Here is a 57,671-nt window from a genome sequence, read left to right on the forward strand (position 1 = left end):
CTTCGTGTTTCACATGTTGTTGAACAGCATGGCGGACCAGGATACCTACAACGACGTCAGCGATGAGGAATTCAGGGAGCAACTGACAAAAACCCTGGGCACGCATGCGCGCTACCTGACGGCGCGGCAAGCTGAAGTGTTGCAGACTTTGCTGGCAAGGGACATCGTCGATTACGAGATCAATCTGCCCAAAGGAAGAAAAGAGGCGCATCGGGGCTTGCTGACCGATATAGAACTGGCCGGCCTGCGCGCCGACCTGATTCCCTACGAAAAGTTCGACAGCTGTTTCGCCTACAGCACGGCTGGCTGAACATAATTCGCTGGGCAAGAGGCGGCGGAAGGTTTAAACTGTATATAAACACAGTAAAAACCATCGCCTTGCCACTTGCCCTATTACCATCCCCATGCTGAGAGTCCTGGAAAATCCCCTGTACTATCTGGACAATTTCCAGGACGTGCTGAACTGGATCAGCGCGCGTTACGCCGATCTGCTGAGTCTTGAGGAAACGCAATTCATCGCCGCATTCGGCGCATTGCCGCAGCCGTCGCGCGCGCTGTTCGTGCGTCTCGTCATGCGCAAGGGCTGTCTGTTTCGCGCCAGCAAGCTCAATTACCCGGAAATCGGCGACACGCGCGCCGCCGCCCTGCCCTTGCTCGATACGGGCTGGGTCGAAGCCGATCCCGCCATCTCGCTCGATGCGCTGTTCGAGCAACTGCTGAAAGGGGAAATCGCCCAGGCGTTCCACCTCGCCGCGCCCCTGAAGGCGGCGCGCAAGGCCGAGCAACTGGAAGCCTTGCGCGAGCAGCATGCGGACAATAAACCGTTTTCCGCATGGCATCCGGCCTCCGGCGACGTGCTGTACCGCATCGGCCTGCAAGCGCTGTGCGACCGCCTGCGCCTGATTTACTTTGGCAACTATCACCAGGACTGGTCGGAATTCGTGCTGTCCGACCTCGGTGTGTACCAATACGAAAAGGTGGAATTCTCGCCGCAATCGCGCGGTTTTCGCACGCGCCAGGATATCGAGCACTATGAAGTGCTGCACCAGTGCCGCGAACGCTACAACGACAGCGCGCCGGCAGACGATGTGCTGCAGGAACTGGCCGCGTTGCCCTTGTCCGAGGACAATACCTGGCTGGCCAGCCGGCGCGACAAGCTGCGCTTCCAGATCGCCCAGCACCTGGAGAAATGCCAGGACTGGCCCGCCGCTTACCGCGCCTACGCCGATTGCCGCTATCCGGGCGCGCGGGGGCGCGCCATCCGCGTGCTGGAAAAAGATGAGCAGCCGCAAGCGGCCTACGAACGCCTGATGATCGCCCTGGCCGCGCCGGAAAGCGAAGCGGAACATCAATTGCTGCTGCGCATGGCACCCCGTTTGCGGCGCAAGCTGGGCCATGCGAAACAGGCGCCCAGCGCGGCGGCCAGCGTCGAGCGCATCGACCTGCTGCTGCCGTATACAGGCGAAGCGTGCTACGTGGAAGGGGTGGTGCAGCAGCATTTGATGCAGGACGACGCGCCCGTGTATTACGTGGAAAACACCCTGATCAACTCGCTGTTCGGCCTGCTGTGCTGGCCAGCCATCTTCAAAGCCATGCCCGGCGCCTTTTTCCACCCGTTTCACCGTGGCCCGGCCGACTTGCACAGCGCCGATTTTCACCAGCGCCGCAGCCTGGACTTCGCCGCCTGCCTGGCCCAGCTGGACGACGGCACATATCACGCGACGATACGCGCCACGCTTGCCGCCAAGCATGGCATCGTCTCGCCCTTCGTCAGCTGGGAGGTGCTGGACGATGGCTTGCTGGACCTGGCGCTGGCCTGCATCCCGGCCACCCACCTGAAGAAGGCGTTCGAGCGCATCTTGCTCGACATCAAAAGCAACCGCAGCGGCTTTCCCGACCTGATCCAGTTCTGGCCGGCCGAGCAGCGCTACCGCATGATCGAAGTCAAGGGCCCGGGCGACCGCCTGCAAGACAACCAGCTGCGCTGGATCGCGTATTGCGCCGAGCACGCCATGCCCGTCAGTGTGTGCTACCTGCAGTGGCAGGCGGCAGCATGAGCCGCAACACTTACACCATCGCCGTGCGCGCCCTGTGCGAATTCACGGCCAAGGTGGGCGACCTGGACTTGCGCTTCACGCCGTCCCCCACGGCGCAGGAAGGCATGGCCGGCCACGCCACCGTCACGAGCCGGCGCGACGACAATTACCAGCGCGAAATCAGCCTGTCTGGCGACTTTGGTCCCCTGCATGTACGCGGCCGCGCCGATGGCTACGATCCGGCGCGGCGCCAGCTGGAAGAAATCAAGACCTACCGGGGCGACCTGGCCGCCATGCCAGCCAACCACCGCCAGCTGCACTGGGCGCAGGCGCGCATCTATGGCCATTTGCTGTGCCGGCAACTGAACCTGCCCATGCTGCGCGTGGCGCTTGTGTACTTCGACATCGTGAGCCAGAAAGAAACCGTGATGCACGAGGAATGCACGGCCGAGGCGCTGCGTCTGTTCTTCGAGCAGCATTGCGCCCTCTTCCTCGACTGGGCCGAGCAGGAAATGGCGCACCGCGCCAGCCGCGACGCGCAGCTCACCAGCATGGCCTTTCCCCATGCGGACTTTCGTCCGGGCCAGCGCCAGCTGGCAGAAGCCATGTACAAGGCCAGCAGCCGTGGCTGCGGCTTGCTGGCGCAGGCGCCCACGGGCATCGGCAAGACGGTGGGCAGCCTGTTTCCCATGTTGAAAGCGACAGCCGCGCATGGCCTCGATAAACTGTTTTTCCTGGCCGCCAAGGTGCCGGGGCGGCAAATGGCGCTCGACGCCTGCGCCATCCTCAAGGATAGCGCCCCGCTACTGCCGCTGCGCGTGCTGGAACTGAGCGCCAAGAGCAGCGCCTGCGAACATCCTGACAAAACCTGTCACGGCGAATCATGCCCGCTGGCCAAGGGTTTTTACGACCGCTTGCCGCTGGCGCGCGAGGTGGCGCTAACCAGCGGTTTAATTTTGGACAAGGAAGCCGTGCGCGCCATCGCCTTGCAGCAAGGTATTTGCCCCTATTATCTGGGCATGGAATTGGCGCGCTGGAGCGACGTCGTCATCGGCGACTACAATTATTACTTCGACCTCAGCGCCATGCTGTACGGCATGACCCTGGCCCACGACTGGAAAGTCAACGTGCTGGTCGACGAGGCGCACAATATGGTGTCGCGCGCGCGCAGCATGTATTCCGCCGAGCTGGAACAGATCAATCTGAAGCTGCTGCGCAAGTTTGCGCCCGAAGGGCTGAAAAAGCCGCTGGACCGCCTCTCGCGCCAGTGGACGGCTTTATTAAAAGAACAGGATGGCGACTATCACGTGCATCCCGCCTTGCCCGAGAAATTCTTTGGCGCCCTGCAAGGGGTGGCCACGTCCATCGGCGATTACGCGGCCGAGCATGCGGCGGCGCTCGACGAACACTTGCAGCGCTTTTATTTCGACGTGCTGCTGATCAACCGCCTGGCAGAGAGCTTTGGCGCGCATTCGCTGTTCGACGTCAGCAAGACTGACACGGGTAGCACTGTGTGCATCCGCAATATCGTCCCTGCCCCGTTTCTCAAGGAACGCTTCGCGGCCAGCCACAGCACGGCCCTGTTTTCCGCCACCCTGAGTCCGTGGAATTACTACAGCGACACCCTGGGCATGCCGGCCGACACGGCCTGGGTCGACGTGGAATCGCCGTTCCAGGCGGAGCAATTATCCGTGCGCGTAGCCGACAGCATTTCCACGCGCTACCAGCACCGCGCCGCGTCCTTGCTGCCCATCGCCCAGCTGATGGCGCGCCAGTACGCAGAAACGCCGGGCAATTATCTGGCTTTCTTCAGCAGCTTTGATTACATGGAAAAGACGGCCACGCTGTTTGCCCAGCATTACCCGGACGTGCCCCTCTGGCAGCAGCCGCGCCGCATGGATGACGCTGCCCGCGCGCAATTTCTGGGCCGTTTCGGCCTGGACACGCGCGGCATCGGCTTTGCCGTGCTCGGTGGCGCGTTTGGCGAAGGCATCGACTTGCCCGGCGCGCGCCTGATCGGCGCCTTCATCGCCACCCTCGGTTTGCCGCAGATCAATCCCGTCAACGAGCAGATCCGCCAGCGCATGGGCGACATCTTCGGCGCCGGCTACGACTACACCTATTTATATCCGGGCATGCAAAAAGTGGTGCAGGCGGCAGGCAGGGTCATCCGCACGCAGTCGGACAAGGGCGTCGTGTATCTGATCGACGACCGTTTTTCACGGCCGGAAATCCGCCAGCTCTTGCCGACGTGGTGGGATGTGCAGCTGGCCAGCTAGCCAACCAGTAATTTGAGCTTCTGGTAGCCCGCCTTGCTCACGGGGATCCGCGTGTCATCGCGCAAGATGGCCACGTGGCTGTCTTTGGTAGCCGCCTCGATGCGGCGGATGCCATCGATATTGAGCAGATACGACCTGTGCACGCGCAGGAACTTGGCGGGATCGAGCTGGGTCTCCAGCTCCGACAGTCGCTGGCTTTTCAGGTAAGATTTGCCCTCGGAACGGATGCTGATGTAATCGTCCTGCGCCTCGATGTAGTCGATGCGCGCGCTGGCGATCACGTGGACCTTGGCGCCATCGCGTATCAGCACGCGGTCCAGTGGTGCGGCGCGCGTGGCCGCCTCGCGCGCCAGCGTTTGCACAGCCTCGGGCGTGCCGCGGCTGGCGCGCGCATGGGCCAGCGCCTGCTCGAAGCGCTGTTCGCTGAATGGTTTCAACAGGTAGTCGAGGGCATGGCATTCGAACGCCTTCAGGGCATACTGGTCGTAGGCGGTGACAAAGATCAGCTTTGTCTTCGCGCCGATCAGTTCGGCCACTTCAAAGCCGTCCAGGCGCGGCATCTGGATGTCGAGGAAGACCAGTTCCGGCTCCAGTTCCGCGATGGCCTTGACGGCGTCAAAACCGTTGGCGCATTCGGCCACGATGTCGATATCATCATGGCGCGCCAGGTATTCGCGCAACACGCTGCGCGCCAGCAATTCATCGTCGACGATGGCCACCCGCATTCTTGCCTGCATCATGCTTCCTCCGTGTCGCCGGTCTGCGCCGGCATGGAAATCATCACTTCGAAATGGCCGTCGCGCCGGCCCCAGTGCACGCTGGCCTCGTGGCCATACGCGCCCGCCAGGCGCTGGCGCACGTTCTCCAGCCCTACGCCATTGCCGCGAGCTGGCCCTTGATCCGCATCGACCGGGTTGCGCACGGCGATCTGCAACAGGCTGCCCACGCGCCGCACCTCGATGGCGATCAAGCCACCCTCCGTCAAGCCGCAGATGCCGTGCTTGACGGCATTTTCCACCAGCGGCTGTATCAGCATGGGCGGCAGCAGACACGCCAGCGCGGCAACGTCGATGGCTTCCGCCACTTGCAGGCGTGCGCCGAAACGCACTTGCTCGATGGCGAGAAAGTGGCGGATCAACACCAGTTCCTGTTCCACGGTAATGTGCTTGTGCGCTTCCAGGCTCAGGCTCTGGCGAAAGAAACTGGCCAGCTGCACCGTCATCTGGCGCGCGCCCGCCGCATTGATGGACGTCAGGGCGCTGATCGAGTTCAGGCTGTTGAACAGGAAATGCGGATCGATCTGCGTGCGCAGCATGCGCAGTTGCGCTTCCTGCGCCATCAGCTGCGCTTCCAGGCCCCGCTGTTCGGCCATCCTGGCGCGCACGAATTCCAGCAACAGATAATGCACGGCGGCGGCCAGGCAATACAGCAGCGCGCCCAGGCCGAAGAACAGGGCCAGCATCGACTGCGTCAGGTTCACGCCCAGCCAGCGCACGTCCGGCAACAGGCTGACGCTGTTCAAAAATTGCAGCAGGGTCGCCCACAGCAAGCCCGCGAACAGGGCCGCCACGCTCATCACGCCAGCGATGGCGAGCGGATGGCGGGCGTGCAAGGGGTAGGCGCGGCACAGGTAAAACGCGGAAAACCCCGAGCCGATCGCATACACGAGCGTGGCGGGCACCACCAGCAGGGTCGCATTGAGCCAGGGCGCATGGGCCACCCTGGCCAGGATGAACGCCAGCGCCAGGCCCAGCGCGATGCACACCAGGAACACCACCACGGCACCGCGCCGCTTCGACAAGGGCCCGGACATGCGCGCCTAGTTGCGGATTTCCAGGCCGCCCATGATGGCGTAGCCCGTCACGTACAAACGCTTGTTCTGGTTCGGCGGCACGATGGTCTTTTCTTCGAAGCCGCCGAGGATGGGCGTGCCCTGCAGCACCACGCTCCAGTCGGGCGGAATCTTGATGGTGACGCCGCCACACAAGGCGAACACGTTGAGCACGGCTTCGCCTTCGATCGATGCCTGGCGCAAGTCGATTTCGCAGCCGGCCATGATGACATTGATATCGCCGCCCCTGAAGCGCTGCGACGACACGCGCCGCACATAGCCGCCGAGGATGGCCGTCACTTCGATGATGCTGTCGTCGTCCGCCTGGCCGCTGGCGCCGGGCGCTGCAGTGGTATCGGCGGCGTCCTTGTCGAGCGACACGGCGCCATTCCTGGCCTGGCCAAATGCGTCAGGCGCTGCCGTGCTGTCTTGCTGCGCGGCAAAGCGCCGGCGCCGCTGCCGCTGCTGTGCGCCGGGCAAGGACTTCGACACCACGGCCACGCCCAGGCCGATAATCAGCAAGGGCCACAGCAAGTCCCAGTTCATGTAAAAGATGCCCATGTGCTTGAGGGTCCAGACCACGCCCAGCAGCACCAGCATGCCACCCAACAAATAGCCGTTCGCGCTGCGGCTTTGCGACAGTTTCAGCAGGCCAAACACGATTAGCGCCGTGGGCCAGAAGCGAAAGGTGTAGCGCACATTAATAAAACCGAGGTTATCGAGCAGGAACAACAGCCCCAGGCCGATGACGATGACGCCCAGCACGATCTGCGATGGCGAGTGCAGCGGCGGTTTATTTTTCATGCTCGGACTCCCGGTAGGCAATAAAATGTTTGTTCAGCAGCGGTTCCAGCACGAGGCCCGCGCCCCAGGCGATCAGCAAGGCTGGCCAGCTATTGTAGAAATTCAAATTCCACAGTTCTTCATACGAGACATACCACCAGGCAGCAAAAAAGATCAGCCACAGGCCGCTCAGTACCTGCTTGGCGGACACGGGCGTGAGCAGCTTGTTGAGGCCGAAGACGACCAGTATCAGCGGCCAATAATGCCATAGAGCATAGTAATCGTGGAGATAGATCACATCGAGCCGGTCCAGCAGGATGACGGCGCCGATGGCGATCAGCAGCACGCCCCACAGCAGCTGGGTACGGCGGCAATAAGCTGGTTCAGGTTTCACGGTCACCCCTTGAAGTTGGTTGATCGTAAAGATACGCGGATTTCGGCGAGGGGAAAACACCGTTTCGGCGAATGGCGGACAGGTGACGGTGAATGGCGCAGGGGCCAGAACGACAGGCAAACCGGCTGACGCCGGCCTTGAAAGGGTTCGCAGTACACACCGCGACCTGGAGTTGCAGTGCACAGCCGCAGAGCGCGAACGCGCCGGCAGCAAGAATCTGGTGCCGATCCTTGAGGCGACCGGCTGACCTGCTGGAAGATCGAACATGCCGCCAACTTCACGGCAGTGCGTCTCAACCAAGCAAAGCCATCATACTCCTGATCGCCACATTGCACCGTTCGCTAGCGCACACAGATGCGCTTTTACTGAGCGGCATCAAGCGGCGATGGCGTGCGGCGGCTTGAGCATGTCGCACCCGATCCACTCCAGCACCGATGGCCCCTGCGGCTGCCAGCCCAGCAGGGTGCGCGCCCGTGCGCCGCGCACGCGGCTGTTGGAACCGAGGCCGTACGACGCCATCTCGTAACCCCATTCGGCAATCGCCTCGGGCAGCGGCCAGTCCTGCGCAGGACCCAGGTCCAAAGCCTGGGCGATGGCGGCCGTCATGTCGCGGAAGGCCGCCTCGCCCGACTCGACAAAGTAAAAGGTGCCGGCCGGCGACTTTTCCAGCGCCAGCAGATACAGGCTGACGACATCGTCGATATGCACGTTCGACCAGATGTTACGGCCCGGCCCCACGTGGCGCACGATGCCACTCTTGCGCGCCTGCTTGAGCAAACGGGGCAGCTGCACGCTGTCGCGCGGCAAGGCGCCGTGGCCGTAGATCAGGGTGTTGCACAGCACGCTGGCGCGTATGCCCTTGTTTGCACTGGCCAGTACAAGGTCGTCGATGGCGACCCGGGCCGCCTTGTCGGCCGTGGGGGCCGGCAGCTTGTCTTCAAAGTAAATTTGCTCCGTGCCCTCGCCGCCCGACGCGTCGCCCACGATGGACGAGCCGCTGGTGTGGAGGAACGGCTTGTTCGTGCCAGCCAGCGCTTCAATGATGGCTTCGACGGCGGCCCGGTGGTCGCTGCTGGCCGCGTTGATGACGGCATCGGCCGCCTGCGCCTGCTCGATGAGCAGTTCGCGATCATTGAGCGTGCCGACGATGCCTTGTACGCCGATGGCAGCCAGCTCGGCCACCTGCTCCGGCTTGCGCACCAGGCCCGTGACCTGGTGGCCGGCACGCACGAGGCCCGCAGCGATGGAACTGCCGATGAAACCTGCCGCGCCTGTCAGAAATACTTTCATGCTTTACTCCCTGTCTGGTTAGATTGCTGTCAATCACACCAACAAAGTATGCCCGCTTTCGTCTTTCGCAAAAAGCAGTCGCACGGCAAAAGATTTATGACTTTGGAGCAACAATCTTCTGTTTGAGCTGCAGCGCGGCGATGTAGCGGCTCCGGTAGGCGGGGTCCTCCGGCGTCAGCAAGGTCAGCCTGTCGCGCGCGCGCGTGGCGGCCACATAGAAACGGTTTTCCTCTTCCAGCGGGTCGGTCTTGCTGCGCGGGAATTCATCGACGGCCAGGTAGGGCAAGATGACGTGGTTGTATTCGAGGCCCTTGATCTGGTCGATGCAGGCGATCACCAGCTTGGCCTTGCCGGTCGAGACCGTCACGGCTTCTTCCATCTCGCCCAGCCAGCCAGCAAAGCCACCGAGCGCCACGCCCGCTTCGCGGCACACGGCAATGAAACCGTGCAAGGAACGGGCGACGACCCGCGCCTGGGCCGGGTCGACATAGATGCGGCGCGCCGTCTGTTCCAGCTGCATCAGGCCAAAGATGTGCTGCAGGGCGTCGCCCGCCAAGGCGTCCGCTGGCAAGGCGCGCAGGTAATCGACGGCGGCCAGGGTCAGCGCCGCCTTGTCCTGGTTGTGCGACTTGGCCAGCTGATTCGTCAAAAAGCCTTCCAGCAAATCCGGGTAATTGGCCACGTCGGCCTTGGCTTGCTGCAACTCCGTGCGCGTAAACGGGATTTCCGCGAAGGCCACCAGCGCTTCGAGAATCTCGCCGCGGCGCGGGCCGCTCTTGATCGCATGTAAATCCTTGCGGGCGATGGCGACCATGCCGCGCAGCATCAGCACTTCCAGGCTCAGCAAATAGCTGTTCATGTCCACCAGGCCATACGCGATGCCGCTCTGGAACAAGGCCGTTTCCACGCGGATGGCCTGGTCGCGGTCTCGCAGCAAAATGGCCGTGGTGCCCGCATGCGCGTGTTCGAGCGCGGCGATCAGCTGGGCGCTGCACGCTTGCGGCTGCGCATGGTCGTACTCGAGCACGTCGATATGGGTGGCGCGCGACAGGGCCGACACGCTGGCCTTGTTTTTCAACACGCCGACGGCCTGTGCCAGCTGCGGGCCGTAGCGGTAGGATGCCGTCAGCGGCAGGCGCTGCAAGGCAGGGAATTCCTGCTCGAAGCGCTGGCGCAAAAAGCGGTGATCGGCGCCCGACCACGTGTAAATCACTTGATCCTTGTCGCCGGCGCCGCAGAAAAACGCGTTGCCACGGCGTATCAGCATGGTCAGCAGGCGGAACGACGCTTCGTTCAAATCGTGCAATTCATCGGCCACGATGATCTGGAAGGCCGGCAATTGCTGGCGCAGCGGTTCGTCGCCGTCGAGCATGCGCACCAGGTCATAGGTGGCGTCGAACGGGGCGCGGAACTGGATATCGCCCGTGTCGGCGCCACGCAAGGCTTCGTATTCGCGCAGCCACAGATAATGCGTGCGCGACATGCCCAGCAGCTCCAGGTTGTCATCGAGGGAATTGCTCTCGAAGTCAGGATTTTGAAAATCCAGGCGCGCCTTGGTGCGCAATTGCAACTTCAGGAATTCGGCGATGGCCCCGTTGGTCGTATTGATTTCCAGCGGATAGCGGTGAGCGTATTTCTCGGAGACCACTTCCAGTGCTTCCCACGCCACGGGGCGCAGATCTTCATCGCTGCGCATGAATGCCACCTGCATGTTTTCCAGCTGCAGCAGTACCTTGGCGGCAAACGCGTCGAAGGTATCGATGACGAGGCGCTTGACGACGCCGAGCGGCACGCCCACTTCCAGCAGGCGCTGGCGCAGGGCCACGCGCGCCGCTTCCGTGAAGACGAGGGCCAGCATGCGCTCGGGCGCGCGGCCCCGGTGCAAGGCCTCGGCCAGGCGCAGGGCCAGGGTCGTCGTCTTGGCCGCGCCGGCATTGGCGTCGATCAAGACCACTTTCTTTTGCGCCGTCTGGATGGCCACCTGCTCCGGCGTAGGCGTGATGCGTTTAGGAATGAACTGCGGGGCGTTATCTGTACTCAAAGGTATCCTGAAATGATGTCTGTTCTCGACGCGCTACCAGGCGCAAGTGCGCAGGCCGGCAAAGATGTCGCCCCGTTCGGGCGCGTGGAAGGCGCGCATGCGGGCCGAATGCAGGCGCAGCGGCGTGGCGAAGGCGGCGCCGCGCAGCACCTGGTGCTGCATAAAATACGGCGCCGAATACTCGCGCCAGGCAGCGGGCACAAAGCCAGGATACGGCTCGAACGGCGTCGCCGTCCACTCCCATACCTGGCCCCAGTGAAAGCGCGGGTGGCCGGACAGCGCAGCATACTCCCATTCCGCCTCCGTCGCCAGGCGGCGCCCCGCCCAGGCGCAGTACGCTTGCGCTTCATACAGATTGATGTGGCGCACGGCTTCATTCGGCGGCAAGGTGGTACGCTGGCCGAAACGCATGGTGCGCCACTGCGTCGCTTCGCGCAGCCAGTACAAGGGCGACGAGCGCTCCTGCCGCATCAGCCAGGCGCTGCCGGCCGCGCTCCAGAACTGGCGGTTCTGGTAACCGCCATCGGCGACGAAATCGGCAAACTGGGCGTTCGATACGGCGCAAGCATCGATGGAAAACGGCGCCACATAGCAGGCATGGGGCGGCGATTCATTGTCGAAGGCAAACCCGGCCCCGCGCGGCGAGCCCAGTACGATGCTGCCGCCTGGAAAGGCGATCTCGCCCGCGCCTGGCGGCATAGCCGGGCTGGCAGCCAGCGATTCGGGGGCTTCCAGGCCCAGCCATTGCAAGCCGGCCAGCATTTCCTCGCCACACAAGTCTTCCTGCGCCAGCGCCAGCCGGTACGGCGCCAGGGCGCTGTCGATGTTGGGTTCGCGCGAGAGTTTATCGAGCACCCGGTCGAGCACTTCGCGGCAATACGTTTTCACGGCGCCCGGACTGGGCAGTTCCAGCTTCCAGCGCGCACACTGCTCCAGCATATTGGCGTCGAACATATCGTCGCCGCGCGTCAGCAGGGAATTGTAGATGGCGTCGGCCGGATGGCTGGAAGCGGCTTCGCGCAGGATGAACCACTCGGCGAACCAGGCGATATGCGCGAGCTGCCATAACGGTGGATTGAGGCGCGGATGGCGGGGCAGGCCCGCCACCACGTCCAGCCCGGCACTGACATAACAGTCGAACAGGGACAAGGTGTCCTGGCGCGCAGCCTGCAGCGACTGGGCCAGTTGCTGCGCGCCGGCGTGGCGAAAAGAAGTGTTAATTAAAGTCATGGCACGATTGTAACGACTTATGCCAACATTGCACCAGTCGCCGCAGAAACAGGGAGGGGACTCCCCTCCCCGGGACTACTTGACCGGACTACTTGACCAGCAACTCGCCCTGCAGCGGCGTGACGACGGACTTCGGCATGCTGACGATGAAACTGCTGCCCTTGTCGGCCACGGACTGGATGGCCAACGTGCCGCCGTGGCGCAGCAGCACGTGCTTGACGATGGCCAGGCCCAGGCCCGTGCCCTGGGTTTCGCGCGAACGGCTCTTGTCGACGCGGTAGAAACGCTCGGTCAGGCGCGAAATATGTTCCTGGCTGATGCCGATGCCCGTGTCTTGCGCGATGAATTGCGGTCCGGCCGGGCCATCCTGCCAGCGCAGGGTGATGCTGCCACCGGCCGGCGTGTAGCGCACGGCGTTCGAGGCCAGGTTGCCAAACGCGCTGTACAGCTCGTCATAGCTGCCCAGCACGTCGGGACCGTTGCATTCCATCTTGATCTCGTGCTTGCCGGCAGATAATCCCTTGGCGTCGCGCAAGACCTGCTGCATGAGCTTTTTGACATCCACGGGTTCGGGGCGCAGCGGGTAGTCGACCGATTCCAGGCGCGACAGGGTCAGCATGTCCTCGATCAGATGCTGCATGCGGTGGCCCTGCTCCGTCATCAGCTTGAGGTGGGCGGCGCGCGTGGTGGCATCGAGGTCCAGCTCGGCGGAAGCGATTTCCAGGAAGCCGACGATGACCGTCAGCGGCGTGCGCAGTTCGTGCGAGGCGTTGGCGATGAAGTCGCGGCGCATCATTTCGATGCGTTCCGTCTCCGTCACATCGTGCGTGACGAGGATCTGGCGGCGGTTTTCAAACGGAATGATTTGCACGATCAGCTTGCGGTTGCGGAAGGTGATCGTCAGCGGCTGGTCGTAGCGGCCCAGGATGATGTAATCCATGAACTCCGGACTGCGGATCAGGTTAGTCACGCGCATGCCCTTGTCGCGCTCGTGCGTGAGACCCAGATGCTTCTCGGCGGCCGGGTTGCACCATTCGAGGAACAGCACGTCATCCATGATGACGACGCCGTCCGGCAGCAGGTGCATGGCCTGGCGGAAACGCGCCAGCCATTCCGTCAGCTCGGCCTGGTTTTTCTCGTCATCGCGGCGCATGCGGTACAGGCGCGCGAAGATGCTGGTCCAGGCGCCCCAGCCGTCGGGCAGCTTGGCGCTTTGCGGATTGTCCAGCCAGTTACTCAGCTGGAACAGATACGACAGCTGCACGAACACCATCATGGCCATCAGCACGAAGGCGATGCCCAGCGCATACGTGGCGCCAAACAGATACCAGACGACGGCCACGCCCAGCAGCGCCAGCACCATGCGCAAGGCGGCCGGTACCCAGAACAGCAATTTCGGATTCATAAGAGACAGGCTTTATTTTTCAGACAACATGTAGCCGACGCTGCGCACCGTCTTGATCAGGCTTTCCGCCTCTTTCAAGGCTTTGCGCAAGCGCAATACGTGGACATCGACCGTGCGTTCCTCGATCACCACATGGTCGCCCCACACCTTGTCGAGCAGCTGGCTGCGCGAAAACACGCGCTCCGGATGGGCCAGCAGGAATTTCAGCAGCTTGTATTCGGCATGGCCGATATCGATCTTCTGTTCATCCATCATCACGGTGCAGCTGACGGGGTCCAGCGCCACGTTGCCGGCGCGCATGGGCGCCTGCGCGTGTTCCGGACTCTTGCGTCGCAACAGCGCTTTGGCGCGCGCCAGCAGCTCGCGCGGCGAGAACGGCTTGGTGACGTAATCGTCAGCCCCGCTGTTCAGGCCGGCCAGCTTGTCTTCTTCCATGCTCTTGGCGGTGAGCATGATGACGGGGATGGCGGCGAAATTGCGGTCGGCGCGGATGCGCGACAGCAGGCGCAAGCCCGTCTGGTCCGGCAGCATCCAGTCCAGCAGTATCAGGTGCGGCGTGCGGTGCTGGATGAATTCCCAGGCGTCGGCAACGTTTTGTACGGAACAGCAATTCCAGCCGGATTCGCGCAGCGAATAGGTCACCAGTTCAACGATGGCCGGCTCATCTTCAACAATCAATACCGTGGTTTTATCAGATGCCATAAAGCTTACTCAGGGAGCTCCTCGGAAATGGCGGGAGCCGCCACCTTGGTGTGGCGGATATCCTTGCCTTCAACCACGTAAATCACGTATTCGGCGATGTTTTTCGCATGGTCGCCGATCCGTTCGATGGCCTTGGCCACCCACAGGGTATCGAGCGCCGCCGAAATCGTGCGCGGGTCTTCCATCATAAAGGTGATCAAGTTGCGCATGATAGACCGAAACTCATGGTCGATGATGGCATCTTGTGCAATTAATTGTAAGGCCTGCTTGCCATCGTTGCGGGCGAATGCGTCCAGCGCATCGTGCAGCATGTCGGTGGCCGTGTTGGCAATGCCGCGCACCATCTCGTAATGGTTGACGACGCCGTTGCCGCGCTTGTGCAGATTCTTCGCCACGCGGGCGATTTTGGTCGCCTCGTCGCCTACGCGTTCGAGGTCGGTAATCACCTTGATGGTGGCCATGATGGTGCGCAAGTCGTTGGCGGCCGGCTGGCGGCGCACGATCAGATGGCTGCACGCGTCGTCCAGCGACACTTCCAGCTGGTTGACGACGTCGTCTTCGCGCATCACGCGGTCGGCGCGTTCCGGGTTGCCGATGCGAAAGCAGGTCATCGCGTCGAGGAACTGGGTCTCAACGATGCCGCCCATCAGGAGCACTTTCGAGCGGATCGCTTCGAGTTCGTTGTCGTATTGCTTGGATGAATGTTCGCCTAACATGCTGTCTCTCCGTATTCAGTTGTCTTGTATGTCGTTATTCTGGGTGGATCAGCCGAAGCGGCCCGTGATGTAATCCTGCGTTTCCTTGCGGGCCGGATTCATGAAGATCTGGTCCGTTTCGCCGAATTCCACCAGCTCGCCCAGGTACATATAGGCAGTGTAGTCGGAGCAGCGCGCCGCCTGCTGCATATTGTGCGTCACGATGGCGATCGTGTAATCCTGTTTCAGTTCGCTGATCAGCTCTTCCACCTTCGACGTCGAGATCGGGTCCAGCGCCGAGGTCGGCTCGTCTAACAGCAAGACGTCCGGCTTGACGGCCACGCCGCGCGCGATGCACAGACGCTGCTGCTGGCCGCCCGACAGCGACAGGCCGCTCTTGTTCAGCTTATCCTTGACTTCGCCCCACAGCGCGGCCTTTTTCAGGGCCCACTCGACGCGCTCATCCATCTCGCCTTTCGACAGGTCTTCATACAGGCGCACGCCGAAGGCGATGTTGTCGTACACGGACATGGGGAACGGCGTCGGCTTCTGGAACACCATGCCGACCTTGGCGCGCAGCATGTTGACGTCCTGGTCCGCGTCGAGCACGTTGCGGCCGCGGTACAGGATGGAACCTTCCGCGCGCTGGCCCGGATACAGGTCATACATGCGGTTCAGGGTGCGCAACAGGGTCGACTTGCCGCAACCGGACGGGCCGATGAAAGCCGTGACTTTCTTTTCGTGGATGTCCAGATTGACGTTATGCAAGCTTTGCGTTTTGCCGTAAAAAAAGTTCAGGCCCGAAATCTCGATGGTTTTTTTCTTTGGTGCCAGGTCTTGGGCTGGATTCATTTGCGTATTCATATGGGTTCGCTTCGCTCGGTATCTGTTTAATTAGGGACTTTTTGGCTGAACACGGTGCGCGACAGGATATTCAAGGCCAGCACGCTGAAGGTGATCAGCAGTGCGCCGCCCCAGGCCAGCGAGCGCCAGTTGTCGTACGGGCTCATCGCGAACGAGGCGATGACGGACGGCAAGTTGGCCATCGGCGCATTCATGTTGAAGCTTTGGAACTGGTTATTCAGGGCCGTGAACAACAGCGGCGCCGTTTCGCCGGCGATGCGGGCCAGGGCCAGTAGCACACCGGTGATGACGCCAGCTTTCACAGCGCGCAAGCGCACCAGGGTGGCGACTTTCCAGCGCGGCGCGCCGAGGGCAAACGCGGCTTCGAGCAGGCTGTTCGGTACCAAACGCAGCATATTGTCCGTCGTGCGCACCACCACCGGCACGGCGATCAGCGACAGCGCGATGGCGCCGGCGTAACCGGAGAAGTGCTTCACGTGCGCCACGTACAGCGCATACACGAACAGGCCGATGACGATCGATGGCGCCGACAGCATGATGTCCGTCACAAAGCGCGTGACTTGCGCAAACTTGTTTTCTTCGCCGTATTCGGCCAGGTAGATGCCGGCCAGGATACCGATCGGGGTGCTGACGACAGTCGCCAGGCCCACCATCAGGGCACTGCCGACGATGGCATTGATCAGGCCGCCGCCTTCGCTGCCGGGTGCCGGCGTGGTTTGCGTGAACATGTCGATGGACAGCGCGCCGAAACCCTTGACGACCAGGGTGAACAAAATCCATACCAGCACGGCCAGGCCCAGGGCCATGGCCGCCACCGACAGGGCGATGCCGATGCGGTGCATCAAGAGGCGTTTGCGGTAGACAGGATTCATGGCCGGCTTGGCCGGAACGTCGCGGGTGCTAACTTGGCTGAGTTGGCTCATTTCGTGCCTTCCTTGCGGGACATGCCTGCCAGCATCAGCTTGGCGGCGGATAAGACGATAAAGGTGATGACAAACAGGATCAGCGCCAGCGAGAACAGCGAAGCGACGTGCAGCTCGGATTGCGCTTCGCCGAATTCATTCGCCAGCAGCGAGGTGATACTGTTACCGGCGGCAAACAGCGACCACGACAGCTTGTTCGCGTTACCGATGACGAAGGTTACGGCCATGGTTTCACCCAGTGCGCGGCCCAGGCCCAGCATGACGCCGCCGACGACGCCGGTCTTGGTGTATGGCAAGACGATCTTGCGCACCACTTCCCAGCGTGTGCAGCCCAGGCCGTATGCGGATTCTTTCAGCACGGCAGGCACGATTTCAAACACGTCGCGCATCACGGAAGCGATGAAAGGGATGATCATGATGGCCAGCACCAGGCCGGCCGTCAGCAAGCCGATGCCCATCATGGGACCGCTGAACAACTGGCCGATGACAGGCACGTTGCCCAAGGTAGCTTTCAGGATGGGCTGGACGTGGTCGGCAAACAGGGGCGCGAACACGAACAGGCCCCAGATGCCGTAGATGATCGACGGCACGCCGGCCAGCAGTTCGACAGCCGTGCCCAGCGGACGGCGCAGCCAGGCCGGGCAGATTTCCGTGAGGAACAGGGCGATGCCGAAGCTGACGGGAAAGGCGATCAGCAGGGCGATGACGGACGTCACCAGGGTGCCGATGATGGGGATCAGGGCGCCGTACTGGTCATTGACGGGGTCCCATTCCGCGGACACGATGAAATGCAGGCCGAATGTCTTGAAGGCCGGTATCGATTCCATGATCAGCGAAATGATAATGCCGACCAGGACGATCAGCACCGACAGGGCGAACAGCATCGTCACCTTGTGGAACAAAAAATCCTGGATACGCTGCTTGCGCATGGTGGAAAGCATTTGCGCGTGACTGAGGGAATCGGTCATGGTGCCGCCTGGCATGGGGATCGTGGAGGAGGTAGATTGTGCGCTCATAATGTGCCATGTGGGTGGTACTGCAGGTACTGCTATTTTTATCGTGCTCTTTTAGCCGGGAACGCCTGCAAGGGCTTGCGGGCGGTCCTGGCTAACTCCCTGCCCCGCCGTGCTGCTGGCGGGGACAAGGATGGGTACTTATCTGGTCAAGCTAGCGAATTAATAGATCGCTTTGCCCGATGCATCTTTCAAATTGGCTTTCCACGATTCCTGCACCAGTTTCACGACCGATGCTGGCATCGGCACGTAATCCAGTTCGACAGCAGCGGCGCCGCCGTTCTTGTAGGCCCAGTCGAAGAATTTCAGGACTTCTTTAGCCTTGGCTGCATCAGCCTGGACTTTGTGCATCAGGATGAACGACACGCCCGTGATAGGCCAGCTGTTCTTGCCAGCCTGGTCGGTCAGGACCACGCCGAAGCCTGGGGTTTGCGTCCAAGGTGCCGAAGCGGCTGCTGCCTTGAAGTTGTCGTCGTCAGGCTGCAGGAAGTTGCCGTCCTTGTTTTGCAACTGGGTGTGCGACATCTTGTTTTTCTTGGCGTAAGCCCACTCGACGTAGCCGATCGAACCCTTGATACGCTGCACGTTGGCGGCGACGCCTTCGTTACCCTTGCCGCCCACGCCCACGGCCCATTTCACAGCCGAGCCAGCGCCGATTTTCGATTTGAATTCCGGGTTGGTTTTCGACAGGAAGTCGGTGAACAGGAACGAGGTGCCCGAACCGTCGGCGCGGTGCACCACGGTGATTTCCGTATCCGGCAGCTTGACGCCACTGTTCAGTGCGGCGATCTCAGGCGCGCTCCACTTGGTGATCTTGCCCAGGTAAATGTCGCCGACGACTTTACCGGTCATTTTCAGCTGGCCTGGGGTTACGCCGTCCAGGTTGACGATGGTGACCACGCCGCCCATGATGGCTGGGAACTGCATCAGGCCTGCTTCTTCCAGCTCTTCTGCCTTCAAAGGCATGTCCGAGGCGCCGAATTCAACAGTCTTGGCCTTGATTTGCTTGATACCAGCGCCGGAACCGACGGACTGGTAGTTCAGGCCGTTACCGGTATTGGCTTTGTAAGTCTCGGCCCATTTGGCGTAGATCGGGTACGGGAAAGTTGCACCAGCACCTGTCATATCTGCCGCCATGACGGAAGCGGAAGAAAATGCCATCGCTGCCGAAGCACCCACGACGATAAATTTGAACATTTGCTTCATTTGCATATCAAGTCCTCAGGGTTGTTAGGGCTCAAAGTCCCGGTTGAATGCTGCGCAGTCTAGCAAGCGAATATGACAGCTTTATGACATGCGCAAAATTTCATGAAATATTTGCCTACGCCCCGGGAAGTGCCCTTTCCGGCATGAAAAATGACAGGACGGGCGGCGCTTTATGACAGAGTATGTCACGCTGACGTCATATTTCATGATTACACTCACAGCGCGTCATACATGATGAAATACGGCTAGAATTAACTATCTGCAAAGACAAAAGAATATGAAACCTGAACTGCACATGGAAGTGACCAAATCGGGCATCCTGCTTGACCGCGAACTGTCGCAACTGACTTTCAACCGGCGCGTGATGGCCCAGGCGGAAGACCCGAACATTCCGCTGCTCGAGCGCCTGCGCTACCTGTGCATCGTCAGCAGTAACATGGATGAGTTCTTCGAAGTGCGCGTGGCCAGCCTGCTGGCAGCCGGCAGCATCGGTGGTACGCTGGCGGGCCACCCTGCCCTGGCGGCCAACCTGGAGCGCATCGGCAAGGAATGCCATGCGCTGGTGGAACGCCAGTACGAGATATTAAATAACGACGTCTTGCCGGCCCTGCGCGAAGCGGGCGTGCATTTGCTGCGCGACAGCGACCGCAACGAGGCGCAGCGCGCGTGGGTCAAGCAATATTTCGACCGCGAAGTGCGCCCCCTGCTGACACCGATCGGCCTGGACCCTGCCCACCCGTTCCCGCAAGTGGTGAATAAAAGTCTCAATTTCATCGTTTCGCTGAGCGGCAAGGATGCGTTCGGGCGCGGCACGGCCATCGCCATCGTCAAGGCGCCCCGTGTCTTGCCACGCGTCATCAAGCTGCCGGACGACATTTCCGGCGACGGCGTGTCCTTCTGTTTATTGTCCTCCGTCATCCATGCGCATATTTCGGACCTGTTCGCCGGGCGCGAGGTGATTGCCTATTCACAATTCCGCGTCACGCGCGACAGCGACCTGTGGGTCGATGAAGACGAAGTCAAGAACCTGCGCCAGGCCCTGAAGGGCGAACTGGTGGGGCGCCAGTTCGGCACCTCCGTGCGCCTGGAAGTGGCGCGCAATTGTCCACCGGAACTGTCGCAATTCCTGCTCGACCAGTTCAGCCTGGATCAAAGCCGCCTCTACCGCGTCAACGGCCCCGTGAACCTGGTGCGCCTGTCGGAAATGATCGACCACGTCAAGCAGCCCGAGCTGCGCTTCCCGCCCTTCTTCCCCGGCCTGGCGCACAAAGCCATCGGCAACGACATCTTTGCCGCGCTGAACAAGCACGACATCCTGCTGCACCACCCGTACCAGTCGTTCCAGACGGTGATCGACTTCATCCGCAGCGCCGCCTACGATCCGTCCGTCGTCGCCATCAAGCAGACGATCTACCGCACGGGCATGAATTCGGACCTGATGGAATCGTTGATCACGGCGGCGAAGATGGGCAAGGAAGTGACCGTCATCGTGGAATTGATGGCGCGTTTCGACGAAGAAGCCAATATCAACTGGGCCGACAAGCTGGAACAGGCGGGCGCGCAAGTCGTGTACGGCGTAGTGGGCCTGAAAACCCACGCCAAGGTGGCGCTCGTCATCCGCCGCGAGGAAGGCGCGCTGCGCTTCTACGCCCACCTGGGCACCGGCAACTACCACCCCACCACCACCAAGCTGTACACGGATTTCGGCTTGCTGACGGCCAACCAGGACCTGGCCGTGGAAGTGAACGAAGTGTTCATCCACCTGACCAGCCTGACCAAGCCGCACAACCTGAACCATTTGTGGCTGGCGCCGTTCGGCCTGCAAAGCGAGATCATCAAGGCCATCCGCAACGAGGCGAAGATCGCCCGCGCCGGCCGGCGCGGGCGCATCATCGTGAAAGTCAACGCGCTGGTCGATGAGTCCGTGATCCGCGCCCTGTATGCGGCCTCGACCGATGGCGTAAAGATCGACCTGATCGTGCGCGGCGCCTGCACCCTGAAGCCGGGCGTGCCTGGCCTGTCGGAAAACATCAAGGTGCGTTCCGTGATCGGCCGTTTCCTTGAACACAGCCGCATTTACTACTTCCGCAACGACCTGGCGCACGATGTTTACCTAGCCAGTGCCGACTGGATGAGCCGCAACCTGTTCCGCAGGGTGGAAGTGGCCTTCCCCGTGCTGGACCGTGCGCTGAAGCGGCGCGTGATCGCCGAGGGCCTCAATCCGTATTTGAAGGATAATACGAATGCATGGGAACTGGAGCCGACGGGCCACTACGCGCGCCGCAAGCCGCGCGGCAAGCAAACGCCATTCAGCGCCCAGCAGTATTTGATGCACACACTGGGCACGCCGGGCGCGGAGGTCGGCGAATAGGCAACTCTACACACAGGAGCACAGCATGGATCTCATCTTGTGGCGACACGCAGAAGCCGAGCCGGGCCTGCCCGACCTCGAACGCGCCCTGACCATCAAAGGTCAGAAACAGGCGCGCCGCATGGGCGAATGGCTGGCCTCGCAACTACCGGAAAATTGCCGCATCCTCGTCAGCCCCGCCTTGCGCACCTTGCAAACGGCGGAAGCGCTGGGGCGCAAGTTCAAGCTGATGCCGGAACTGGCACCGGGCGCCGAGGCGGAAGACATCCTCAAGGCGGCCAACTGGCCAGCCGGCAAGGAAAGCGTGCTCATCGTCGGCCACCAACCCACGCTGGGCCAGGCGGCCGCCCTGCTGCTGACGGGCGAGGAGCAAGAATGGGAGATGCGCAAAGCCAGCGCGTGGTGGTTCTCGCAACGAGAATTAGGCGACCCGCTCAGCGTTTATTTGAAGGCCGTGATGGCGCATGATTTGGTGGTGAAGTAGGCCACGGGGTCAGACCCGCCGGGGGAATACGTCCCAATGGGACGCATTCCGATCACGCAGTGACTGACCCCAGATTGAAATGCGCAAAAAGTGCGCTGGGACAAATACTGGCAGGAATTACAACTCAGCAGCCTTGCAAAGCGCTGCCGATCTGCTAGAGTTTAATTGCATCAACTACGTGCTGGAGCGCTGCTCCGGCACCTTGAGCAACCCAGCGGACGGCCGTCCAACGGCGGCCGAAAGACCATGTTAATCACCTTCCTCGTTTTTCTCTTCATCGCCATCTTCGCCGCCATCATCGGCTTCGTCGCCTTTGAACTGATCGAAGAAATGCGCGGCAGTCACCACAAGCTGATGGACCGCTACCACGAGTAGTGTTCACCTCGGCACTATCGCATGGCGCCAGTGACGGCATATCCCCGTCCCTCGCGCCATCCTTGTTTTTACACTCCGCTATGACACCCTCCTCTTACACTCCCGTCTTGAACTTCGTATAAATGCGCGTCATCAAGCGGCGGATATCGGCCGTGGTCGCTTCTGGCGCCGCCATGCGCTGCTTGTCGGCATCCGACAGGAAGATGGCCTTGTTCTCGCCGATATCCTTGCGTACATACTTGATGCTGGCCGGATTCGGATTCGCGTAAAACACCTTGTTGCTCAAGCTGGCATGTACTTGCGGACGCAAAATGTAGTTGATGAACAGGTGCGCATTGTTCGGATGCGGCGCGTCGGCGGGGATGGCCATGGTATCGAACATCAGGGCGGCCGTCTTCGGCACCAGCACCTGGATCACATTGCCGTTTTTCGCATCGATGGCGCGCTGGCGCGCGATATTGATGTCGCCCGACCAGCCCAGCGCGACGCAAACGGAACCGTTGGCCATGTCGTTGATGTAGCCTGACGAACTGAACAGGGTTACGTAGGGGCGGATCGCTTGCAGTACCTTGCCCGCTTCCTGATAGTCGCCAGCCGTTTTCGAGTACGCGGGCTTGCCCAGGTATTGCAGGGCGGCCGGCAGCACTTCGGACGGCGAGTCGAGGAAGGACACGCCGCACGATTTCAGCTTGGCCGCGTATTTCGGGTCAAAGATCAGGTCCCAGGCGTTGTCTGGCATGGGCATGCCGCCCAGCGCGGCCTTGACCTTGTTGACGTTGATGCCCACCGTCGTGTAGCCCCACAGCCAGTCGACCAGGTAATCGTTGTTCGGGTCGATCTTCGACAGCTTGGCCTGCAGGTTCTGGTCCAGGTTGCCCAGGTTCGTCAGCTTGCTCTTGTCGAGTTTGCGCAACAGGCCCGCATCGATCTGCAGGCGCGCCCACTGGGCCGTCGGCACGACGATATCGTAGCCGGACTTGCCCGCCACCAGTTTCGCATTGAGGATTTCGTTATTGTCGAAAACGTCGTAGCGAACCTTGATGCCCGTTTCCTTCTCAAAATTCTTGATCGTATCGTCGCCGATATAGTCGGACCAGTTATAGATGTTCAGGACTTTTTCTTCCTGAGCATGGGCAGGCAATGCCAGCGCGGCCGCCGCCAAGGCCAATCCCACTCCAATGCGCCGCCCTGCTTGCCATGTGTTTGCCATCGTACCGCCTCCGGAATTAGTCAGAAAATAGTGACGATGATAGCAAGAAGGGCGCGATCAGGTCTAGCCTGATCGCGCCCTTGCTAAGATTCAACCCAAAAGCGAAGATCGGGGTCGGTTCCTCCGGAATCGGCATGCGCCACATTGTGGCACATGCCCCCTGAGGGTCCGACCCCAGCCTTTCGCCGTTGGGGTAAAAATTACACCTTGTCCAGCCCCACTTGCGCACCCGAAAACACCAGGTTGCCGTTCTGGGCGTCGATGCGGATCTCGTCTTTCGGGCCAAAACGGCCTTCCAGGATCAGCTTCGACAGCGGATTTTCGATCTGCTGCTGGATCGCCCGTTTCAAAGGACGGGCGCCATACACCGGGTCGTAGCCCGCTTCGGCGATTTGCTGCAGTGCCGCGTCCGTCAAGCTCAGCTGCATGTCCATGCGCGCCAGGCGTTCTTCGAGAATTTTGAGCTGGATCTTCGCGATGGCGCCAATGTTTTTCTCGTCGAGGCCGTGGAACACGACGATTTCGTCGATGCGGTTGACGAATTCGGGACGGAAGTGCGAGCGCACCTCGGCCATCACGGCCAGCTTCACGACACCGGGATCATCGCTTTCCATGGCCTGGATTTTATGCGAACCCAGGTTCGAGGTCATGATGATGACGGTATTCTTGAAGTCCACCGTACGGCCCTGGCCATCCGTCATGCGTCCGTCGTCGAGCACTTGCAGCAGCACGTTGAAGACGTCGGCATGCGCCTTTTCCACTTCGTCGAGCAAAATCACGCTGTACGGCTTGCGGCGCACGGCTTCCGTCAGGTAACCGCCCTCGTCGTAACCCACATAGCCGGGTGGCGCGCCGATCAGACGGGCCACGGAATGCTTCTCCATGAACTCGCTCATGTCGATGCGGATCATCGATTCTTCCGTATCGAACAGGAAGGTCGCCAGCGCCTTGCTCAGCTCGGTTTTACCGACACCCGTCGGTCCCAGGAACATGAAGGAACCATATGGACGGTTCGGGTCGGAGAGGCCGGCGCGCGAGCGGCGGATGGCGTCAGCCACGGCCGTGATCGCCTCATCCTGGCCCACGACGCGCTCATGCAGCTTCTCTTCGATATGCAGCAGCTTGTCGCGCTCGCCCTGCATCATGCGCGACACGGGGATGCCCGTCGCGCGCGACACCACTTCGGCGATTTCCTCGGCGCCCACTTCCGTGCGCAGCAGTTTCGGCTGGTCGGGATCGCGTTTCGGGATGCCGCTGTCAGCCTGCTTGAGCTGGGCTTCCAGCTGCGGCAGCTTGCCATATTGCAGCTCCGACACTTTCTGCCAGTTGCTCTCGCGCGTGGCCTGCTCCATCTGCAGCTTGACGTTCTCGATCTCTTCCTTGATGTGCGTGCTGCCTTGCACCACGGCTTTTTCCGCCTTCAGGATTTCCTCGAAGTCGTTGTATTCGCGCTGCAGCTTGACGATCTCTTCCTCGATCAGGCCCAGACGGCGCAACGATGCTTCGTCTTTTTCCTTCTTGACGGCTTCGCGCTCGATCTTCAGCTGGATCAGGCGGCGTTCCAGCTTGTCCATCACTTCCGGCTTCGAGTCGATCTCGATCTTGATCTTCGCCGCCGCTTCATCGATCAGGTCGATTGCCTTGTCGGGCAAAAAACGGTCGGTGATGTAGCGGTGCGACAGCTCGGCGGCGGCGATGATGGCCGCGTCCGTGATTTCCACCTTGTGGTGCAGCGCGTACTTATCCTGCAAGCCGCGCAGGATGGCGATGGTCGCCTCCACGGTCGGCTCGTCGACCAGCACTTTCTGGAAGCGGCGTTCCAGCGCGGCATCCTTCTCGATGTACTTGCGGTACTCGTCGAGCGTGGTGGCGCCCACGCAGTGCAGTTCGCCGCGCGCCAGCGCCGGTTTGAGCATATTGCCAGCATCCATCGCGCCGTCGGCCTTGCCCGCGCCCACCATGGTGTGCATCTCATCGATGAAGACGATGGTTTGCCCTTCATCCATGGCCAGTTCCTTCAGCACGGACTTCAGGCGTTCTTCAAACTCGCCGCGGAACTTGGCACCGGCAACCAGAGCGGCCATGTCCAGCGCCAGCACGCGCTTGCCTTTCAGGGACTCGGGCACTTCGCCGTTGACGATGCGCTGCGCCAGGCCTTCGACGATGGCCGTCTTGCCCACGCCCGGCTCACCGATCAGCACGGGATTGTTCTTGCTGCGGCGCTGCAGGATCTGGATGGTGCGGCGGATTTCATCGTCGCGGCCGATCACAGGGTCGAGCTTGCCCTTGCGTGCCCGCTCCGTCAGATCCAGGGTGTATTTTTTCAAGGCTTCGCGCTGACCTTCGGCCTCTTGCGAATCGACCTTGTTGCCGCCGCGCACGGCGTCGATGGCCGCTTCCAGGGCCTTGCGGGTCAGGCCGTTTTCACGCGCCAGCTTGCCGCAGTCGGACTTGTCCTCCGTCATGGCCAGCAAGACCATTTCGCTGGACACGAACTGGTCGCCCGCCTTTTGCGATTCCTTGTCGGCCAGGTTCAGCAAGGCCACGAATTCGCGGCTGACCTGCACGTCGCCGCCCGTGCCCGACACCTTCGGCAAGCGTTCGATCGAGGCGCCCAAAGCCTTGGACAGGCCGCCCACATTGACGCCGGCCCGCTGCAACAGCGAACGGGCGCCGCCGTCGTCCTGGTTCAACAGGGCCGTCAGCAGGTGGACTGGTTCGATATAGGGGTTATCGTTACCCACGGCCAAGCTTTGCGCATCGGCCAGGGCTTCCTGTAATTTGGTAGTGAGTTTGTCTTGTCGCATGAAAAGCGCTCCCGGTTAATTAGTTGTTAACCAAATTGGGGTGAGGCAGTACTTTTCAAGCATACACAAAACAGAAAACTGATGCATTCTTGCAAATGCTGGCGTGTGCGGCAGAAACACCTCAAATGGCGGGTGCTTTTGTCGTCCATTTGTCCAGCGCCGTCTCGTCGCTGTCGCGCGCATCGACCCAGCGCGCGCCTTCCGGCGTGTCTTCCTTCTTCCAGAACGGCGCTTCCGTCTTCAGGTAGTCGATGATGAATTCGCAGGCGGCGAAAGCCTCGCCCCGGTGGGCGGACGAGACGGCCACCAGCACGATCTGCTCCTGCGGCAGCAAGGGACCCACACGGTGGATCACCAGCGCGCCAGACAGGGGCCAGCGGCCCCGCGCCTGCTCGACGATGGCTTCGATGGACTTTTCCGTCATGCCCGGATAGTGCTCGAGTTCCATGGCGGCCACGTCCAGCCCTTCGTTCATGTCGCGCACCGTGCCGACAAAGCCGACGACGGCGCCCACCTTGGGGTTGCCTGCACGCAATTGTGCAATTTCTTGACTGAGGTCAAAATCGGCTTGCTGGACACGGACGGAAGTGCTCATTTGGCATGGCCTCCAATACGGCGCAGCAAGGTTTCGATACGGCTGGCCGTACGCGCATCGGTGGCAGCGGCAATCGCGCACAGTTGCATCAGCTGCGACGCTTGCGTGAGCGGCTTCTGGCCCGATTTCAGCGACGATTGCAACACCTCCACCTGCATTTTCAGGCGATCGCGGGCAAATTCGGCGCCGCTATCGACGCCGGCGACGATTTCCAGGCGCAACACTTCATCGCGCAAGCGCTCCTGGTTGGCCTGCAATTGCTGCACGTAGGCGGCGTTGCCCTCGCCCAGTGCCGCCTGCGCGGCGGCAAAGCGCTGCTGCAGGCTGCGTTCATATTGCGTGTCCAGCGCTGGCAAGGCGCTCCAGCGTTCGCTCCACGCTTGCGCGTCGGCGCCAGCGTCGCCATCGGCCAGTGCGGTTTCCAGCGATTGCACCAGGCGCAGCTTGTCGCGCAGGGCGTTGGCCTGGGCCGCACCAGCGCGCTCGGCGATGGCATCCGCTTGCGCTTGCACGCCAGCCACAGCGGCCTGGTAACGCTGCTCGATCTTCGCTTCGCTGGCGCGCGGCACGGGGCCGGTGGCATTCCAGGCGGCACGCGTGTCGCGCAGCAAGTGATTGATGAAGGCCGTGCGAGCCTTGTCGTCGCCCTCGGGCACGACGGCCGTTTCCAGGCTGGCGCACAGCGCTTCGCGCGCATGCAGGTGTTCGCGGCGCTCGTGGTCGGCCGCGTGGGCCGTTTCCTTGCGCCTGGAGAAGATATCATCGCAGGCGGCGCGGAAGCGCTGCCACAGCGCCTGTTCCGCGCGGCGCTCCAGCGGCAGGGCTTTCGCCAGTTCCTGCCATTTGTCCTGCAAGGCTTTCAGCATGTCGACCGTGTTGCGCTCCGATGGCTTGAGCAAGCCCACCTCGACGATCAATTGTTCGCGGCGCGCCGTCTCGATCTGGCGCTGCGTATCGAGCGGCTTCGACAGGGCATCCAGCGCGGCGCCGAACTCCGTATCCAGGCGTTTCTTTTCCTTGCGGTCAATGGTGCCCAGGCGCGTCCACGCCTGGCGCAAACGCTGCGAGGCGGAAGCGACGTGTTTCCAGTCGGTACTCTCTTCGGCCGCCAGGGCCGCCGTTTCCGCGATCAGTTCCTGGGCCTTGGCCGCATTGCCGTGGCGCTCTTCGGCCAGTTGCTTGAAATGCTGGGCCGCCGGCGCGTACGCCAGGCTGCAGGCGGCGTCGAAACGTTCCCACAGGGATTTCGGCGCCGGGCCGGACAAGGTATCGAGCGACTTCCAGCGCTCGCGCAGGCTGCCCACTTTCTTGGCCAGCTCGGCCATCGGCAGTTCCTGTGCCGGCAATTCTTCGCCCGCCTTGACCAGTTCCTCGCGCGACACGTTGCCGCCCCAGCGGGCCCAGTCTGCCAGGCGTTTGAATTCTGCCCGGACATGGGCCAGGCGGTCCGCTTGCGCCGGCGTCAAACGGCCGTGCTTGCTATCGCGCAAAGTCTTGTCATGCTCGGACGCCACGTGCAGCAAGCCATCCTGCAGCGCCGCTTCCATGGCGTCGAGCACCGTGAAGAACTGCTGCGTCGCTTCTTTCGACACGGGCGCATGTTCCTGGCGCGGCTTGCGCAACACAGGTCCAGGTCCAGGCTCGGCATGGGCCGCTGCGGCCTCTGGCGCTGCCGCCTGCACGGGTGCCGGCGCGCTGGCAAGCAGGGCCGCAAATTGCTGCTGCAGGCTGTCGGACAGCGGCGACTCGGGCATGCGCGGCAAGGCTTGCCACGCGCGTTTCAGGGTATCCACGTCGAGGGTGGCGGCGTCCTGCGCCTGCCATTCGGCCAGCGCGGCCTGGCGCGCGTCGAACACGGCCTGGTGCTGCTGCAGCGCTTGCAAGGCGGACTGCGCCTGTTCGCGTGCCTGGATAAAATCGCTTTCCAGGTGTTTCGGCAAGGAGCCGCGCTCGGGCGATTGCGCATGTTGCGCATGTTCCGCATCCAGGCGGGCCAGCGCCTGCGCCAGTTCCCCGGCGGACTGGCCATTGCTGGCCAGCGCGCGCGCGGCGGCGACGGCGTCGATCACGGCGCGCTGCAATACCACTTGCGCTTCCAGGCGCGCGGCCAGCGCGGCACGCGCGGCCGTAAAGGCGGTCTCCAGCTCTGGCGTGGCCTTGATGACTTGCCATTGGCGGTCCAGCTCGGCGACCTGGTTGGGACTGAGCTTGTCATCATTCAACAGGCGCTGGGCCGTGGCGATGCTGGCCTGGGCGCGCTGGGTTTCCGCCGCCTGATGACGGATCAGGTCGATGCGACCCTGCATCAGCTTGGCGACACGGCGGTCCGTGTTGCGCATGGCCTGGTGGACTTTTTCCAACAGGGGCAAGGCATGCACGTGTTCAGCGGCGATCAGACGGGCATCGGCAAATTCGCTGGAAACAATAAATTCAAAGGCGGCGGCTTCGTCGCCCGCCACGGCATGGGCACGCGCAACCTGTTCGGCGCGGCGCGATGCGCTCTGCGCCGAGGCGGCGGCCTGTTCTGCCACGACAGGGTCTGGTGCGGAAGGCTTGCTGGCAGAACGCTTGAAAAGAAATTCGAACATGACGGGTTTCGCGTGGATCAAAACCACCATCATAACAAAGCCCGGGGTATTGCATCGGACAGGTCTGTACAAGTTACCAAATGACTAACACAAGATTTCTTCCTGGCTGGCGCCAGCGCAAAATCAGGGGCGCGCAGCCGGTGCAAACGGGCGGACGGGGTGGGCGCTCGCTACCCGCTCAAGCCTGCGCACGCAGCGGCTGCTGCATGACAGGCAAGGCCGCCAAGGCATCGTCCGCCGAGGTGCCGGCGATGCCGGCGATGCCCGCGGTGTCAGCGGCGCCAGCAGGCGTGCCCGGCGCTGGCAAAGGTACGGGCAAAACAAAGGGCAGCACTTGCGCCTTGCCACGGCGCGCTTCCTGCGCGCGCGCATCGTGGGCGAGGAACTGATAGGCGATGGCAAACCACGCTTCGCCCACGATGACCTTGCGCGCCAGCGCGAACAGTTCGCGCTCTTCTTTTTCCAGGCGCTGCAGCAAGGCCACGCAAAAGGCGTCGATGGCCGCGCACAGCTGCCCGGCCTGCAATTCGGAATGCTCGAAGGCGGCGCCCGCGCGCTGCTGCACCAGATTGATGCTTTCCAGCGCCGCATGGTTCAAGCCATTGAGCTCATTGAGCAAACCGTCAAGCAAGCCATCCGCCTGCGGCGTGGCCTGGCGAATGGCGGGGATCAGATACATCTCCACCTTGCGCCAGTAGCCGCCCTGGTACAGCCGGTTCAGCCAGTCGCCCGTGTACTGCAGTTGCGCCAGGCTCAGCCTGCTCTGCTGGCGCAGTTGCACCTGCATGTATTTTTGAAATGCCAACAAACTCATGCGGATACTTGCCTGTTCCACCGACAGGGAAACCAATATATATGTTGCAGTAAGCATGCACTCACTCCCGAAAATGCGCTGGATGTCTGATCCTGGAAGTGAAAGTGTAAAGACTACCGACAGGGTCGGGTTTGATCCTGCACAAACCCGCAGCGCCTTCTTTCAGGGCGCGCGCAGGCCGATATGCAGGTTGACCACGCCCGGCTCTTCCGATGGCGTGACTTCGCCGCCAAAACTTTTCACCAGCCGCTGCATGCCCTTGTTGCGCGCCATCGCCTCGCCCACCAGCGCTTCCGTGCCGCGGCTGCGGAAGTAGTCGACCAGTTTTTCAAACAGGATATGGCCCAGGCCCTTGGCTTTCAGGGCCGAGCGCACGGCGATGGCGAAATCGGCGTGGATATTGTCCGGGTCGGCCACGGCGCGCACCACGCCCAGGGTTTCCGGCTTGCCGTCCGGGCCCGTGTGCGTGGCGATGAAGGCCATGGCGCGGTCGTAGTCGATCTGCGTCAGGCGCGCCAGCTGCGACACGGGCAGCTCGCGCATGGAGGTAAAGAAGCGCAGGCGCACGTCGTCCGGGTCCAGCGCATTGAACAGGTCCATGTGCTGCGGCGCATCCTCGGGGCGGATAGGGCGCAGCAAAATGGATTGCCCCATCCACGTCACCTGCTCTTCCAGCTCCTGCGGGTACGGGCGGATGGCCAGGCGGTCGCTCTTCTGGCCCGGTTGCAAACGGATGCGCGCGTCGAGGGCGATCACGCCGTCCGCGTCGGCCACCAGCGGGTTGATGTCGAGTTCGGCCAGCTCGCCGATATCGGCCACCAGCTCGGCCACCTGGATCAGGGTGTAGCAGATGGCGTCGATGTCGGCCGGCGGCTGGTTGCGGTAGCCGGCCAGCAGTTTCGACACGCGCGTGCGCGCCAGCATGTCGCGCGCCAGCACCATGTTCAGCGGCGGCAGGCCGATCGAATGGTCGGCCGTCACTTCCACGGCGATGCCGCCCTGCCCCACCAGGATGACGGGGCCGAACGCGGCGTCCGTGGTGACGCCGACGATCAGTTCATGCGATTGCGGCCGGCGCGCCATCTGCTGCACCGTAAAGCCGTCGATCAGCGCATCGGGGCGCATGCGGCGCACGCGCTTGAGCATGGCGGCAGCGGCCGCACGCAGGATGTCGGGCGTGTCGAGGTCGAGCGCCACGCCGCCCACGTCGGATTTGTGGGCGATGTCGGGCGAATGGATTTTCAGCGCCACCGGGTAGCCGATGTCCACCGCCACGGCCAGCGCCTCTTCCACGTCGGCCGCCATGCGCGTAATCGCCACCGGGATGCCGTAGGCGGCCAGGATTTCCTTCGAGCGGCACTCGCCCAGCACCGTCTGGCCGGCCGCCAGCGCGGCGGCGACGATTTCACGCACGCGCGCGCGGCGCGGCGTGGCCGACATGGGCAGCTGCGCCGGCACCTGCATCAGGGTTTCCTGGTTGCGCCGGTACTGCACGATCTGCATGAAGCCATGCACGGCCTTTTCCGGCGTGTCGTAGGTGGGAATGCCGGCGCGGTTGAAGACCTGGCGCGCGGGCGCCACGGTGGTGCCGCCCAGCAGGCACGACAGCACCGTGCGCGAAGTGGCCTTGATCAGCGGCGTGACGGCTTCGGCGATGTCGATCGACGAGACCATGGCCGTGGGCGCGTGCAGCAGCAGCAAGGCGTCCGCCTGCGGCTCGTCGAGCAGCGGCTTGATGGCGTCGACATAGCGCTGCACGGGCGCGTCGCCGGGCAAGCCGACGGGGTTGTCGTGCGACCAGCCGCGTGGCAGCGCCTTTTCCAGCGCGATCACGGTATCGGGCGACAGCTCGGCCAGCTTGCCGCCGCTACCCACCAGCGCATCGGTGGCCATCACGCCCAGTCCGCCGCCATTGCACAAAATCGCCAGGCGCTCGCCGCGCTGGGCGCGGATATGCGTGAGCGTTTCCACCGCATCGAACAGTTCCTCGGCCGAATACACGCGCAGCATGCCGGCGCGGCGGATGGCCGCGTCATACACGGCGTCGGAGCCGGCCAGCGCGCCCGTATGCCAGGCCGCCACGGCGGCACCTTCGGCCTCGCGTCCCGCCTTCAGGACGATGACGGGCTTGCTGCGCGCTGCCGCCCGCGCCGCCGACATGAATTTGCGCGCCGCCTGGATGTCTTCCATGTACAGCAGGATGGCGGCCGTGTCGATGTCGCCGGCCAGGTAATCGAGCAGGTCGCCGAAATCGATGTCATAGCTGCCACCGAGCGAAATGAACTTGGAAAAACCCACGCCGTGCGCGTTGGCCCAATCGAGCACGCCCGACACCAGCGCGCCCGATTGCGACACGAAGGCGATCTTGCCGCTCGTCGCGCCCAGGTGGGCGAAGCTGGCATTCAAGCCCAGTTTCGGCACCAGCAGCCCCATGCTGTTGGGACCGAGGATGCGCAGCAGATGCGGTTTGGCCGCTTTCAGCATGGCCAGGCGCAGCGACTGCTCGCGCACGGGGTCGAGGCCGGACGTCATGACGATGGCCGCGCGCGTGCCCAGCGCGCCCAGGTCGCGGATCAGCGCCGTGATGGTGGCCGGCGGCGTGCAGATGATGGCCAGGTCCGGCGCCTTGGGCAAGTGCGCCAGCTTGCGGTAGCATTTCAGGCCCATCAGCTCGTCGTACTTGGGATTGACGGGCCAAATGTCTCCTTGATAGCCGCCCCCCAGCAGATTGGCCAGGGCGATGGCGCCCAGCTTGTGGTCGCGCGCCGTGGCGCCGATCAGGGCCACCGAGGCCGGCTTGAACAACTTGTCGAGATTACGGATACTCATGTTCTGGCCTCATGGATTGCCGGAGCGGGATTGCCGGAGTGGCTGCGCCAGTGTATAGGATGCGCCGTCAAAAAAACTTGACCTTGTGGCGCGTTTCGCAAAAAAACCGCGCGCGCCTACCAGCGCGAGCGATGGCTTTCCGTCACGCCCGCCAGCTGCGCCACGATGCGCTTGGGAGATTGCGCGCTGGTGCGGACCCAGCCGCTGAAAGTACCGATGGGCTGGATGTAGCGGCTGGCGGCGATCACCAGGTTTTTGTCTTCGCGCCGCGCCCCTTCCGGCTTGAAGTGCAGGTCCAGCAAATCGTCGTCCGTCCATACGTGCCACGGCGCCAGCGGGTTGTCGGGATTGAAGTCGAAATGCGCGCGGCCCAGCGCATATAGCTGGCCATCGAGCCACAGCGCGTTTTCATGCGCGCCGAAATAGCCGGCCTGCAGGTTGAAACCCAGGTCCAGGCTGTGCGCCGAGGCCCAGCGCCATTCCGTCTCGCGCGCCAGCAAGCCGTTCGAATAGTCGAAGCTGGCCACGTCGTCGTCCAGGCTGTAGCCGATGGCGCCGCAGCGCACGCTGCCCCACAAGGGCAGGCCGCCCGACTTTTGCGTCGCATGCACGCTGCCGCCTTCGGGCACCGGCCCGATCGCCAGCAGGGTCGGCGCCACGGGCGGGCCGAATTCCGCATCGATGCCGAAATGGCCGCAATCGAGCCGCAAACGGTAGCGCTGCTGCGGCTGCGCCTCGATGGAGATCAGGTGCGAGAGGAAGCGAAAACGGCTGCTGGCGCCCGCGTGCGGCGCCACCGATGCGCACAGGCCGGGGATGCCATCTTGCGAAAAGCTGGCCACGATCTTGCCCTTGTGGCGGTCGAAGGCATACGCGAACGCCGTGCTGGTCCAGCCCAGGTCGACGATGGCCACGCCGCAGAACAGGGTGGGCGTGGACAGGGCCACGTAATGCCAGCGCTTGTGGTGAAACAGGCGCCAGAGGGCGCCGCGCGCGTGCGGCGGCGCCAGCGCGGCCCAGTCGAAGGCGTTCAATTGCCCCGTGTAGCGGCCAAAACATGGCACGCCGTCAGCGTCGAGCAAGGAGGAAGGAGCCGGTGGCAGCATCATGCGGCCCGCCTTGCGGCAGCGCCGCTGTCGTGCAGGGCCTCGGCCAGCTGCGCACCGAAGGCTGCCGGCTGCGCCTGGGCTATCTCGACCTGCGGACACGCATGCCAGAGCGCCAGGCGCTGCACGGCGCCGGCCACGTCCTGCACCAGGCGGGCGCTGAGGCGCACGCCGTCTTCCAGCACCAGCGACTTGATCTCGAAGCGCCCCTGCGCGCGGTGCGCCTTGGCGTCCAGGCGCCCCACCAGCGCACCGCGCCGCAAGATCGGCAGCGTGAAGTAACCATAGCGGCGTTTTTCAGCCGGCGAATAGCATTCGAGCCGGTAATCGAAGCCGAACAGTTCCAGCGCGCGGCGCCGGTCCCACACGACGGGATCGAACGGCGATAAAATCGTCGTCAGAGTGGGCGAGAGCTTGCTGGCCGCCGCGTCGTGCAGCAGTCGCCCATGCTCCGCATGCACGTAGACGGCATCATCCCAGCCGGCCACCGCGCGGCGCAGCAGCGCGCCCTCGTCCACCAGCGCCTGCAGATCGTGCACCAGGCTGGCGCGCGCTTGTTTCGTGCGGAAGTAGTCGCTGATCCAGCTGGCCCGCGCCAGGCCCAGCGCCTTCACGCTGGCCAGCAGCAGGCGCCGGCGCACCTGCTCTTCAGGCGGCAGCAAGCCATCGTGCCAGCCGGGCAGCACGCGCTCGGCGAGGTCGTAATAGCGCTGGAACTGATGGCGCTTGGCGATCATCAGCACGCCCGACGTAAACAATACCTCCAGCGAGCGCTTTTCCGGTTTCCAGCTCCACCAGCCGCCCGCCTTGCCGTCCGTGCGTTCAAAATCGGCCGAGCGCGCGGCGCCGTTGGCGCGGATGTGCTCGAGCACCGACGCCACGGCATCACCCTGCTCGGCCATCCATTTGACCGAATACTTCCAGCCCATGGCGGCCGGATCCAGCATGCGGTGGCGGTACAGGCCATAGTCTTCGATAGGCACGAAGCACGCTTCATGCGCCCAGTATTCGAACAGCGCGCCCTCGGCCAGCAATTGCTCCAGCCACGGTTGCGGATAGTCGCCCAGCCGGCTCCACAGCACCAGATACGGGCTGCGCGCCACCACGTGGATGGTGTCGATCTGCAGCACGCCCATCTGCCGCACGGCGGCCAGCACGTCGGCCTTCACGGCTTTCTTGCGGCGCGCCTGCAGCAAACCCTGCGCGGCCAGGTGCAAGGCGCGCGCGGCGGCCAGCGATAACGGGGGGAGGTCGGAAGGAATGGGCTGGTGTGGGCTGTGCATAGCTGAAAGATACCGCATTCCGCGTGACACTTGCAGGTTTTATCGCTATTAAGAATCTCTTAAGAACTTCTGCGCATGATCCGGGACGACATATTTTTTGGGATGCTACGCGTGCAATTGTAAATGATTCTTATTGCCCCCATGATTCCCATTCCCCAAACAAGACAGACCAATCACTAATCCACCCTTCAGGAGTTTGCATGTCCAACCGCACCCGCCGCGCGCGCCTGCCGCGTCCCACCACCCTGGCCCTGGCCATGGCCGCCCTGTCCTGCCTGCCGGCCTACGCGCAGACGGGCACGCCTGCCAGCATGCCCGAAGTGGTGGTTTCCGCCTCCGGTTTCGAGCAGGACATCAAACAGGCGCCGGCTTCTATTACCGTGCTGACGCGTGAAGAGCTGTCGAAGGAGCGCTTCGGCAACCTGACGCAGGCGCTGGAAAGCGTGGAAGGCATCGACGTGGGTGCGGCGGGCGACAAGACGGGCGGCATGAACATCAGCATCCGCGGCATGCCCAGCGACTACACGCTGGTGCTGATCGACGGACGGCGCCAGAACGCGGCCGGCAACGTCACGCCGAACGGCTTCGGCGGCACGCAGACGAGTTTCATGCCACCGCTGGCCGCCATCGAGCGCATCGAAATCATCCGCGGCCCCATGTCGACCCTGTACGGCTCGGACGCGATGGGCGGCGTGATCAACATCATCACGCGCAAGGTGGGCAAAGAGTGGATGGGCTCCGTCTCGGCCGACTACACGGTGCAGGAAGAATCGGATTTCGGCGACGTGAAAAACGGCCGCTTCTACCTGAGCGGCCCCATCGCCACCGACCTGCTGGGCCTGTCCCTGCGCGGCAGCAAGCAGCGCCGCGATGCGGCCAACATCCGCTACAACGACGCGGCCGGAGGGGAAAATGTGCCGAGCATGGGCGCCAACCCCGTGCGCGCGGACATTGAAAACTTTGGCGCGCGCCTGGCCTTTACGCCTAACCGCTACCACACCGTCATCCTCGACGCCGACGCGGGCCGCCAGACCTACGACAATTCGAAGAAGCAGCTGGGCACCCTGGGCTTGCAGGGCGGCTACGGTCCCGAGCAGAAATACAACCGCGACCAGTGGACCCTGTCGCACACGGGCCGCTTCGGCTTCGGCACCCTCGACAGCAGCTACATGGTGAACAAGACGGAAACTCTGGGCCGCACGATTCCGCCAGGCACGCCAGGCGCCGTGGCCGGCAGCGCACGCACCTTGGAAGTGGAAAGCCAGGTGTTCGACACCAAGCTGGTCATGCCATTGGGCAAGCACATGGCGACCGTCGGTGCGCAATGGTGGAAGGCGGAAATGACGGACGGCGTGGCGCCGAAGAAATTCGAATTCACGCAAAAAGCCCTGTTCGTGGAAGACGAATGGCAGGTGCTGGAGAACGTCGCCCTGACCGTCGGCGCCCGTTATGACGATCACAGCATCTTCGGCGGCCAGACCAGCCCCCGCGCGTATGCCGTGTGGAACGCGACGCCAAGCTGGACCGTCAAGGGCGGCGTCAGCAAGGGTTACAAGACACCGCGCGTGGAACAACTGTCGCCAGGCATCAACGGTTTCGGCGGCCAGGGCACGATTCCCCTCGTCGGCAGCCCGAACCTGAAGCCGGAAACGAGCACGACCACGGAAATCGGCGCCTACTTCGACAACCTGGCAGGCTGGACGGCCAGCGGCTCCCTGTTCAACAATACATTCAAGGACAAGATCACGACGGGCACGGGCCTCGTCAACTGCGACTACCTCCCGTCGCCGAACCGTCCCGGCTGCGTCAGCTTCGGCAACTGGCCCAACGTCGATGCATTCGGCCAGTCCGTCAATGTGGATGAGGCCGTCACGCGCGGCGTCGAGCTGAACACGCGCTTCCCGCTGAGCAAGGCGCTGTCGGCCAGCGCCAACTACACGTACACGGAAAGCGAACAGAAGAGCGGCAGCAACGCGGGCAAACCGCTGAGCGACACGCCCAAGCACGCCGCCAACGCGCGCCTGTCGTGGGATATCTCGCGCGAGTGGAATGGCTGGCTGCGCGCCGAGTACCGCAGCGAGCGCTTCCGCGATCCGGGCACCTCGGCTTCCACGCGCGCCGCCAAGGCCGCGCTGGGCGACTACAAGGGCTACACCATGCTGCACCTGGGCACCAGCTACCAGCTGAACAAACGCGTGACCCTGAACGCGGCCGTGTACAACCTGCTCAACAAGGACTTCATCGACTATCAGCCGTACCGCGCACCGGCATTGACCTACGCCAACCGCTATGTCAACAGCATGGACGGTCGCCGCTTGTGGCTGTCGGCCTCCGTCGATTTCTGATGCGTTGATGGCTGACCAGCCATAGAGCATAACGGGCTGCCTGCGGGCCGCCCGTTTTTACGTCAAGCCGCTTTGGGCTTGTCGATGCAGTAGCCGATCGCATGCACGGTGCGTATCAAGTCACGCCCCAGCTTCTTGCGCAGGTGGTGGATATGCACTTGCACGGCATTGCTCTCCACTTCATCTCCCCAGCTGTACAGGTTTTTCTCCAGCTGTTCCCGGCTCAGCACCCGGCCGCCGTGCTCCAGCAGCAATTGCAGGATGCGGAACTCCTTGACCGTCAAGGTCACGGGCCTGCCCCCTTGCGTTACCTGCCGGTCGGCGATATCGAGCACCAGTTCGCCGTGCACGAGGTGCTCGCGCAGGCGGCCGGCGGCGCGGCGGCAGGCGCTGCGGATGCGCGCGGCCAGCTCGTCGAGGTCGAACGGTTTCACGATGAAGTCGTCGGCACCCGCGTCCAGGCCGGCGATGCGCTCGCCCACCGTGTCGCGCGCCGTGACGATCAGCACGGCGCCGCTGTAGCCATTGTCGCGCAGCATGCCCAGCGCCTGCATGCCGTCCTGCCCCGGCAAGCCCAGGTCGAGCAGGATGCAGCCATAGTCGTGCAGGCGCACGGCCGTGTGCGCGTGTTCAGCGCTCGTGACCCAGTCGACGGCATGGCCGCCTTGTTCCAGGCCGATCTGCGTGGCGCGGCCCAGTTGCGGGTCGTCTTCGGTCAGCAAGATGCGCATGGGGAAAGCGGCGCGGCCCGCTCAGTCCTTCTTCTTGATCAGGCCGGCCAGCGCGGCGAACGGATTGTGCGTGGCGGGCGCCACCTCGGCCGACAGCAGGCCGGCGCCACGGTCCGCTTCCAGGTAGCGCGAGTGCTCATTGTCGTGGCAATACAGGCACAGCAGCTCCCAGTTGCTGCCATCCGGCGGATTGTTGTCGTGGTTGTGGTCGCGGTGGTGCACCGTCAGTTGCTGCACATTGGCACGCGTGAATTCGCGCGTGCAGCGGCCGCATACCCATGGATACATCTTCAGCGAGCGCTCGCGGTAGCCGCTCTCGCGCTGGTCGGCGGCGCGGCGCGCTTCGGCCACGATCTTGTCCAGTCTTGCCGCGTCGGGCTTTTTACTCTGCATGACAACTTTCGATATGGGAGGATGAAGTCACCATTTTAATGACGATGCAGGTCGAATTGTACTTTTTCTGCCACTTCCCATGCCCGTGCCACCACTGCGGCGCTTTTTTTAGCATGCGCAGCGCCACGCATGTTTGATTTAACGCAGAATTAACGCAGAATAGGACCAGCGACAGACTACGAACGGACGATGGGGACAGCAACAGGGCGCAGCGCAAGCAGGTCGAATCGGCTATCATGCGCGCCACGCCGCTCCTCCACGTTCCCCTTTTCCATGACCCTAGCCTGCAAGCGCCCGTGATAGCGATAACAAGACCCCTGCAACGCCTTGCCCGCCGCCTGTACCGTCTCAGCCTGGTGCCCCTGTTCGCGCTCATCTTGCTGCTGGCCCTGTGGGCGGCCGTCTTTTACCAGGTGGGCCAGGAGCGGGCCAGCGCCGCGCGCGACGCCGTGGCCGTCAGCCAGTCGCTGGCGCGCACCCTGGCCGACCATACCAGTTTCACCCTGCGCCAGACGGACCACGCCACGCAATTGTTCAAGCTCAAATACGAGGAAACGGAGGGCAGCCTGCGCCTGAATGAATTCATGCGCCGCCAGGGTCTGCTCGACAGCGTGCTGCCGTCGAAGCTGGCCTTGCCGATCGCCCTCGTCGATGCGCAGGGCAATGTGCTCGACAGCGCCAATGCGTATTGGCCGGAGAACCTGGCCAGCCAGGCATTTTTCAGGGCGCTGGCCGCCAATGCATCCGACACGGCCATGGTCGACACGCCCATGCTCGACGCGGCCAGCAAGCACTGGAGCATCCGCCTGGCGCGCCGCCTGAACGATGCGCAGGGCCGCTTTGCCGGCGCCATCATCATCCACGTCGACCCTGCCTATTTTGTCGACGACTACGACCGCCTGGACCTCGATGAACAGGGTGCGCTGATGCTGGTGGCGCGCGACAGCGGCCTGACGGTGGGGCGCATCGGCGAACAGCGTATCCTCAGCGACCGCATCGACTTCCGCATGCCCGGGCCGCCGCAGCATGCCGCCGAAGAACTGCTGATCGAGCCGGCCGTCGACACAACGGCGCGCATCTACAGCTACCGCGAACTGGCGCGCTACCCGCTGCTGGCCGTGGTAGGCGTCAGCCGCGCCGTCGCCCTGGCCCGCTTCGAACACCGCCGCCTCGTGTATGTCGGCGCGCTGCTCGCCGCCAGCGTGCTCATTGCCGGCTTTACGGCCTTGCTGATGCGCCAGAGCGCGCGCCTGCGCCGCAGCATCCGCCAGGCCACGGAAACGCAGGCGCTGCTGCGCGCGGCGCACCACGGCAGCCTCGACTCGGTGCTGCTGCTGAAAGCCTGGCGCCCCGCGCCAGGCAAGCCGGTGGAAGACTTCACCTTCGCCGACGTCAACGAACGGTCCGCCGACATGCTGGGCAAGCCACGCTCCGAACTGCTGGGCCTGCGCGTGCTGCAGCACATGCCGCTGCTGCGCGGCGAGCGTTTCTTCCAGCGCTTCGTGCGGGTGATGGAAACGCGCCAGCCGCTGGAGGACGAATTCGAGCTGACACTGGCCTCGGGCGGCACGCGCTGGCTGCGCCACCAGGTGGTGCCCATCACCGACGGCGTGGCCGTCACCTCGCGCGACATCAGCGCGCGCAAGCACGACGAACTGGCGCTGCAGGATAATCGCAGCTTCCTGCAGTCGCTGATCGACCATTTGCCCGTGCTGGTCTACGTGAAAAGCGCGCGCCCGGAAAACTTCGGTAAGATGGAAGTATGGAACAAGGCGGCCGAGGATATCACCGGCCACCTGGCCGCCGACGTCATCGGCAAGACCGATTGCCAGGCCTTCCCGCCCGGCTTCGGCCTGCACGACGCCGGGGACGACCGCGCCATCCTGGCCGAGCGCGGCGTCATCGACCATACGGAAAAGCCGCTGCGCCTGGCGGACGGCAGCCTGCGCTACGTGCGCTCCGTCTCCGTGCCCGTGTTCGACGAGCGCCAGCAGATCGAACATATCCTGTGCATCGCCGAGGATGTCTCGCAGCGCCGCCAGCAAGAACTGGAACTGCGCCAGAAACAGGCCGAGCTGGCCGCCGTCAACGACGCCTCGCCGCTCGGGCTGGTGCGCCTGGACCGCCAGCGCCGCTGCACCTACGTCAACCGCACCTTCGAATCGATCACGGGCCTGCCGCGCGCCGCCGCCCTGGGCGCCGGCTGGACCAGCGCCCTGCACCCGGACGACTATCCGCTGATGCACGTGGCGCTGGAACAGCTCAAGCGCAGCCACGCGCCGTTCCAGTCCACCTTGCGCTGCCTGCAACCCGACGGCAGGCTGGTCTGGGTCTCCGTCAAAATTGCCCCCATCCTCATCGACGGCCAGATCGATGGCTACGTGGGCAGCCTGGACGACATTACCACCTTGCGCGAATCGGAAGTGGCGCTGTTGGAGAGCGAAGCGCGCCTGCGCACCATCGCCGACACCCTGCCAGCCATGATCGCCTACATCGATGCCGACCAGGTCTACCGCTTCCTGAACATCGCCTATGAACGCGAATTAGGCCTGACGGGCCGGCAAGCGCTGGGCAAGCGCGTGTGCGAGACCGTCGGCGAAGCGCGCTACCGCACGGTGGCGCCGTATATCGAGCGCGTGCTGGCCGGCGAAACGTTGAGCTTCGAGGAAGAGGACGAGAAGGAAGGCATCGAGCGCTGCCTGGAAGTGATCTACATCCCGCAGATCGGCGAAGACAAGCTGCAGGTGGCGGGTTTTCACGTGATGCGCCAGGATATCACCGTGCAAAAGCGCGAAAAACAGCGCTTGCTGAAGCTGGCCCAGGTCGACGTGCTGACCGGCTTGTCGAACCGCGCCGGCTTCCAGCAAAAACTCAGCGACGCCATGCACGCGAGTCGCCAGCAGCAGCACCTGATGGCCGTCATGTACATGGATATCGACCGTTTCAAGCCCGTCAACGACACGCATGGCCACGGCACCGGCGACGCCCTGCTGCGCGCCTTCGCCCAGCGCCTGACGCAGACCATGCGCGTTACCGACATCATCGCCCGCCTGGGGGGCGACGAATTCACCATCATCATGGAACAGATCGCCCGGCCCGACGACGCGGCTCTGCTGGCGGAAAAGATCGTCACCGCCATGCAACAGCCGTTCGAACTCGATGGCATCACCGTGCGCATTTCCGCCAGCATCGGCCTGGCCTTCTACCGCGACGAAGACATCCCCCCTGCCGTGCTGCTGCAGCGCGCCGACGTGCTGCTGTACCAGGCCAAGCAGGATGGACGCAATACTTATCGCGCCGGCGCGACGGTAGATTGAAGGCTGGGGTCTGCCCCCAGTCATTCCTGCTATATTGGCGCCTGTCTTCCCTACCCTTGCCCCATCATGCGCCTGCTGCACACTTCCGACTGGCATCTGGGCCAGACCCTGCACAACTATGAACGGGGCTACGAACACCAGCGCTTCCTCGACTGGCTGCTCGACACGCTCGTGGCCGAACGCGTCGACGTGCTGCTCGTCGCTGGCGACGTGTTCGACAACGCCAACCCGTCGGCCGCCTCGCAAAAGCAGCTGTACGTGTTCCTGCAGCAGGCGCGCGCGCGCCTGCCCGCGCTGCAGCTGGTCGTCGTCGCCGGCAACCACGATTCGGCCGGCCGGCTGGAAGCGCCCGCCCCCCTGCTGGCCGCGCACGGCACGCACGTGATCGGCCACCTGCTGCGCGACGAAGCGGGCAATATCGACCTGGAGCGCCTGCTGCTGCCGCTTACCGGCAGCGATGGGCAGGTGCAGGCCTGGTGCCTGGCCGTGCCTTTTTTGCGTCCCGGCGACGTGCCGAAGCTGCCGGCCGGCGACACCCAGGATGCCTACCTGGGCGGCATCGCCCTGCTGTACCGCCAATTGACGGACCTGGCGCTGGCGCGCCGCCAGCCCGGGCAAGCCATCGTTGCCATGGGCCACTGCCACATGGTGGGCGGCGAAATGTCCAACGATTCCGAGCGCCGCATCGTCATCGGCGGCACCGAGATGCTGCCGTCGGGGATTTTTGACGCCGCCATCGCGTATGCGGCGCTGGGCCATCTGCACAAGGCGCAGGCCGTCGGCGGGCAAGAACATATCCGCTATTGCGGCAGCCCGATCCCCCTGTCGTTTGCAGAAGTACACTACCGCCACCAGGTGCTGTGCCTCGATATCGACGGCGAAACGCTGCAGTCGGTGCGCGTCATCGAAGTGCCGCGCGCGGTGCCCCTCTTGCGCGTGCCCGCCACGCCGGCGCCCATCAACGAAGTGCTGGCGCAGCTGGCCGCCCTCGACATGCCGGACGCACCGGCCGAAGCGCAACCGTTCCTGGAAGTGCGCGTGCGCCTCGATGCGCCCGAGCCGGGCCTGCGCACGCGCATCGAAACGGCGCTCGACGGCAAGCCGGTGCGCCTGGCAAAAATCGAAACGTCGAGCGCCGCGCGCAGCAGCGCGCCCGAGAACATGACGCTCGACCAATTGGGCCAGCTGCAGCCCGACGACATCTTCCGCCGCCTGTACCAGCAAAAATACGCCAAGGAAGCGCCACCCGAACTCCTCTCGGCCCTGGCCGAACTGCTGCTGCCCGGCGCCTGACTGCTCCCGAAAAACCATGAAAATCCTGAACATCAGCGGTAAGAACCTGGCCTCGCTGGCCGGCGAATTTGAAGTCGACTTCCAGCAGGAGCCGCTGGCGTCCGCCGGCCTGTTTGCCATCAGCGGCCCCACGGGCGCGGGCAAGAGCACCCTGCTCGACGCCCTGTGCCTGGCCCTGTACGACGCCACGCCGCGTTTGCTGAAAGTGCTGGGCCGGGGCAGCGCCCTGCCCGACGTGGGCAAGGAAACCGTCAACGCCCAGGATACGCGCACGCTGCTACGCCGCGGCACGCCGGACGGTTACGCGCAAGTGGACTTTGTCGGCAACGACGGCGCCAGCTACCGCGCGCGCTGGAGCGTGCGCCGCTCGCGCACCCGGGCCGAAGGGGCGCTGCAGGCGACCGCCATGAGCTTGCATCAGTTGCCCGCGCTGCAAGCCATCGGCGGCACCAAGACGGAAGTCAAGGAAGAAATCGAAAAACGCATCGGCCTGTCCTTCGACCAGTTTACGCGCGCCGTGCTGCTGGCGCAGAACGAGTTTTCCACCTTCCTGAAAACGGAAGACAATGAACGGGGTGAATTGCTGGAAACCCTGACGGGCAGCAGCATCTATACCGACATTTCCATGCGCGCCTTCGAGCGGGCGAAAAAGGAAAAACAGGTCCTCGAACGCCTGGGCGAAAAACTGGCCGACCAGCGGCCCTTGTCGCCGGCAGAGCGGTCCGACACCGAGGCGCTGTGCGGCGCGGCCGACACCACGCTGCAACACATCGACTTGCGCAAGGCGGTGCTGGAACTGCAGCAGCGCTGGCACCAGGAGACGCATAAGCTGCAAACCCAGGTGACGGCCGCGCAAGAGGCGCTCGATAGCGCGGATGCCGAACGCGCCGCCGCGCAAGAACGCCGCGCGGCGCTGGTGCAATGGGAACTGCTGCAGCCGGCGCGTCCCCTGATCGACGAGGTGGCGCGCCTGGCCGGCGACATCGCCGGCAGCGGCGCCGCACTGGAAGCGTCGCGCGTGCAGGCGGCGCAAGCCGTCGCCGCCGAAGCGCAACTGGCGCAGGCCGTACAGCTGGCGACGGCGGCCTTGCTGGCCAGGGAAGCGGCGCAGCGCGATGCGGCGCCCCTGCTCGACCAGGCCAAGGCGCTCGACGCCGGCATTGCGGCACAATTGCCCGCGCATGGCCAGGCATGGCAGGCCGCGCAGGCCGCCGACCAGGCCAACGAGGCGGCGCGCAGCGCGCTGCAGGCGCTGCAGCAGCGCCAGCACGCCGCGCTGGCGGAACAGGAAGCGGGCCGCCAGTGGCTGGCATCGCACCAGCAGTGGCAGGCGCTGGCGCAAGCGTGGCAATTGTGGGATCAATTGTTTGCCCAGGCCGGGCAAGCGGCCGCGCAAGCCGATGCGGCCGACGCCAGCATGGCTGAATCGGCGCAGCAGGTGCGCCAGGCCGTTGACGCCACGCAGGCGGCGCAAGCGGCGCTGGCCAGCGCCGCTGCCGCGCTGTCCGTGCGCGATGCGCAGCGGCGCGAGGCGACAGCCACCGTGCAAGCCATCGATGGCCAGGCGCTGCAGGAACAGCGCGGCCAGCTGGAGGCGCACGCGCGCATCTTGACCAGCGCGGAAAAAACCTGGAGCGAACTGGCACGCCAGCAGCAGGCGCTGGCGCACTGGCAAGCGAAGGCGGCCCAGCTGGCGCAGGCCGCGCAAACGGAAAGTACGGCCTTGGCGGCGGCAGCGGCGCAAACGCCGCTGCTGGAAGCGCGCCTGGCGCAGGCAGAAAAATCCTTGAAGGGCGCGGAAGCGGCATGCGCGGCCAGCGTCGAGCAGCTGCGGGCCACCTTGCAGGATGAGCAGCCCTGCCCCGTCTGCGGCGCGCTGGAACACCCGTATATCCACGCTGGCCACGCTGGCCACGCCGACAACGCCTTGCAGGCGATGCTGGCCAGCTTGCAAGATGAGGTGCTGGCTTGCCGCATGCAGGCGCGCGGCAATGTGGAACGCCTGGCCACGCACAAGGCGGCGCTGGCCGCCCATGTGCACGAACAGGCGCAGACGGCGGAAGAATTATCTGCGCTGCCGTCCATCATCGACAGCCTGAATGCACAGTGGCAGCCGCATGCCGACACCCTGCAACTGCCGCAGGAAGCGCAGCGCGCGGACTGGTTCACGCAGCAGCTGGCAGCCAATGCGGCCGGCTTGCAGGCGCTGGCGCAGCAGGAGACGGCGCTGCGCCAGGCAAGTACGCTGCGCGAGCAGGCGCAGGCGGCATATGAACTGGCATCAAACGAGCACGCGCGCTGCACCAGCATCGTCGCCGATGCACAGGCGCGGCTGGCGCAGCTGCAGGCGCAGCAAGCGGGCAACGCCGACAAGGGCGAGACGGCGCGCGCCGCGCTCGATGCCTTGCTGGCACAGCTCGATGGCGCGTTTGCCGACGCCGACGGCGCCGAAGACTGGAAAGACAACTGGCGCGCTGGCCCGGCAGCCTTCCGCGCCGCGCGTGAAGCGGAAAGCCGGCAATGGCTGAAACAGCAGGCGGACCAGGACCACCGCGGCCACGCGCTGGCGACCCTGGCCGCGCAGCTGGATGCGGCGCTGCTGGCCGCCGGCAAGGCGCAGCAAACGGCGCAGGAGACCCACGCCGCGTTTGCCGCCGCCGACAAACAGCGCACGACACTGCAAGCGGGGCGCAACGCGCTATGGCAGGGCCAAGCCGTGACCGAGGTGGAAGGCGCGCTGGCAGGCGCCATCGCGCGTGCAAAAGATCAGCTGGCGCAACAGCAAACGGCGGCGCAAGCGGCCAGCCAAGCGCGCACGCGCCTGGACGAAGCGTGCGCGCAGCTGGCGCAGCGCCTGGCCGCCCTGCGTGAACAGGAACACGGCGCCAGCGCCGCGCTGCACGACTGGCTGCGCCGGTTCCAGCTTGCCCACCCTGGTCACGCGCCCGCCGACATGGCCGGCTTGCGCGCGCACCTGGCCATCGCGCCGGACGCCATGCGCGCCGAACGCGACGCCCTGCAAGTGATCGCCGACCGCCACACGGCAGCCGTTTCCGTGCTGGCCGAGCGCCGGCAGCAGCTGGCCGCGCACGTGCAGCAGCCGCCGGAAGCGCTGGAAATGGACGTGGCTGCGCTGCAGGCGGCGCTGGACGCACTGCTGCTGGAACGCCAGGCGGCCAACCAGGAAGCGACGCGATTACGCCTGACCATCGCGCAGGACGACGCCAGGCGCCACAGCGCGCAAGCGATGCTGGCGCAAATCGAGGCGCAAGCCGTCATCGAGCGGCGCTGGGCCAGCCTGGATGAATTGATCGGTTCGGCCGACGGCAAGAAATTTCGCAACTACGCGCAGCAATTCACGCTGGAAGTGCTGCTCGGCTATGCCAATGCGCATTTGAACCACCTGGCGCGCCGCTATCAACTGGAACGCATCGACAACCCGGACAAGCCGTCGCTGGGCCTGATGGTGCGCGACCAGGACATGGGCGGCGAGCTGCGCTCCGTGCACTCGCTGTCGGGCGGCGAATCGTTCCTCGTCTCGCTGGCCCTGGCGCTGGGCCTGGCCTCGCTGTCCTCGAACCGGGTGCGCGTGGAATCGCTGTTCATCGACGAAGGCTTCGGCAGCCTGGATACGGAAACCCTGCGCGTGGCCATGGATGCGCTCGACGGCCTGCAAGCGATGGGCCGCAAGGTGGGCGTCATCTCGCACGTCCAGGAAATGACGGAACGCATCGCCACCAAGATCCTGGTCCAGCCCGGCTCCGGCGGCAAGAGCGTGGTGACGGTGCACTAGGTCGCTAGCGGCTGGCCGCCTCCCGGCACAGCTTGAGCATATCCCAGCCCAGTTCGCGGCGGATCTGCTCGGGGTCGGGCGGCGGCCGGCGTTGTGCCAGCTCCGCTTTCAGCCACTTCCTGACCAGCTCCTTGGCGGGCTGTACGGGCTTTTCCTTGTCATGCTTGTCCATGGTGCTACCTCTTCAACGGCGGTCAGACGACCTCCCATATACGCTCAACGTCACGGCGCGGATTCAGTTGACCTGCGCGTGGCGCAGATGCAACAACGTGTAACGATGGCCGGAGTGCGTTAAAATCGCCGCCTTCGCGCAGGCATCGCCTACGCCCCGCAACAATTCAAGGAACCCCATGAAAGCCGCCCGCAGCCTCACCTTCAAGTGCGTAAAATGTCACAAATCCATGCAGGTCTACCTGCAAAAAGTCTCCGCCTGCTCGCATATCCAGCCGTATCAGGGCATTTGCGCATGCGGCGAACTCAAGCGTCACGCCACGGGCCAGGCCGATGCCGTCAAGTCTTACCTGGAATCGGCAGACGGTAACTGGGCGCACCACCACTAATGGTTAAAGAATGGGCGTAGAACGCCGTTAATAACGGTACTTCGCTCATTGAGAAACCGCCATGTCCCAGCTTCCCGCCCTCGCCAGCCGTCAACCCGCCTCGAATACGCTGGCCGGCCAGCAACCGTCCCGCACGGGCAGCGGCGCCACGGGGCTGGCGGCTTCGCCCCTGATGCAGCGCACGGCGCAAGACGTGGTGGCCCTGTCAAAAAACGGCCTGGACCTGTCGGCCAAGGGACTCTCGCAACGGACCGATGCGCTGGGCAACGCCACTGTCGATGTGGCGCAAGATTTTCTTGGCAACATGACGCGCCAGCTGTTCGGTGACGGTGCCACTGTCGCCTTCGATTCGGTCGACCTGCAAGCCGGTTCCAGCTTCAGCAGCGGCAGTGCCAGCATCTCGGGCACCAAAGGCAGCAGCCGCACCGCCGCCTTCAGCCTCGATGAAAACGCGCATTTCATCGGCAAGGGCAAGATCACCACGGCCGATGGCCAGACCTTCGACTTCGAACTGGAAGTGCAATATCAATCGAACATCAGCGCGGGCGCCTTTGCGCACACGCAAGATGATGCGCAGGAAGTTCCGCCATCCGATGACGCCGCCCTGCCCGCCAAAGAGTTGCCCACCACGACCTTCGCCGGCAATCTGCACGACCTGTTCAAGCTGCTGGGCCAGCAATTGCAAAGCAATCTCTATCACGGTACGTCCGACGGCGCCAGCGCCAGCGGCAACAATGGCGAGCTGGCGGGCAGCCTGAGTTTGCGTTTGCTCAAGCTGGTGCAGCCTGACAATACCGCCGAGGCCGCCAAAAAAACCGTGGAAACCACGCCCGCAGACCAGGCGCGCGCCCGCGCGCTGGCACTCGCCTATGGCACGGACAGCGCTGACGGCACGGCCAGCGACGTATAATGGAAGACGGCCTGCGCAGGCGACCATGCCGCGCGCCCCCTTCTATCGATTGAATCCCATGTCCGACACCTCTTCACCTACCGTTCATCCGCAGATCCACTGGAGCGAAAACGGCGCCCAGCATTCGGCCCGCTGGCGCTCGGAAAGCGGCATGCCGCCACCCAAGCGCGTCGTCATCGCCGATGACCGCACGACGGCCGACCAGGCTTACCGCCTGGCCTGCGAAGGCACGGCCATGCTGTGGCGCGGCGACTTCCAGAACGCGCGCCAGCTGCTGCAGGCACTGGCGCGGCGTGCCGACCACAAGAACGACAAACCGAGCAAAAAAGCCAAGGCCGCCAAGCTGGTACAACCGGAACCATCCGCCACCGAAGCGTTTCACTTGCACCGCCAGGCGCAGTCGCAACGCGCCCGCACCCTGGCCATGCTGCTGCTGCCTTTTGACGCCGACTACACGATCCCGCTGCGCCGCGCGCCGGACGTGAAACTGGCGTGCAATGAGGCGTATGGCCGTGGCGAAGTAGCCTTCGTCGCCTCGCTGCGCGAGCTGCTGGGCCTGATTGGCGCGCACGAATGGCGCCGCACGGGCGTGGAACTGCCGGCCCTGGGCCAGCGCATCCACCCGCACTACGGCGTGTTCGCGCCGATCCGCGGCGAATACGTGGGCCTGGTGGCCGACGCGCCGCTGCCCGCGCGCGCCAGCCTGGCCTTCGACATCGGCACCGGCACGGGCGTGCTGGCCGCCGTGCTGGCGCAGCGCGGCATCCAACGCATCGTCGCCACCGACCAGGACCCGCGCGCCCTGTCCTGCGCGCGCGAAAACCTGGCGCGCCTCGATTTGCTTGACAAGGTCGACGTGGTGCAGGCCGACCTGTTCCCTGCGGGACGCGCGCCGCTGGTCGTGTGTAATCCGCCGTGGCTGCCGGCCCGCCCCAGCTCGCCGATCGAATACGCCGTCTACGATCCGGACAGCCGCATGCTGCGCGGTTTCCTCGCCGGCCTGGCCGAGCACCTGGAAGCAAATGGCGAAGGCTGGCTGATTTTGTCGGACCTGGCCGAGCACCTGGGCCTGCGCCCGCGCGCGCAATTGCTCGAATGGATAGCGCAAGCGGGTTTGAAAGTGATCGACCGCCTGGACGTGAAACCCACGCACCCGCGCGCGCAGGACGCGACGGACAGCCTGCATGCAGCCCGCTCGAAGGAAGTCACGTCGCTGTGGCGCCTGGCGGCGGCGTAATCCTGGGTCTGACACCAGGCCATTGCGCATTGCAGCAAACCCCGCTATAATTCGGCTGCGGGGTGGAGCAGTCTGGCAGCTCGTCGGGCTCATAACCCGAAGGTCACAGGTTCAAATCCTGTCCCCGCAACCAATACATAAAAGCCGCTGATTCCTGCAAGGGATTCAGCGGTTTTTTTTGTCCAGGGTGCGCCACCAAGTGAGCCACCTTAGGGTGTGCGACTGGCCGGCAAACACTGCGTACGGATTCCAAAACGAGCAATTTTTCTTGCAGCACCCAAGCCGGTCTCACGCCGACTTCCTTTTTAAGCACGCGGAATCGGCGTCGCCTCTGCTTCAAAAACCGTCTCATCAGTTTCAACAAACCAGCACACGACCGGCGTCGCTACCCAGACCGGCGTATCGCGATGATCATTTCAAAAAATACAAACTGTCGAAATATTTTACAAAAACAGCGAAAGTAGAAAGTTATTTCCCATGGTCAATTGGAAATTGATCAGGCTGTCATAGCAAGAACGTGGCAATGATCACAGCAGGAACAGAAAATGCATTGCGCTGATCCAGTCCTCACTTTCCAGACGGAGCGATTCATGAAAACGCTACGAAAAATTATAACAATCCTGGTGATAATGTTATGTATTGGCTTTCCCTTTGCGCAAGCGTCGACGATTTCCCATACGACGACTTACCTTGGCAGCGTGCAATGGCGTTACGACAGATTCGCCATTGCGTTTGATTATCTCGCAGGCGGAACACCCGGCGGACAGTTGTTTACGGTGAGCGATCCCCCTCACGCTCAATATTATTGAGCAAGGTATTACCGTCGATCTTGCCGCGGTGCCACTTCCGTCCACCGTGTGGCTGATATTCGCTGGCGCGTTGGCGCTTGCCTGGCCGACCCGGCGTACCGGACTTAAAATGGCTGCTGCGCCGCGTCAAACCCTGTTTAACAATCAGGTCCGGAGGGCATCCGTCATGGCTATTTCGCGGTTTCAACTGCTTGTCGTCTGCGCCGCAGCCATGCTCCTGGTCACCGGCTGCGGTGGCAGTGACAAGCAGCCTGCCTCACCCGCTGCGCAGCAATCGACGCTGTTGGCGAGCGCTGCTTCCTCGAACGCCGTCGAACCGCTTGCCGTGGTCAAGCTGCAAAAAATCAATGAACGACGCGTCACGCGAACAGTGTGGGAATACACGTTTCAGGTGAGCATCGCCAATACCGGCACCACAGCCGCCATCGATGTCGCGGCACTGCTGACAAGCGCACCCAATGGCACCGAGATCGTGGACGGCACTGTTGCCGCTGGGACCATTGACGCGGGTGCGACCGTCACCCCTGCCGATGTGATTGTTTTGCGTCAAAATCGGACTATCCCTTTCAGCCCCGCCGATCTGACCTGGCAAATATCGTCAGCCGCCAGCGCGAGCGTCGAACTCGGCACCCTGGAACCGGCTGAAGTGTATACGTTCTCCCTGCAGGAGCTGGGCATCGACACCACAGCATCGGTGTCGTCTTCCTCCGCCTCGGTCGCCGACGCGATCATCAAGGATGGCACTTTGCGCTTTTCCACGGCCGGGGACACGGGCGTCGACCAGACAGCGACGATCACGCTGCACGACTTGGGTGGCAACACAACCGTCAGGGCGCTGATCCGGTCGACGCGGCCCACCAGTGCCGTGCCCGACAGCGATGCCCAGGAAGACAGCTCACCGCCAGCGGGTGCACCGCTGCTGTCAGTGACGGGCCTTGGCCCAAACAATAGCTTCTCCGGAAGCAGCGTCAAATTCAGACTCGATGGCGTGTCTGGCCTTAACTTGAAGGATGACAGCAACGGGGTCATTCAAGGCGCCAACAACGTAAAAATCAGTTTAAAAAAATATTGGGTATTCGACAGTGCCGATAGCAGCTTTTCCATCAGTGGAAGCGTCATGCAACAACTCCTCGCGGCCTTGCCAACTGGCGCATTGAATATCATGCTGAGCTTTGTGTCGAAAGATGGTGCATTTGCCCAGTCTTATGATTTGCTTGGGGTAAAGTCGATTGCGAAGCTGAGCGGCAGACTGGTCAACGCTCAGGGCGCCGGCATCACTGGTCTGGCCGGAAAAAAAATTTTACTCAAAGGCTACAACTCGAATATGCGTCTTGACGCATTGGTCGACAATTCGGGGCATTTTGCGTTTTCAGGGCTGATTTCAGATACCTATCAACTCACGCTCAATGACCTCAATGCACCCAATGCGGTGACGATCAGCACGGTCGTGCTGCCTGACACCACGCAGGTCAATGTCACGATGGTGTATGACGCGCCGGCGACTGGCGGCCAAATTACCAGCCAAACAGCACGGGCAGCACGCCCCATGTCATCGTCGATCGCCGGCACCTCCAGACAAAACGGAACTGGCGCGCCATCACGCCGGATTACAGGTGCCGCGTCGAAGTCGGCGCCAGCGAAAACCGCCACCAAAATGGTCGACGGGGTCACGACCAAAACCTATGTCGCCCTTTCCGCATCCCAAAATGACACCATCACGACACCGATCAATTTCACAGTGCCGATGGGTACAAAAAACGTCGGCGTCAAGATCAGCGTCTATACGGCGGAGTATCCCACCTATACCACCGTGCTAAGCCAGTTCAACGATACCTGGTCCTATTCGGTAGTGGGATTGCCCGGTGTGGTGCTGTCCGCCTCTGGTTCGGTGAACCAAAGTCATTTTACGCAAGGCACGATCACCAGGAGCGCCTGCGTCGATGTGACTACCCAGGCAAAAAACGGCAGTTTCAGTATCACAGGCTCGGTACGCGCGACCAATATTGGCGACAGCATTTTCCCCACCATCACCACCGCCGAGATCTCCACGGCATGCGCCGCCTTACAGATCATTGGTGCGAAATTTCTTTCGCCTGACACCGATGGACATCCCGTCATCGAGCCGATCAATCTGGCGAATAATTTCAGGGCCTGTTATCTGTCGATTCCCCGCACTGCCGAGGATGCGACCCACGCCATTCCTTTGGAAATCACGTTCTCGCCGCCCAACGCCGAAATCACAGAAGTTAACATTGGCATCTCGGCAGATGGTGACAATCCGCTTTTTAGCACACGCAATTTGATGGGGCAAGCACACGTGATCAGCGCCGGCAAGATCCGCTTCTCCGCACTCTCATTGCCCAAATTCTCAGGCGGCCGTGTTCCGGGAAAACTGTCGGTGGCGGTGCGCATCAAAGGCACCATCAACGGCACCGATGCCGTTTCCGATCCAACAGAAGGTGGTCAGGTGACGTTCAGAGGCAACAACGCGTTCACCCCCCTGTACCTGGCAAACGATGAAGCGGCTTTGGCCGCCCGAAGAACCGCAGGACTTCGTGATGCCGGGGGCGACTCTTGGGCGACCAGCCAGACCATCGACTGGCTTGCCAGCAACAGCTTCCGGTTTGACGATATCTCCGGTAAACACGTGGCACAGTTCACAAATGGCCGCTCCGTCCTGGGCCATGCGGGACACAGCGATGGACAGGCGCTTGACATGCGCTATGCGGACGGGATGGGTGGCTATACGGAAGCATTGGGCGGCTCGGGCGGGGGCGCGGCAATCAAGCATCTGATCGATACAGCCGCCGCCGAGGTGGCAAATCCCGCACCGGCACCGCGGCCGAACCTGATTGCCCTGCAGGCGTGGATTAAAGCGAACCGTACTATGATCGACGAGCGGGGAGCGGCGGCAAACTTCCGGAAAGGTTATTTTGGCAAGGATTTTATCAAACTCGCATTGGTCGACGGGAAGTTCAGCAGTGCCGCAGGGCACAATATTCCCGGCGTCGGCACGTGGGAGCCGCCATTGCAGTTCGTTCCTGCTGCCGACCATCTGCACCACTGGCATCTGACGATCAATGCGCGTCCATAGGAATTGACGTCCCGGCACCGCACGCACAAATGCCTTGCCCCTCCAGAAAACGTTCGACTGGCGGCACGATCGCGCTCGAAGCTCGACGACTTCGCCCCTGCCCTGGAACCGTGCTGGCAAGCCTCCCTCGGCTTGCCAGCAAGACGCTATCCAACGCGGTGATACCATCATCTGCCAAATCAACGCCAGGCTCAAGGCGGCTCTGGCTTTACGCTTACTGTAATCGGCTCTTTCGCAATGCAACAAACTCGGTTATAATTCGGCTGCGGGGTGGAGCAGTCTGGCAGCTCGTCGGGCTCATAACCCGAAGGTCACAGGTTCAAATCCTGTCCCCGCAACCAATACATAAAAACCGCTGACTCCTGCAAGGGATTCAGCGGTTTTTGCATTCCGGGCCTGGCCTGACCCATCTTTACGCGGCGACGCTGGCCCGGATCTGCCTGGCCGCCGCGTGCAAACTGGCCGCCACTCTTTCCAGCTTGTCGGCGCCCGCCGTTTCTGCCAGGGCGGCAAAGGCGCTGATATGAAACGTGGCCACCATCGCGGGCGACACTTCGAACTCCAGCGCGGTCTTGCTCAGTTCCGTCGACGCCTCGAGGTAAGGCTCGCTGCCCGCCTCGAAAGCCTGCTTGGTTTCCAGCAATTCCTGGCCACCCTGCGCCTTGGCCAGGCAAGCATCGACCTTTTGCTGGAAGGCCGGCAAGGTGTCGCGCACGGGGCCGGGTTCAGGCGCCGGTTCCGGCTCCGCTGGCGCAGGAGCGGCAGGCGCCGGCTTGTCCGGCATCGGCATCTCGCGCAAAGTCAGCCAGCGCTCGACGGCGAGAAAGTCGGCAAACGGCTCTTCTACCTTGGGATTCATCAACCAGACCTCGCCCGTGCGCCAGTCGATCCGGGCGCCGCGCTCATTTCTCGCCAACAAAATATCCTTGCCACCATCGGCATTCGACACCCGGCCGATGTCGAGCCAGTTCATCAGCTCAGCCTGGCGCGACATCGCGTTGACCCGATGGAAAAAGGCCAACCATAAAAATCTGGCGACCAAAAGAACCAGGGCACCGCCAACCATCCACATCATTTTGCGCTCCGCACCACATCGACAAGCCGCATTTTCTCACATGAAAGCTTGCGCCAAGGAAACTTTTACATCTGCCGTGCGCAAGCGCAAGTCCGTTGCCGCAGGCGGCCCAGGCGCGCAGTCGCATTTCAGCAACGCCGCGTTTTCCTGATTGCCTGGCGTGCGCGGCTGCGCTATTATGAGAACAATTCTCATTTAGATTAAGCCGTACTGTACCCATGCTGTCCGCCCCTTCCCCGCCGTCCGATTTCCAGGCCCTGTATGCCGAGCACCATTCGTGGCTGTTGCACTGGCTGAAGCGTCGCCTGCACGACGCGGGGCTGGCGGGCGACCTGGCGCAGGATACCTTCCTCAAGATTTTCCTTGCACGCAGCAGTGCTGAAATCGCGCAGCCGCGCCCCTTCCTGGCCACCATCGCCAAGCGCCTGCTGGCCAATCACTGCCGGCGCGAAGAACTGGAACGGGCCTACCTCGACGCCCTGCGGCATCAGCCGCAAGCGTGCGCGCCCTCGCCGGAAGCGATGTCCATCCTGCTCGAATCGCTGCAACGGATCGACCGCGCGCTGGACCGGCTCTCCGCCAAGGCCAAGGCCGCCTTCCTGCTGGCCCACCTGGACGGCATGAGCTACGCCGAGATCGCCGCCGAGCTGGGCACCACCACGCATTCCATCAAAAAATACCTGAGCAAGGCCAATTTGCTGTGCTTTTTTGCCGTGCCCGATTTTGCCAGCGCCTGACATGCGCACCGCCACCGTCCATGCACTGGGCCAGCCCATCGACCTGGCCATCGCCATGCAGGCGGCCGAATGGCTGACCACCCTGATGAGCGGCGCCACCACGCCGGCGGAAAAGACGGCCTGGCAAGAATGGCGCCAGGCGCACCCCGACCATGAACGGGCGTGGAAACACATCGAAAGCGCCAGCGGCGGCTTGCGCGAACTCGATGCGCAAGCGTGCCGCACGGCGCTGGCACGGCGTCCTGCCGCGCCCATCTCGCGCCGCAACAGCCTGCAACTGCTGGCGTGGGTTTCGACCATCGGCCTCACGGGCTGGTTCGGCGCGCGCTCGGAATATGCGCCCGACATGGCCCGCGCCGCGCTGGCCGACATGGCCACGGGCGTGGGCGAGCGCCGCGAGCTGGCCCTGCCCGACGGCAGCCGTCTGCACCTGAACAGCGGCAGCGCCGTGAACATCCGCTTCAGCGGCACGCAACGGCTGCTGCAACTGGTGCAAGGGGAGATATTCATCGCCACCGCCCGCGAAACGGGCCGGCCCTACCGCCCCTTCCTCGTCGAAACCGCGCATGGCCACGCCCAGGCGCTGGGCACGCGCTACTCGGTGCGCCAGGAGGACGGCAATACCCTGGTCGCCGTCGAAGAAGGCGCCGTGCGGCTGACGCCGCGCCATGGCGACGGCTACCGCGTGATCCATGCGGGCCAGGGCGGCGGCATGACGGCGCAACAGCTCTTGCCCGCGCACGCCATCTCGCCCGACATCTGGGCCTGGCGCCAGGGCTTGCTGCTGGCCGACGCCATGCCGCTGCGCGACTTCCTAAATGAATTGAGCCGCTACCGCCACGGCTTGCTGGGCTGCGACGACGCCATCGCCGGCCTGCGCATCTCCGGCGTCTTCCCGCTGGCCGACCTGGACGCCGTGCTGCTGTCGCTGCCCGACTCGCTGCCCGTCGATGTGCGCCTGCGCACGCGCTACTGGGTGCAGGTGGAAGCGCGCCGGCAGCGCTAACAATTTATTTGACGCCCGCCGCAAAAAAACCTTACCCGTTTGCGTTTCTCGCGTGACCTGTGTAGGCAACGTTCTTTTTGACGACTACACCACAAGGTAACCATGTCTCTTGCCATTCATTCCACGCCGCGCATCAAGCGCATGGCGTATGCCATCCAACTCGTTTTCATCGGTTCGGCCCTGCTGCTGAACGTCCAGGCGCCAGCCCTGGCGCAGGAAAGCGCCGCAGCGCCAGCCACGAGTCAGGATTTCCAGGTGCCGGCCGGCGACCTGGCTGCGGCGCTGCGCCAGGTCGCCAGCCAGTCCAGGGTCATCCTCAGCTTTGCGCCGGAACAGACGCGCGGCAAGACCTCCGCAGGCCTCATTGGCCGCCACGACGTACTGGCGGCCCTGAACGGCGTGCTGCGCGGCACCGGCCTGAAGGCCGAGCGCAGCGCCAATGGCAGCTATGTGCTGCGCCCGGCGCAGTCGGAATCCGGCGCGGACGCCATCGCCATCGCCATCGCCATGATGCCGGAAGTATCGGTCAAGGCGCAGCAGGATGCGACGGAAGGCTCGGGCGCGTATGTCTCCGCCCTGCCGGTTTCCACGGCCACGCCGCTGGGCCTGTCGATCCGGGAAACGCCGCAGTCGGTCAGCGTCATCACGCAGCAGCGCATGCAGGACCAGGGCCTGAGCACCATCGCGCAAGTGATGGCGCAAACGCCGGGCATCACCCTGTTCTCGCTGGGCAGCGAGCGCACGGGCTTTACTTCGCGCGGCTATTCGATCACCAATTACCAGCTCGATGGCGTCAGCACGCATTCGGAAAACCTCGGCCTGAACGCGATACCGTCGCAAAGCCTGGCCGACATGGCGCTGTACGACCGCATCGAAGTGCTGCGCGGCGCCTCGGGCCTGATGACGGGCGCGGGCGATGCCTCGGGCGCCATCAACATGGTGCGCAAGAAGCCGACGGCGCAGTTCCAGGCCTCCGTCGAGGGCGAGCTGGGCTCCTACGATGAACGGCGCGGCATGGCCGATATCGCGGGCCCGCTGAACGAGGCACGCACCGTGCGCGGCCGCCTGGTGACGGTGTACGAGGAAGGCGACGGCATCATCGACGGCTACAGCCGCGACAAGAAAGTGGTGTATGGCGTGGTCGAGGCGGACCTGTCCGCCGGCACGAAACTGACAGCCGGCGTCACGCACCAGCGCAAGCGCTCGAATGGTTCGCT

The 57,671-nt window shown here is 63.3% G+C and carries 45 protein-coding genes and 2 tRNA genes (2 of these 47 cut by a window edge); 21 read left to right on the forward strand and 26 right to left on the reverse strand.

The genetic code is table 11. The annotated features are described in order from the left end of the window. From CLU93_RS02340 to CLU93_RS02350, 3 genes are all read left to right on the forward strand, one after another. Positions 1-310 carry the 3' end of an SMI1/KNR4 family protein gene (locus CLU93_RS02340; RefSeq protein ID WP_099764196.1) on the forward strand. Its footprint begins 395 nt before the window's first position, so only the last 310 of its 705 coding nucleotides appear in the window; its start codon lies off the left edge, out of view; it ends in the stop codon at positions 308-310. A gap of 94 nt (positions 311-404) precedes the next feature. Continuing rightward, on the forward strand, positions 405-2,057 hold the full coding sequence (locus CLU93_RS02345; RefSeq protein WP_099759838.1) for a VRR-NUC domain-containing protein: 1,653 nt from the start codon (positions 405-407) through the stop codon (positions 2,055-2,057). Then, positions 2,054-4,315 carry an ATP-dependent DNA helicase gene (locus tag CLU93_RS02350; protein ID WP_099759839.1) on the forward strand — a complete coding sequence of 754 codons (2,262 nt, stop codon included), beginning with the start codon at positions 2,054-2,056 and terminating at the stop codon, positions 4,313-4,315. Before CLU93_RS02345 ends, CLU93_RS02350 begins: the two co-directional genes overlap by 4 nt. Here CLU93_RS02350 and CLU93_RS02355 read toward each other — a convergent pair. The 14 genes from CLU93_RS02355 to pstS all read right to left on the reverse strand — a co-directional run bounded on the left by CLU93_RS02355 (position 4,312) and on the right by pstS (position 18,698). Beyond that, positions 4,312-5,040: a LytR/AlgR family response regulator transcription factor gene (locus tag CLU93_RS02355; protein WP_099759840.1), complete on the reverse strand. Its 729-nt coding sequence runs from the start codon at positions 5,038-5,040 to the stop codon at positions 4,312-4,314. The two genes, CLU93_RS02350 and CLU93_RS02355, sit on opposite strands and share 4 nt — an antisense overlap. A gap of 11 nt (positions 5,041-5,051) precedes the next feature. Further along, a complete protein-coding gene (locus CLU93_RS02360; RefSeq protein WP_099759841.1) occupies positions 5,052-6,128 on the reverse strand; it encodes a sensor histidine kinase in 1,077 nt (358 codons plus the stop codon). 6 nt (positions 6,129-6,134) lie between these two features. Further along, a complete protein-coding gene (locus CLU93_RS02365; RefSeq protein WP_099759842.1) occupies positions 6,135-6,950 on the reverse strand; it encodes a LiaI-LiaF-like domain-containing protein in 816 nt (271 codons plus the stop codon). Continuing rightward, on the reverse strand, positions 6,940-7,323 hold the full coding sequence (locus CLU93_RS02370) for a LiaF transmembrane domain-containing protein (protein WP_257224841.1): 384 nt from the start codon (positions 7,321-7,323) through the stop codon (positions 6,940-6,942). Before CLU93_RS02370 ends, CLU93_RS02365 begins: the two co-directional genes overlap by 11 nt. A gap of 375 nt (positions 7,324-7,698) precedes the next feature. Then, a complete protein-coding gene (locus CLU93_RS02375) occupies positions 7,699-8,613 on the reverse strand; it encodes an NAD-dependent epimerase/dehydratase family protein (protein ID WP_099759844.1) in 915 nt (304 codons plus the stop codon). Between the two features lie 94 nt (positions 8,614-8,707). Beyond that, a complete protein-coding gene (locus CLU93_RS02380; RefSeq protein WP_099759845.1) occupies positions 8,708-10,654 on the reverse strand; it encodes a UvrD-helicase domain-containing protein in 1,947 nt (648 codons plus the stop codon). A 33-nt stretch (positions 10,655-10,687) separates the two neighbouring features. Beyond that, the gene (gene senA, locus CLU93_RS02385) at positions 10,688-11,884 is read right to left on the reverse strand and encodes a selenoneine synthase SenA (RefSeq protein ID WP_257224843.1); all 1,197 of its coding nucleotides are present in this window, start codon (positions 11,882-11,884) and stop codon (positions 10,688-10,690) included. An 88-nt stretch (positions 11,885-11,972) separates the two neighbouring features. Then, positions 11,973-13,289 (reverse strand): phosphate regulon sensor histidine kinase PhoR, encoded by a 1,317-nt coding sequence (gene phoR, locus CLU93_RS02390; protein WP_099759846.1) that lies wholly within the window; start codon positions 13,287-13,289, stop codon positions 11,973-11,975. 12 nt (positions 13,290-13,301) lie between these two features. Next, positions 13,302-13,991, reverse strand: a complete 690-nt coding sequence (locus CLU93_RS02395; RefSeq protein ID WP_034755074.1) for a response regulator — start codon at positions 13,989-13,991, stop codon at positions 13,302-13,304. Between the two features lie 5 nt (positions 13,992-13,996). Then, positions 13,997-14,707, reverse strand: a complete 711-nt coding sequence (gene phoU / locus CLU93_RS02400; RefSeq protein WP_071078202.1) for a phosphate signaling complex protein PhoU — start codon at positions 14,705-14,707, stop codon at positions 13,997-13,999. Between the two features lie 48 nt (positions 14,708-14,755). Next, the gene (gene pstB / locus CLU93_RS02405; RefSeq protein WP_373629715.1) at positions 14,756-15,538 is read right to left on the reverse strand and encodes a phosphate ABC transporter ATP-binding protein PstB; all 783 of its coding nucleotides are present in this window, start codon (positions 15,536-15,538) and stop codon (positions 14,756-14,758) included. A gap of 38 nt (positions 15,539-15,576) precedes the next feature. Continuing rightward, entirely contained in the window at positions 15,577-16,473 is an 897-nt protein-coding gene (gene pstA, locus CLU93_RS02410; RefSeq protein ID WP_099759847.1) for a phosphate ABC transporter permease PstA, read from the reverse strand. Beyond that, on the reverse strand, positions 16,470-17,441 hold the full coding sequence (pstC, locus tag CLU93_RS02415; protein WP_081344807.1) for a phosphate ABC transporter permease subunit PstC: 972 nt from the start codon (positions 17,439-17,441) through the stop codon (positions 16,470-16,472). Before pstC ends, pstA begins: the two co-directional genes overlap by 4 nt. A gap of 207 nt (positions 17,442-17,648) precedes the next feature. Continuing rightward, on the reverse strand, positions 17,649-18,698 hold the full coding sequence (pstS, locus tag CLU93_RS02420) for a phosphate ABC transporter substrate-binding protein PstS (RefSeq protein ID WP_071078206.1): 1,050 nt from the start codon (positions 18,696-18,698) through the stop codon (positions 17,649-17,651). Positions 18,699-18,969: 271 nt separating this feature from the next. On the opposite strand from pstS, the gene ppk1 reads away from it, so the two are divergent. From ppk1 to CLU93_RS28510, 3 genes are all read left to right on the forward strand, one after another. Next, positions 18,970-21,063, forward strand: coding sequence for a polyphosphate kinase 1 (gene ppk1, locus CLU93_RS02425; RefSeq protein WP_099759848.1), 2,094 nt, complete (start codon positions 18,970-18,972; stop codon positions 21,061-21,063). 25 nt (positions 21,064-21,088) lie between these two features. After that, entirely contained in the window at positions 21,089-21,547 is a 459-nt protein-coding gene (gene sixA / locus CLU93_RS02430; protein WP_099759849.1) for a phosphohistidine phosphatase SixA, read from the forward strand. A gap of 246 nt (positions 21,548-21,793) precedes the next feature. Next, positions 21,794-21,922 carry a hypothetical protein gene (locus CLU93_RS28510; RefSeq protein ID WP_257224845.1) on the forward strand — a complete coding sequence of 43 codons (129 nt, stop codon included), beginning with the start codon at positions 21,794-21,796 and terminating at the stop codon, positions 21,920-21,922. A 94-nt stretch (positions 21,923-22,016) separates the two neighbouring features. Here the strand turns inward: CLU93_RS28510 and CLU93_RS02435 are convergent, their stop codons facing one another. From CLU93_RS02435 to CLU93_RS02470, 8 genes are all read right to left on the reverse strand, one after another. Beyond that, positions 22,017-23,132: a polyamine ABC transporter substrate-binding protein gene (locus CLU93_RS02435; protein ID WP_099759850.1), complete on the reverse strand. Its 1,116-nt coding sequence runs from the start codon at positions 23,130-23,132 to the stop codon at positions 22,017-22,019. A 200-nt stretch (positions 23,133-23,332) separates the two neighbouring features. After that, complete coding sequence (gene clpB, locus CLU93_RS02440; protein ID WP_099759851.1) at positions 23,333-25,939, reverse strand: ATP-dependent chaperone ClpB; 2,607 nt, start codon at positions 25,937-25,939, stop codon at positions 23,333-23,335. 121 nt (positions 25,940-26,060) lie between these two features. Beyond that, a complete protein-coding gene (moaE, locus tag CLU93_RS02445; RefSeq protein ID WP_099759852.1) occupies positions 26,061-26,534 on the reverse strand; it encodes a molybdopterin synthase catalytic subunit MoaE in 474 nt (157 codons plus the stop codon). Then, a complete protein-coding gene (locus tag CLU93_RS02450) occupies positions 26,531-29,122 on the reverse strand; it encodes a DUF349 domain-containing protein (protein WP_099764198.1) in 2,592 nt (863 codons plus the stop codon). Before CLU93_RS02450 ends, moaE begins: the two co-directional genes overlap by 4 nt. Before the next feature lie 178 nt (positions 29,123-29,300). Further along, positions 29,301-29,993, reverse strand: coding sequence for a hypothetical protein (locus CLU93_RS02455; RefSeq protein WP_143451684.1), 693 nt, complete (start codon positions 29,991-29,993; stop codon positions 29,301-29,303). A 105-nt stretch (positions 29,994-30,098) separates the two neighbouring features. After that, on the reverse strand, positions 30,099-32,765 hold the full coding sequence (locus tag CLU93_RS02460) for a bifunctional acetate--CoA ligase family protein/GNAT family N-acetyltransferase (RefSeq protein ID WP_180287788.1): 2,667 nt from the start codon (positions 32,763-32,765) through the stop codon (positions 30,099-30,101). A 116-nt stretch (positions 32,766-32,881) separates the two neighbouring features. Beyond that, the gene (locus CLU93_RS02465) at positions 32,882-33,874 is read right to left on the reverse strand and encodes a DUF2804 domain-containing protein (RefSeq protein ID WP_099759854.1); all 993 of its coding nucleotides are present in this window, start codon (positions 33,872-33,874) and stop codon (positions 32,882-32,884) included. After that, positions 33,871-35,154 carry a winged helix-turn-helix domain-containing protein gene (locus CLU93_RS02470; protein WP_099759855.1) on the reverse strand — a complete coding sequence of 428 codons (1,284 nt, stop codon included), beginning with the start codon at positions 35,152-35,154 and terminating at the stop codon, positions 33,871-33,873. The genes CLU93_RS02465 and CLU93_RS02470 overlap by 4 nt, the downstream gene beginning before the upstream one ends. 200 nt (positions 35,155-35,354) lie before the next feature. Here CLU93_RS02470 and CLU93_RS02475 point away from each other — a divergent pair, with 200 nt between their 5' ends. Continuing rightward, positions 35,355-37,499, forward strand: a complete 2,145-nt coding sequence (locus CLU93_RS02475) for a TonB-dependent receptor domain-containing protein (RefSeq protein WP_099759856.1) — start codon at positions 35,355-35,357, stop codon at positions 37,497-37,499. Positions 37,500-37,561: 62 nt separating this feature from the next. Here the strand turns inward: CLU93_RS02475 and CLU93_RS02480 are convergent, their stop codons facing one another. Together CLU93_RS02480 and CLU93_RS02485 are read right to left on the reverse strand one after the other, a co-directional pair. Then, the gene (locus CLU93_RS02480) at positions 37,562-38,230 is read right to left on the reverse strand and encodes a winged helix-turn-helix domain-containing protein (RefSeq protein ID WP_099759857.1); all 669 of its coding nucleotides are present in this window, start codon (positions 38,228-38,230) and stop codon (positions 37,562-37,564) included. Between the two features lie 21 nt (positions 38,231-38,251). Continuing rightward, positions 38,252-38,623 (reverse strand): YajD family HNH nuclease, encoded by a 372-nt coding sequence (locus tag CLU93_RS02485; RefSeq protein ID WP_010396763.1) that lies wholly within the window; start codon positions 38,621-38,623, stop codon positions 38,252-38,254. Positions 38,624-38,919: 296 nt separating this feature from the next. Between CLU93_RS02485 and CLU93_RS02490 the strand changes: the two genes are divergently transcribed. The 3 genes from CLU93_RS02490 to CLU93_RS02500 all read left to right on the forward strand — a co-directional run bounded on the left by CLU93_RS02490 (position 38,920) and on the right by CLU93_RS02500 (position 47,026). Further along, positions 38,920-41,940 (forward strand): PAS domain-containing protein, encoded by a 3,021-nt coding sequence (locus CLU93_RS02490; protein ID WP_257224848.1) that lies wholly within the window; start codon positions 38,920-38,922, stop codon positions 41,938-41,940. A gap of 66 nt (positions 41,941-42,006) precedes the next feature. Further along, positions 42,007-43,233, forward strand: coding sequence for an exonuclease SbcCD subunit D C-terminal domain-containing protein (locus tag CLU93_RS02495; RefSeq protein WP_099759859.1), 1,227 nt, complete (start codon positions 42,007-42,009; stop codon positions 43,231-43,233). 16 nt (positions 43,234-43,249) lie between these two features. Next, positions 43,250-47,026: an AAA family ATPase gene (locus tag CLU93_RS02500; RefSeq protein WP_099759860.1), complete on the forward strand. Its 3,777-nt coding sequence runs from the start codon at positions 43,250-43,252 to the stop codon at positions 47,024-47,026. Positions 47,027-47,030: 4 nt separating this feature from the next. On the opposite strand, the gene CLU93_RS28130 is transcribed toward CLU93_RS02500, so the two are convergent. After that, a complete protein-coding gene (locus CLU93_RS28130; protein ID WP_180287789.1) occupies positions 47,031-47,198 on the reverse strand; it encodes a hypothetical protein in 168 nt (55 codons plus the stop codon). 178 nt (positions 47,199-47,376) lie between these two features. On the opposite strand from CLU93_RS28130, the gene CLU93_RS02505 reads away from it, so the two are divergent. From CLU93_RS02505 to CLU93_RS02535, 7 genes are all read left to right on the forward strand, one after another. Next, positions 47,377-47,586: a hypothetical protein gene (locus tag CLU93_RS02505; RefSeq protein WP_099759861.1), complete on the forward strand. Its 210-nt coding sequence runs from the start codon at positions 47,377-47,379 to the stop codon at positions 47,584-47,586. A 61-nt stretch (positions 47,587-47,647) separates the two neighbouring features. Beyond that, on the forward strand, positions 47,648-48,496 hold the full coding sequence (locus CLU93_RS02510; RefSeq protein ID WP_099759862.1) for a hypothetical protein: 849 nt from the start codon (positions 47,648-47,650) through the stop codon (positions 48,494-48,496). A gap of 58 nt (positions 48,497-48,554) precedes the next feature. Further along, positions 48,555-49,733 (forward strand): methyltransferase, encoded by a 1,179-nt coding sequence (locus CLU93_RS02515; protein ID WP_180287790.1) that lies wholly within the window; start codon positions 48,555-48,557, stop codon positions 49,731-49,733. 56 nt (positions 49,734-49,789) lie between these two features. Then, positions 49,790-49,866: transfer RNA gene (locus CLU93_RS02520), tRNA-Met, on the forward strand. 457 nt (positions 49,867-50,323) lie between these two features. Then, positions 50,324-50,542 (forward strand): hypothetical protein, encoded by a 219-nt coding sequence (locus CLU93_RS02525; protein WP_143451685.1) that lies wholly within the window; start codon positions 50,324-50,326, stop codon positions 50,540-50,542. A 109-nt stretch (positions 50,543-50,651) separates the two neighbouring features. Further along, positions 50,652-53,636 (forward strand): hypothetical protein, encoded by a 2,985-nt coding sequence (locus tag CLU93_RS02530; RefSeq protein WP_143451686.1) that lies wholly within the window; start codon positions 50,652-50,654, stop codon positions 53,634-53,636. 264 nt (positions 53,637-53,900) lie between these two features. Continuing rightward, positions 53,901-53,977, forward strand: a tRNA-Met gene (locus CLU93_RS02535). A 71-nt stretch (positions 53,978-54,048) separates the two neighbouring features. Here the strand turns inward: CLU93_RS02535 and CLU93_RS02540 are convergent. Next, complete coding sequence (locus tag CLU93_RS02540) at positions 54,049-54,609, reverse strand: hypothetical protein (RefSeq protein WP_143451687.1); 561 nt, start codon at positions 54,607-54,609, stop codon at positions 54,049-54,051. Between CLU93_RS02540 and CLU93_RS27775 the strand changes: the two genes are divergently transcribed. From CLU93_RS27775 to CLU93_RS02555, 4 genes are all read left to right on the forward strand, one after another. After that, a complete protein-coding gene (locus CLU93_RS27775) occupies positions 54,593-54,862 on the forward strand; it encodes a hypothetical protein (RefSeq protein ID WP_133250733.1) in 270 nt (89 codons plus the stop codon). The genes CLU93_RS02540 and CLU93_RS27775 overlap by 17 nt on opposite strands. Positions 54,863-54,929: 67 nt before the next feature. Continuing rightward, positions 54,930-55,448, forward strand: a complete 519-nt coding sequence (locus CLU93_RS02545) for a sigma-70 family RNA polymerase sigma factor (protein ID WP_099759867.1) — start codon at positions 54,930-54,932, stop codon at positions 55,446-55,448. A 1-nt stretch (position 55,449) separates the two neighbouring features. Continuing rightward, on the forward strand, positions 55,450-56,454 hold the full coding sequence (locus CLU93_RS02550; protein ID WP_099759868.1) for a FecR domain-containing protein: 1,005 nt from the start codon (positions 55,450-55,452) through the stop codon (positions 56,452-56,454). Between the two features lie 102 nt (positions 56,455-56,556). Beyond that, on the forward strand, positions 56,557-57,671 hold the 5' portion of the coding sequence (locus CLU93_RS02555) for a TonB-dependent siderophore receptor (RefSeq protein ID WP_180287791.1). 1,393 nt of this gene lie beyond the right edge of the window; 1,115 of the gene's 2,508 nt are visible here — the first part of the coding sequence; its start codon is at positions 56,557-56,559; the stop codon falls past the right edge of the window.

It is taken from the genome of Janthinobacterium sp. 35 (assembly GCF_002754575.1).
GTDB classification, from domain to species: Bacteria; Pseudomonadota; Gammaproteobacteria; order Burkholderiales; family Burkholderiaceae_D; genus Janthinobacterium; species Janthinobacterium tructae.

Bases quoted from the DNA above. Each gene is read 5' to 3' on its own strand.
- CLU93_RS02505 (WP_099759861.1), top strand. From the start codon at position 47,377: ATGAAAGCCGCCCGCAGCCTCACCTTCAAGTGCGTAAAATGTCACAAA.
- senA (WP_257224843.1), bottom strand. From the start codon at position 11,884: ATGACTTTAATTAACACTTCTTTTCGCCACGCCGGCGCGCAGCAACTG.
- sixA (WP_099759849.1), top strand. From the start codon at position 21,089: ATGGATCTCATCTTGTGGCGACACGCAGAAGCCGAGCCGGGCCTGCCC.
- CLU93_RS02360 (WP_099759841.1), bottom strand. From the start codon at position 6,128: ATGTCCGGGCCCTTGTCGAAGCGGCGCGGTGCCGTGGTGGTGTTCCTG.
- CLU93_RS02545 (WP_099759867.1), top strand. From the start codon at position 54,930: ATGCTGTCCGCCCCTTCCCCGCCGTCCGATTTCCAGGCCCTGTATGCC.
- pstA (WP_099759847.1), bottom strand. From the start codon at position 16,473: ATGAGCCAACTCAGCCAAGTTAGCACCCGCGACGTTCCGGCCAAGCCG.
- CLU93_RS02495 (WP_099759859.1), top strand. From the start codon at position 42,007: ATGCGCCTGCTGCACACTTCCGACTGGCATCTGGGCCAGACCCTGCAC.
- ppk1 (WP_099759848.1), top strand. From the start codon at position 18,970: ATGAAACCTGAACTGCACATGGAAGTGACCAAATCGGGCATCCTGCTT.
- CLU93_RS02530 (WP_143451686.1), top strand. From the start codon at position 50,652: ATGGCTGCTGCGCCGCGTCAAACCCTGTTTAACAATCAGGTCCGGAGG.
- pstS (WP_071078206.1), bottom strand. From the start codon at position 18,698: ATGCAAATGAAGCAAATGTTCAAATTTATCGTCGTGGGTGCTTCGGCA.
- pstB (WP_373629715.1), bottom strand. From the start codon at position 15,538: ATGAATCCAGCCCAAGACCTGGCACCAAAGAAAAAAACCATCGAGATT.
- CLU93_RS02375 (WP_099759844.1), bottom strand. From the start codon at position 8,613: ATGAAAGTATTTCTGACAGGCGCGGCAGGTTTCATCGGCAGTTCCATC.
- pstC (WP_081344807.1), bottom strand. From the start codon at position 17,441: ATGACCGATTCCCTCAGTCACGCGCAAATGCTTTCCACCATGCGCAAG.
- clpB (WP_099759851.1), bottom strand. From the start codon at position 25,939: ATGCGACAAGACAAACTCACTACCAAATTACAGGAAGCCCTGGCCGAT.
- CLU93_RS28130 (WP_180287789.1), bottom strand. From the start codon at position 47,198: ATGGACAAGCATGACAAGGAAAAGCCCGTACAGCCCGCCAAGGAGCTG.
- CLU93_RS02470 (WP_099759855.1), bottom strand. From the start codon at position 35,154: ATGCACAGCCCACACCAGCCCATTCCTTCCGACCTCCCCCCGTTATCG.
- CLU93_RS02455 (WP_143451684.1), bottom strand. From the start codon at position 29,993: ATGCTTACTGCAACATATATATTGGTTTCCCTGTCGGTGGAACAGGCA.
- CLU93_RS02525 (WP_143451685.1), top strand. From the start codon at position 50,324: ATGAAAACGCTACGAAAAATTATAACAATCCTGGTGATAATGTTATGT.
- CLU93_RS27775 (WP_133250733.1), top strand. From the start codon at position 54,593: ATGTCGAGCCAGTTCATCAGCTCAGCCTGGCGCGACATCGCGTTGACC.
- CLU93_RS02540 (WP_143451687.1), bottom strand. From the start codon at position 54,609: ATGAACTGGCTCGACATCGGCCGGGTGTCGAATGCCGATGGTGGCAAG.
- phoU (WP_071078202.1), bottom strand. From the start codon at position 14,707: ATGTTAGGCGAACATTCATCCAAGCAATACGACAACGAACTCGAAGCG.
- phoR (WP_099759846.1), bottom strand. From the start codon at position 13,289: ATGAATCCGAAATTGCTGTTCTGGGTACCGGCCGCCTTGCGCATGGTG.
- CLU93_RS02465 (WP_099759854.1), bottom strand. From the start codon at position 33,874: ATGATGCTGCCACCGGCTCCTTCCTCCTTGCTCGACGCTGACGGCGTG.
- CLU93_RS02510 (WP_099759862.1), top strand. From the start codon at position 47,648: ATGTCCCAGCTTCCCGCCCTCGCCAGCCGTCAACCCGCCTCGAATACG.
- CLU93_RS02395 (WP_034755074.1), bottom strand. From the start codon at position 13,991: ATGGCATCTGATAAAACCACGGTATTGATTGTTGAAGATGAGCCGGCC.
- CLU93_RS02460 (WP_180287788.1), bottom strand. From the start codon at position 32,765: ATGAGTATCCGTAATCTCGACAAGTTGTTCAAGCCGGCCTCGGTGGCC.
- CLU93_RS02450 (WP_099764198.1), bottom strand. From the start codon at position 29,122: ATGTTCGAATTTCTTTTCAAGCGTTCTGCCAGCAAGCCTTCCGCACCA.
- CLU93_RS02480 (WP_099759857.1), bottom strand. From the start codon at position 38,230: ATGCGCATCTTGCTGACCGAAGACGACCCGCAACTGGGCCGCGCCACG.
- CLU93_RS02435 (WP_099759850.1), bottom strand. From the start codon at position 23,132: ATGGCAAACACATGGCAAGCAGGGCGGCGCATTGGAGTGGGATTGGCC.
- CLU93_RS02355 (WP_099759840.1), bottom strand. From the start codon at position 5,040: ATGCGGGTGGCCATCGTCGACGATGAATTGCTGGCGCGCAGCGTGTTG.
- CLU93_RS02485 (WP_010396763.1), bottom strand. From the start codon at position 38,623: ATGCAGAGTAAAAAGCCCGACGCGGCAAGACTGGACAAGATCGTGGCC.
- CLU93_RS02365 (WP_099759842.1), bottom strand. From the start codon at position 6,950: ATGAAAAATAAACCGCCGCTGCACTCGCCATCGCAGATCGTGCTGGGC.
- CLU93_RS28510 (WP_257224845.1), top strand. From the start codon at position 21,794: ATGTTAATCACCTTCCTCGTTTTTCTCTTCATCGCCATCTTCGCCGCC.
- CLU93_RS02500 (WP_099759860.1), top strand. From the start codon at position 43,250: ATGAAAATCCTGAACATCAGCGGTAAGAACCTGGCCTCGCTGGCCGGC.
- CLU93_RS02345 (WP_099759838.1), top strand. From the start codon at position 405: ATGCTGAGAGTCCTGGAAAATCCCCTGTACTATCTGGACAATTTCCAG.
- CLU93_RS02350 (WP_099759839.1), top strand. From the start codon at position 2,054: ATGAGCCGCAACACTTACACCATCGCCGTGCGCGCCCTGTGCGAATTC.
- CLU93_RS02475 (WP_099759856.1), top strand. From the start codon at position 35,355: ATGTCCAACCGCACCCGCCGCGCGCGCCTGCCGCGTCCCACCACCCTG.
- CLU93_RS02515 (WP_180287790.1), top strand. From the start codon at position 48,555: ATGTCCGACACCTCTTCACCTACCGTTCATCCGCAGATCCACTGGAGC.
- moaE (WP_099759852.1), bottom strand. From the start codon at position 26,534: ATGAGCACTTCCGTCCGTGTCCAGCAAGCCGATTTTGACCTCAGTCAA.
- CLU93_RS02550 (WP_099759868.1), top strand. From the start codon at position 55,450: ATGCGCACCGCCACCGTCCATGCACTGGGCCAGCCCATCGACCTGGCC.